The following is a 54,151-nucleotide window of genomic DNA, read 5'->3' on the forward strand; positions in this document are numbered from 1 at the left end:
GATCGCTATGGAAGAAAAGCTGCGCTTCGCGATCCGCGAAGGCGGCCGCACAGTCGGCTCCGGCGTCGTCTCGAAAATCATCGAGTAATCAAACTGACTGCGCGGGGGGCAAACAACCCCCCGCAGGGTTCGAAGAGGGGGCGGGATGATCCCGCCTCCTCCTATCAACTCCAATGCCGCGAAAGGCTAGATTGAAATGCAAGGCCAAAATATTCGCATCCGGCTAAAGGCGTTTGACTACCGCGTCCTGGATGCCTCGACGCAGGAAATCGTCAACACCGCCAAACGCACCGGTGCAGACGTCCGCGGGCCGATCCCGCTGCCGAACAAGATCGAGAAATTCACTGTTCTGCGTGGTCCCCACGTGAACAAGAAATCCCGTGATCAGTTCGAGATCCGGACGCATAAGCGTCTGCTCGACATTGTCGACCCGACACCCCAGACCGTGGACGCGCTGATGAAGCTCGACCTGGCTGCCGGCGTCGACGTCGAGATCAAGGTATAAGGAGGGCACCCGGACATGTTGCGCTCTGGTATCATCGCTAAGAAAGTCGGCATGACCCGGCTTTTCATGGAAGACGGAAAGCAGATTCCTGTGACCGTTCTTCAACTCGACAAGCTTCAGGTTGTTGCAACCCGCACCGCCGATCTGCACGGCTATACCGCTGTTCAGCTGGGTGCTGGCACGGCCAAGGCAAAGCGGACATCCAAGGCCATGCGCGGCCACTTCGCGGTTGCGAATGTGGAACCCAAGCGCAAGGTCGCGGAATTCCGCGTGGCTGCTGAAAACCTGATCGAAATCGGTGAGGAAATCACGGCTGACCATTACTTTGAAGGTCAGTATGTGGATGTTTCCGGCACCTCGATCGGTAAAGGGTTCGCCGGTGCCATGAAACGGCACAACTTCGGTGGTCTTCGCGCCTCGCACGGTGTTTCGATCAGCCACCGTTCGCACGGCTCCACGGGTCAGTGTCAGGATCCCGGCAAGGTCTTCAAAGGTAAGAAGATGGCGGGACACATGGGTGCTGCACGCGTCACCACGCAAAACTTGCAGGTCGTCAAGACCGACGCAGAGCGTGGCCTGATCATGATCAAAGGTGCCGTTCCTGGCTCCAAAGGTGGTTGGGTGACGGTCAAGGATGCGGTCAAGAAGCCGACACCCGAGAACGTGATCTATCCTGCCGCGCTGAAGTCGGCGGGTGAAGAAGCCAAGCGCCTTGCCGAGGAAGCCGCCGCACAGGCCGCAGCCGAGGAAGAAGCCGCAGCAAAGGCCGCAGCTGAAGAGCAGGCCGCCGCCGAGGCAGATGCGCTGAAGAAGGCTGAGGCCAATATCGAGGCCGAGAAGAAGGAAGGCGACGAATGAAACTCGACGTGATCAAACTGGACGGCGGCACGGCCGGCTCGGTCGATCTGGGCGACGACGTCTTCGGCCTGGAACCGCGTGCGGACATTCTGCACCGTGTCGTTCGTTGGCAGCGCAACAAGGCGCAGGCTGGTACGCACAAGGTCAAGACCCGCTCGGAAGTCAGCTACTCGACGAAGAAGATCTATCGCCAGAAGGGCACCGGCGGCGCACGCCACGGCTCCCGCAAGGCACCTATCTTCCGCAAGGGTGGTATCTACAAGGGTCCGACCCCGCGCAGCCACGGCCACGATCTTCCCAAGAAGGTCCGTGCACTGGGTCTGAAGCTGGCACTGTCTGCCAAGCTGAAGGACGGTTCGCTGGTCATCATCGACACCGCAAACTCGAACGGCAAAACGTCCGAGCTGGCGCGTCAGGTGAAGGATCTGGGCTGGAAGCGCGCACTGGTTATCGACGGGGCAGAGGTGAACCAGGATTTCGCCCGCGCCGCAGCCAACATCGACGGTCTCGATGTTCTGCCGTCGATGGGTGCCAACGTTTATGACATCCTCAAGAAGGACACGCTTGTCCTGACGAAGGCGGGTGTCGAAGCACTGGAGGCTCGACTGAAATGAGCGCGAAAGCAGAACATTACGACGTGATCCGCAAGCCGATCGTCACCGAAAAATCGACCATGGCGTCGGAAAGCGGTGCGGTTGTCTTCGAAGTGGATATCGAGGCCAACAAGCCACAGATCAAAGAGGCCGTCGAAAGCCTGTTTGGTGTGAAGGTCAAGGCCGTCAACACCACGATCACCAAAGGCAAGGTCAAGCGTTTCCGCGGGCAACCGGGCAAGCGCAAGGACGTCAAGAAGGCCTATGTCACCCTCGAAGAGGGTAACACCATTGACGTGACCACCGGGCTGTAATAGCCACGGGCAACTTTCGCAGCCCCGGATTCGTTCCGGGGCTGCACGGTTTTTTGTCTGGAGGTCCTTGTGGACCCGCAGACACCCGTCCCGGACTTGATCCGGGACCTCTTCGCCTGATCTTGCGGCGTGCCGGCAACGGTTCTTTTGCATTTTTCGGCGGATCACCGGGGACCTTCGGGGCCCTTATACTTCGGTCACCTCGCACGAGGGGGCTTACATCAGGCGGGTCTCCCGCCAGTAGCTAACGGAAGACAGAAAGCATGGCACTCAAGTCGTATAAGCCGACGACGCCGGGCCAGCGCGGGCTGGTGCTGATCGACCGTTCGGAGCTTTGGAAAGGGCGTCCGGTCAAATCTCTCACCGAGGGTTTGTCCAAATCGGGCGGTCGGAACAACACCGGGCGGATCACATCGCGCAGGCGTGGTGGTGGGGCAAAGCGCCTCTACCGGATCGTAGATTTCAGACGTAACAAATTCGACGTGGCGGCAACCGTCGAGCGGATCGAATATGACCCGAACCGGACCGCCTTTATCGCGCTCGTCAAATATGACGATGGCGAGCAGGCCTACGTTCTTGCCCCCCAGCGTCTCGCTGTCGGTGACAAGGTCGTGGCAGGCACCAAGGTCGACATCAAGCCGGGCAACGCAATGCCGTTCTCGGGCATGCCGATCGGGACGATCGTCCACAATATCGAACTGAAACCCGGCAAGGGTGGTCAGATCGCGCGTGCGGCGGGCACCTATGCCCAGTTCGTCGGTCGCGATGGTGGCTATGCCCAGATCCGTCTCAGCTCGGGCGAACTGCGCCTGGTGCGTCAGGAATGCATGGCCACCGTTGGTGCCGTGTCGAACCCCGACAACTCGAACCAGAACTACGGCAAGGCAGGCCGGATGCGCCACTATGGCAAGCGTCCGTCCGTTCGCGGCGTTGTGATGAACCCGATCGATCACCCCCATGGTGGTGGTGAAGGTCGTACGAGCGGTGGTCGTCACCCGGTTACTCCTTGGGGTAAGCCGACCAAAGGTGCCAAGACCCGTAACAAGAACAAGGCCTCGCAGCAGCTGATTATCCGCTCGCGGCACGCCAAGAAGAAAGGGCGCTAATACATGACACGCTCTGTCTGGAAAGGCCCCTTCGTTGACGCCTATGTGCTCAAGAAGGCCGAAGCTTCCCGTGAATCGGGTCGCAGTGAAGTTATCAAAATCTGGTCGCGCCGTTCGACGATCCTGCCCCAGTTCGTGGGCTTGACGTTTGGCGTCTATAATGGCCGCAAGCATATCCCGGTGAACGTCTCCGAAGATATGATCGGTCAGAAGTTCGGTGAGTATTCGCCGACCCGTACATATTACGGACATGCGGCCGACAAAAAAGCGAAGCGGAAATAAGCCATGAGCAAGGATAAGAATCCCCGCCGCGTGGCTGATAACGAAGCAATGGCAAAACTGCGCATGCTTCGCACAAGCCCGCAAAAGCTGAACCTGGTTGCTGCGATGATCCGTGGCAAGAAAGTGGAGAAGGCCCTGACCGATCTCACTTTCTCGAACAAGCGGATCGCGATCGACGTGAAGAAATGCCTTCAGTCGGCCATCGCCAATGCCGAGAACAACCACAATCTGGATGTTGATGAACTGGTCGTCGCCGAGGCCTATGTCGGCAAGAACCTGACCATGAAGCGCGGTCGTCCCCGTGCCCGTGGCCGGTTTGGCAAGATCATCAAGCCGTTCAGTGAGCTGACCATCAAGGTCCGCCAGGTCGAGGAGCAAGCATAATGGGTAACAAAACCAACCCGATCGGTATGCGCCTTCAGGTCAACCGCACCTGGGACAGCCGTTGGTATGCTGACACCAAGGACTATGGTGATCTGCTGCTGGAAGATATCGCCATCCGCGAATTCATCTTCAAGGAATGCAAGCAGGCCGGTGTGTCGCGCGTCATCATCGAGCGTCCGCACAAAAAGTGCCGTGTGACCGTTCATACCGCGCGTCCGGGCGTGATCATCGGCAAAAAAGGCGCCGATATCGAAACCCTGCGCAAGAAGATCGCGGCAATGACCGACTCTGAGTTGCACCTCAACATCGTTGAGGTTCGCAAGCCCGAGCTTGACGCGCGTCTGGTGGGAGAATCGATCTCTCAGCAGCTTGAGCGCCGGGTGTCGTTCCGTCGCGCCATGAAGCGTGCCGTGCAAAACGCGATGCGCATGGGCGCATTGGGGATCCGGGTGAACGTTGCTGGCCGTCTTGGCGGCGCAGAGATCGCCCGTACCGAATGGTATCGCGAGGGCCGCGTGCCCCTGCATACCCTTCGCGCTGACATTGATTACGCAAATGTCGAGGCCGAAACGGCCTATGGCATCATCGGGATCAAGGTCTGGATCTTCAAGGGTGAGATCATGGAGCACGATCCGCAAGCGCGTGACCGTAAGGCACAAGAGCTGCAGGACGGCCCGGCCCCTCGTGGTGCCGGCGGCGGCCGCCGCTAAGGAGAATTTGAGATGCTTCAACCGAAACGCACTAAATTCCGCAAGCAGTTCAAGGGTCGGATTGCAGGTCTTGCCAAAGGCGGCAGCGACCTGAACTTCGGAACCTATGGCCTCAAGGCAACCCAGCCCGAGCGTGTGACAGCGCGTCAGATCGAGGCGGCTCGCCGCGCGATGACACGTCACATGAAGCGCCAGGGCCGGGTCTGGATCCGGATTTTCCCGGACGTGCCCGTGACCTCCAAGCCCACCGAAGTTCGGATGGGTAAGGGTAAAGGTTCGGTCGACTTCTGGGCCTGCAAGGTCAAGCCCGGCCGTGTCATGTTCGAGATCGACGGTGTCGACGAGGACGTGGCCCGCGAGGCCCTGCGTCTTGCTGCGATGAAATTGCCGATCAAGACCCGCGTCGTCGTTCGCGAGGACTGGTAAGCAAAGGGCGATAGCCCGATGCGAGTAGAATTGACCCCCGGCGCGAAAGCGGCGGGGGTTTTCGTTTCGTTGCGGTCGGTCACTGCGCGCCCCGGACTTGATCCGGGGCCTTCTGCCGTCAGCGAAACCGCAGAGGCCCCGGATCAAGTCCGGGGCAGGACGCGCTGATGCGAATGGCCTCTCGCACCCGGTGACGACTCGCGCTACACCACGGTCATGTCACAGATACGCTCGCTTTTTGCCACCCGCCTTTACCGTGCTGCCTTGTCGGAGCATGCACCCGTTATCGACGCCGACGAGATGGCCCAGTCCTGCTATTCGATCGCAGAGGATGACGAGGCCGGGCAGGTGTGGTGCGAGCAGAATGGCTATCCCGGCTATACGTCTTACGCGTCGTTGACGGACTTGCCTTGGCGGTTTCCCGTGTTTGGGGATCTGGTAACGTCCTTGGACAAGCATGTTGCGGCTTTCGCAAAGGATCTGGAATTTGATCTGGGCGACAGGGCGTTGGTGCTGGAAGATATCTGGATCAATATCCTGCCCGAAGGTGGCACCCATTCCAGTCATATCCATCCGCATTCGGTCATTTCAGGCACCACATATGTTGCCATGCCTGGTGGAGCATCTGCTTTGAAGCTTGAAGATCCGCGTTTGCCGATGATGATGGCGGCCCCTACACGCCAAAAGGGTTGCCGCGAGGAATTGCGGGCCTTTATATACGAGGCACCAAACGTCGGTGACGTGTTGCTGTGGGAAAGCTGGTTGCGCCACGAAGTGCCGATGAACATGTCTGAAGAAGAGCGCATCAGCGTCAGTTTCAACTATAGGTGGGACTGAGCCGCGCGTGAGACATTCGCTAGATGTGGTGCCGGGCTGAACGGGTAGGGCGCTTCTGATACGATGCAGCCATCCTGTACCCGTCGCCAGGTCAGCACGTTTTGCGAGAACGAACAACGTGCCATGAAGCTTTTTCCACCAACGTTCAGGCAGGCTATCTCACCGAGTGGGACTTCTACGCCATTGCGGTTTATGCAGGCACACTCGGTTGGGGCCTGTTCCGCAAATGCGGGCATGGCGGCAAGTATCAGCCCCAATGTCAGCAACTGGCGCATGACACATCATAGCCTGAAAGCCGACGCTGGGTAAAGAAAAGCCGGATAGGCGTTTGAAGGGGGGGAGCGGTAGACCGAGGCGCAAACGCATCGCGAAGCCGGTCGGGTGGCTTTCGTTTATACAGAGTGTTGCGTTTTGAACGAATCGCGCGTAAAGGGGCTGCTCATCCACGGACTCCACCGGAAAAAGGGTGACCCTATGTGCACGCAGATGGGGGCCTGCCGGTGATGTTGTAGTAAAGGAGAGGCGCATGAACGCCCACGAACTCCGTGACAAGACCCCGGACGAACTCCGGGATCAGCTTGTCCAGCTTAAAAAGGAGGCCTTCAACCTCCGCTTCCAGGCGGCCACCGGCCAAATGGAAAATACCGCACGTATGCGCCAGGTGCGTCGTGACGCGGCACGGGTCAAGACCGTGCTGAACCAGAAAGCCGCGCAAGCGGCTGCAGAATAAGGACGCCTGATATGCCCAAACGAATTCTGCAAGGCACCGTCACAAGCACTGCCAACGCCCAGACCGTCACCGTGAAGGTCGAGCGTCGCTTCAAGCACCCTGTGCTGCAAAAGACAATCCGTAAGTCCAAGAAGTACCGGGCTCACGACGAAGCTGAAAAGTTTCAGGTTGGCGACTCGGTCCGCATCATCGAATGCGCGCCGAAGTCGAAGACGAAACGCTGGGAGGTGGTGGCTGAATAAGCCTCCGCTCAACAGCTTTACGAAACCCTGGGGGATTGGCGTGAATGACGCCCCCCAAAGGTCGGGAGAAACCAAATGATCCAGATGCAGACCAATCTGGATGTCGCTGACAACTCCGGCGCTCGCCGGGTGCAGTGCATCAAGGTTCTGGGTGGTTCCAAACGCAGATATGCGAGCGTGGGCGACATTATCGTCGTCTCCGTCAAGGAAGCCATCCCGCGCGGTCGCGTGAAAAAAGGGGACGTCCGCAAGGCCGTCGTCGTGCGCACCGCCAAGGAAGTCCGTCGTGAAGACGGCTCCTCCATCCGTTTTGACCGCAATGCCGCCGTGATCCTGAACAACGCAGGTGAGCCGGTCGGAACCCGTATCTTCGGGCCGGTCGTGCGCGAATTGCGTGCCAAGAACTTCATGAAGATCATCTCGCTTGCTCCGGAGGTGCTGTAATGGCTGCTAAGCTCCGCAAGGGCGACAATGTCGTCATTTTGACCGGCAAGGACAAAGGCAAGCAGGGCACGATCACCCTGATTGACCCCAAAGCCGGCAAGGCTGTCGTGGACGGGCTGAACATGGCCATCCGCCACACCCGTCAGACCCAGACCAGCCAGGGGGGCCGCGTGCCCAAGGCGATGCCCATTGCATTGTCGAACCTGTCGCTGGTTGACACTAACGGTAAGGCAACCCGCGTCGGCTTCCGCATGGAAGGCGACAAGAAGGTTCGTTTTGCCAAGACCACGGGGGACGTGATCGATGCTTGATACTGCAACCTATACCCCGCGTCTGAAAACGCAGTTTCGCGACACGATCAAAGCGGCGCTGAAGGAAGAGTTCGGTTACACGAGCGACATGCAGATCCCGGCTTTGGAAAAGATCGTGCTGAACATCGGCTGTGGTGCCGAAGCGGTACGCGATTCCAAGAAGGCAAAATCGGCACAGGAAGACCTGTCCGCGATTGCCGGTCAGAAGGCTGTCATCACAAAGGCCAAGAAATCGATCGCCGGTTTCCGGGTCCGTGAAGAAATGCCGCTGGGTGCCAAGGTGACCCTGCGCGGTGACCGGATGTACGACTTTCTCGACCGTCTCATCACCATCGCAATGCCCCGTGTCCGTGACTTCCGCGGAGTGTCGGGCAAATCGTTCGATGGCCGCGGCAACTATGCCACGGGCCTCAAGGAACATATCGTCTTTCCCGAAATCGATTTCGACAAGGTAGACGAGACCTGGGGCATGGACATCGTGATTGTCACGACCGCGAAGACCGACGCGGAAGCCAAAGCGCTGTTGAAGCATTTCAACATGCCGTTCAACAGCTGAGGGGATCTGTATCATGGCGAAGAAAGCAATGATCGAACGCGAGAAGAAGCGCGAACGCCTGGTGGCAAAATATGCCGCAAAGCGTGCCGAGCTCAAAGAAATCGCAAAAGACGAGTCGAAGCCGATGGAAGAGCGCTTCAAGGCCCGTCTCGAATTGGCGAAACTGCCGCGCAACAGCGCGCCGTCGCGTCTTCACAACCGCTGCCAGCTGACGGGGCGTCCGCACGCCTATTACCGTAAGCTGAAAGTCAGCCGTATCATGCTGCGTGAATTGGCCTCGAATGGCCAAGCTCCCGGCATGGTCAAGTCCAGCTGGTAAGGGAGGGTTAGCAAATGAACGATCCTATCGGCGATATGCTGACCCGTATCCGCAACGCCCAGATGCGTGGCAAGTCCACGGTCATCACGCCAGCGTCCAAGCTGCGTGCATGGGTTCTGGATGTGCTGGCGGACGAAGGCTATATCCGTGGCTACGAGAAAACCACGGGCGCGGATGGCCACCCGGCCATCGAAATCAGCCTCAAATACTACGAGGGCATCCCGGTTATTCGCGAACTCAAGCGCGTTTCGACTCCGGGCCGTCGTGTGTATCTGGGTGTGAAGGAGATCCCGCAGGTCCGTCAGGGTCTGGGTGTCTCGATTGTCTCCACCCCCAAGGGTGTGATGTCGGATGCAACAGCACGCAGCCAGAATGTTGGCGGCGAAGTGCTTTGCACGGTCTTCTGAGGAGTAGGTAATGTCTCGTATTGGCAAGAAACCGGTCGAGCTGCCCTCGGGGGTCAGCGTATCCGTGTCCGGCCAGACCGTCGAAGTGAAGGGCCCCAAAGGGACCCACAGCTTCAACGCAACCGACGATGTCACCATCGAGGTGCAGGACAATGTCGTGGCGGTCACGCCGCGCGGCAAGTCCAAGCGCGCGCGCCAGCAGTGGGGCATGAGCCGCACTATGGTTGCCAACCTCGTGCAGGGTGTGTCTGAAGGCTTCAAGAAAGAGCTCGAGATCCAGGGCGTGGGTTATCGTGCCCAGCTTCAGGGGAACGTGCTTAAACTGAACCTTGGTCTGTCTCACGACGTCGATTTCACTGTGCCGGAGGGCGTCACCGTGACAGCCCCGAAGCCAACGCAGATCGTTGTTGAAGGCACTGACGCACAGTTGGTCGGTCAGGTCGCAGCGAACATCCGCGAATGGCGCAAGCCCGAGCCTTATAAGGGCAAGGGCATCCGCTATAAGGATGAATTCATCTTCCGTAAGGAAGGCAAGAAGAAGTAAGGACGCACAAGATGGCAAACAGCAAAAGAACCCTGTTTCTGAAGCGCCGCCTGCGCGTTCGGAACAAACTTCGCAAGGTCAATGCCGGTCGGCTGCGGCTGAGCGTACATCGCTCGAACAAGAACATCAGCGCTCAGCTGATCGACGATGTGAACGGCGTTACCCTGGCTTCCGCCTCCTCGCTGGAGAAGGATCTGGGCGTGACCGGCAAGAACAATCTGGAGGCTGCCGCAAAGGTGGGCACCGCGATTGCCGAGCGCGCCAAGAAGGCCGGTGTGGAAGAAGCCTATTTCGACCGTGGTGGTTTTCTGTTCCACGGCAAGGTGAAGGCCCTGGCCGACGCCGCGCGTGAAGGTGGCTTGAAGATCTAAGTGCAGGACGCCCCGGACAATCGTTCGGGGCACCTCGATGATCCGGGCCCCGGACCAGTGCCGGGGCACCAGGATTGAACTATTTTGGTGCGCATCGCCGCGCCTGAACGAAAGGACGCCGAATGGCAAGAGATACCAATAACCGTGGTGGCAACCGCCGCAACCAGCGTGATGAAACGCCGGAATTTGCGGATCGCCTCGTCGCGATCAACCGCGTGTCCAAAACCGTGAAGGGCGGCAAGCGTTTTGGCTTTGCAGCACTCGTGGTTGTGGGCGACCAAAAAGGCCGTGTCGGCTTTGGCAAAGGGAAGGCCAAAGAGGTCCCCGAGGCCATCCGCAAGGCGACAGAGCAGGCGAAGCGCAAGATGATCCGCGTGCCGCTGCGCGAAGGCCGCACATTGCACCACGACATGGAAGGCCGTCATGGCGCTGGCAAAGTCGTCATGCGTACCGCGCCACAGGGTACCGGTATCATCGCCGGTGGTCCGATGCGTGCCGTGTTCGAGATGCTGGGCGTGCAGGACGTTGTCGCCAAGTCGATCGGGTCGCAGAACCCCTACAACATGATCCGCGCAACGCTTGAAGGTCTTGGCAAAGAGACCAGCCCGCGTTCGGTGGCTCAGCGTCGCGGCAAGAAAGTTGCCGATATTCTGCCAAAGCGTGAAGACGCGCCGCAGGAAAGCGCCCAAGTGGCCGAAGAAGCGTAAGGAACCGGGAACATGGCAAAAACCATCGTTGTAAAGCAGATCGGGTCGCCGATCCGCCGCCCTCAAGTTCAGCGTCAGACGCTGATCGGTCTGGGTCTGAACAAGATGCACAAGACCCGCGAACTGGAAGATACCCCGTCCGTGCGTGGCATGATCGCAAAGATTTCCCACATGGTTGAGATCGTCGAAGAGCGCGACTGACGCGCGCACAAGATCTTTCGCACAAGATCTTTACTGCATCAAATAAAAGTGATCGCCCCTCGGCCCTGCCGGGGGGCGTTTCGCGTTCTTCGCCCCAGTTTTGGCGTTTGTCGTTTGCGTGACGCGGTCTATCTTGAAGGCATCCAACAGGAGAAATCTGACATGACACAATCACGCAGAGCCTTTCTGGTCACCGCCGCCGCCGGAGCAGGGGTCGTCACCGTGCTGCCCTATGCCGCGCACGCCGCGGCCCACACTGGCGACATGTTCGAAACCGCTGGAGGTGCGATCTCGGTGCATCCGGTCAGTCACGCATCTGTTGTGCTGGAGACACCTGCAGGCACAATCTATGTCGATCCCGTCGGCGATCCCGCGCAATATGCCAATCTGCCCGGTGCCGACCTTATCCTGATCACCCACGAGCATGGCGACCACTATAATGCCGAAACGCTGGCCGCTTTGATGGGCGACGACACAGCAGTGATCACAAACCCTGCGGTCCACGGCATGCTTCCTGAGGGGATAGCCGCGACAGCGCAGGCCATCGGCAATGGAGAGTCCACAGAGTTCAACGGCGTCGCGGTCGACGCGATCCCGGCCTTTAACACCACCGAAGAGCGCATGAACTTCCATCCCGAAGGCCGGGACAACGGATATGTCCTGAGCTTTGATGATTTCCGGGTCTATCTGTCCGGCGATACCGAAGACATCCCCGAGATGCGCGCACTGGAGAATATCGACCTTGCCTTCGTCTGCATGAACCTGCCCTTTACCATGGATGCGGCGGCGGCCGCTGATGCGGTCCAGGAATTCGGGCCAACATACGTCTACCCCTACCACTATCGCGGCCGCGACGGCGGCACGCAGGATCCCGAAGAATTCGCGGAACTCGTCGGCAATGCGTCAGAGGTGAAAATGGGTGGATGGTACGAAGAGAGCGAGGCCTGAACTTCGTCTATCTCGGCGCACACCCGCGACTTGCACGGCCCCGCCCCCGCCCTGAGCGGGGGCCTGTTGGCGGATCTTTCCGCGATGTGGAACTCCGCCCTTGAACGTGCGCGCGCGCCTCGGTATACGCGCCGGGTGGCCCGGTATGGGCCGCGACTCGTTCACAAACACACGCCGTGTTCGGCCGCTCCCGTCGCTGGGGGCCGCATCCGGCAAAGGAGAAGCGACATGAAACTGCATGAATTGCACGACAATGACGGCGCAACCAAGCGCAAGAAGCGCGTTGGCCGTGGCCCCGGCTCCGGCATGGGTAAAATGGGTGGCCGTGGTATCAAGGGTCAAAAGTCCCGTTCGGGCGTGGCGATCAAAGGCTTCGAAGGCGGCCAGATGCCGCTCTACCAACGTCTGCCGAAGCGCGGTTTCAACAAGCCCAACCGGAAGTCCTACGCGGTCATCAACCTTGGCCTGATCCAGAAATTCGTCGAAGCAGGCAAGCTGGATGCCGGCAATGCGATCACCGAAGACGTGCTGATCGCGTCCGGTCTGGTGCGCCGCAAGCTGGACGGTATCCGCGTTCTGGCAAAGGGCGACGTCACCTCCAAACTGACCCTCGAAGTCACCGGTGCCTCCAAGTCTGCCATCGAGGCGGTAGAGAAGGCTGGCGGCTCGCTCAAGGTCACGACCGCGCAAGCTGCTGAATAAGAGGTTGTGAGCGGGCGTCAGTCCGCTTACATACCTTTGAGTTTTCCAAACGCCGCCCACGAGCCGGAAAACGGCCCGGGCGGCGTTTTCACTATAGAGAGACCCGCATGGTATCTGCAGCAGAACAAATGGCCGCGAATACAAGCTGGGCGGCATTGGGCAAGGCCACTGACCTGCGCAATCGCATCCTGTTCACGCTTGGCCTACTGATCGTCTATCGCCTTGGCACCTACATTCCCGTTCCGGGCATCGATGGTCTGGCTCTGCGCGAATTCATGGAACAGGCCCAGCAGGGCATCGGGGGGATCCTCACGATGTTCACCGGCGGCGCACTTGGCCGTATGGGGATCTTCGCGCTGGGGATCATGCCCTATATCTCTGCCTCGATCATCATTCAGCTCCTGTCCTCGATGGTTCCGTCGCTGGAGCAGATCAAGAAAGAGGGCGAGCAGGGCCGCAAGAAGATCAACCAGTACACCCGCTACGGAACGGTGATTCTGGCGACCTTCCAGGCCTACGGTCTGGCGGTCTCGCTGGAAGCGGGCGATCTGGTGACGGATCCCGGTCTCTTTTTCCGCGCTTCCTGTGTCATCACGCTGGTCGGCGGCACCATGTTCCTGATGTGGCTGGGCGAGCAGATCACCGCTCGCGGCATCGGCAACGGCATTTCACTGATCATCTTCGTCGGCATCATCGCCGAGGTTCCGGCCGCATTGGCGCAGTTCTTCGCCTCTGGCCGTTCGGGTGCGATCAGCCCCGCTGTCATCATTGGCGTGATCCTGATGGTCATAGCGGTGATCATGTTCGTGGTGTTCATGGAACGCGCCCTGCGCAAGATCCATATCCAATACCCACGTCGTCAGGTTGGCATGAAGGTCATGGAAGGCCAGTCCAGCCACCTGCCGGTCAAGGTCAACCCCGCAGGCGTTATTCCGGCAATCTTTGCGTCCTCGCTGCTGTTGCTGCCGACTACGATTGCAACCTTTTCTGGCTCTGATGCCGGTCCGGTCATGTCGACGATCTTGGCCTATTTCGGTCCCGGACAGCCGCTCTACCTGCTGTTTTTCGCGTCGATGATCGTGTTCTTCGCCTATTTCTACACGTTCAACGTGTCGTTCAAGCCGGACGAAGTTGCGGACAACCTGAAAAACCAGAACGGCTTTGTGCCGGGTATCCGTCCGGGCAAGAAGACTGCCGAATATCTGGAATACGTCGTCAATCGCGTGCTGGTGTTGGGGGCTGCCTATCTTGCCGCGGTCTGCCTGCTGCCCGAGATTCTGCGCGGACAGTTCGCCATTCCCTTCTACTTCGGCGGCACGTCGGTACTGATCGTGGTGTCGGTCACGATGGACACGATCCAGCAGGTACAAAGCCATCTTCTGGCCCACCAATACGAAGGTCTTATTCAGAAATCGCAGCTTCGCGGTAAAGGAAGTAAGAAACGTAACAAACGGGGGCCTGCGCGCCGATGAATATTATTCTACTTGGACCGCCTGGAGCAGGCAAAGGAACCCAGGCGCGTATTCTCGTGGATGAGCGTAATATGATACAGCTGTCGACCGGTGACATGCTGCGCGAAGCCAAGGACAGCGGAACCGAGATGGGCAAGATCGTCGCCGACGTCATGGCGCGCGGCGATCTGGTCACCGATGAGATCGTCATCGGACTGATCCGCGAGAAGCTGGAAGGCGACAAGGCGGGCGGCTTCATTTTCGACGGCTTCCCCCGGACGCTGGCGCAGGCTGATGCCCTGGGCGAGTTGCTTGAAAACTCAGGCGAGGCGCTGGATGCCGTGATCGAGATGGAAGTGGACGACGCGGCGCTGGTGGCCCGGATCACGGCCCGATCGACCTGCGGCAATTGTGGCGAAGTCTACAACGATCAGACCAAACCGATTCCCGCCGATGGCAAGTGCACCAATTGCGGCGGAACAGAGTTCAAGCGACGGGCGGATGACAATGAGGACAGCCTCAAGACCCGCCTGATGGAATACTACAAGAAAACCTCGCCGCTGCTTGGCTATTATTATGCCAAGGGGGATCTGGTGTCCGTCGATGGGCTGGGTGAGATTGACGAGGTCAAGGCAGCGATTGACGCGGCGTTGGCAGGCTGAAACCGGTTTCGGCCAGCGGGTCGCATAACCTCGCGAAGCACTAGGATTTTGTGATGCTCGGCAATCGCTTTTCATGCGAATTTACGGTTGGCGAAGCAATCGGACAGCTTCTCATCTGGATTGTGTTATCCATCGTGACGCTGGGACTGGCTTTGTTTGTGCTGCCTTACTACTTCATCAAGGCACCGATGAATCGGACATATGTTCTGGATGGTGAAGGGACCAGGATCGCCCGCGTGTCAGTTGAGGTGGCTTTCTTCGACATTCTGGGACATGCTCTTGTGTGGCTTTTGCTGACCATTGTGACCTTCGGACTTGCGTATCTGGTCTATTGGCCAGCGGTGATAAAGCGCCTGTTGAACGCTGTAGAGCTAAAGCCATTATAGGTCGGCCAAGAAAGCGCTTGACAGGGGTTGACGATGCTTTGACTGGCCAATAGACAGCCGTATCTCGCGCTTTGCGCGCGATTCCCAATTGGGGCTAAATCATCTCGAATTCAGCTGCGGCCCGGGCAATCGTCGTCCGGGCTTGCGTTGTGAAAAAAGGTTCTGGAGCTACGGAACCGCAACAAAAGGAAAGTGACACGTGGCACGTATCGCCGGCGTAAACATCCCGACCCATAAACGGGTCCCGATCGCCCTTACCTACATCACCGGAATTGGTCATTCTTCGGCCAAAGCCATCTGTGAAGCCGTCAACATCGACGCGACTCGCCGTGTGAACGAGCTGTCCGACGCCGAAGTTCTGGCGGTTCGGGAACATATCGACGCCAACTACGACGTTGAAGGTGACCTGCGCCGCGAGACGCAGATGAACATCAAGCGTCTGATGGACCTTGGTTGCTATCGCGGCCTGCGTCATCGCCGCAACCTCCCTGTCCGCGGTCAGCGGACCCATACCAACGCACGCACGCGCAAAGGCCCCGCTAAGGCCATTGCCGGCAAGAAGAAGTAAGGGAGATCAGAAGATATGGCACGCGATACCCGTCGTACGAAGAAGAAGGTTTCCAAGAACATCGCCACTGGCGTTGCGCATGTAAACTCTTCCTTCAACAACACCAAGATCCTGATTTCTGACGTTCAGGGCAACGCAATTTCGTGGTCCTCGGCCGGCACATGCGGCTTCAAAGGCTCGCGGAAATCGACGCCCTATGCCGCTCAGATGGCCGCTGAAGATGCGGGCAAAAAGGCTCAGGAGCATGGCGTGAAAACGCTGGAAGTCGAAGTCCAAGGCCCCGGCGGCGGTCGCGAATCCGCACTGCGCGCTCTGGCCGCGGTTGGCTTCAACATCACCTCTATCCGTGATGTGACCCCGATGGCGCATAACGGCTGCCGCCCGCCGAAGCGCCGCCGCGTTTGATCTAGATTACTCATTACCGGGGCCTTGCCAGGTGCAGGGCCCCGTGTCGTCGTTAGAAACCTCGGGCGTTTGCCTTTTAGGACATGGAAGGCAGACAAGAATGGAGGGACGCATGATCCACAAGAACTGGGCTGAGCTGATCAAGCCCACACAACTGGACGTAAAGCCGGGCAATGACCCGATGCGCCAGGCAACTGTTGTGGCCGAACCGCTGGAACGCGGCTTTGGCCTGACGCTGGGCAATGCTCTGCGCCGAGTGTTGATGTCGTCGCTTCAGGGCGCCGCGATCACCTCCGTGCAGATCGACAACGTATTGCATGAATTCTCGTCCGTCGCCGGTGTGCGCGAAGACGTGACCGACATCGTGCTGAACCTCAAGGGCGTGTCCCTGCGGATGGAAGTCGAAGGGCCCAAGCGGCTTTCGATCAATGCCAAAGGGCCGGGCGTTGTCACCGCTGCTGATATTTCGGACAGCGCAGGCATCGAGGTTCTGAACAAGGAGCATGTGATCTGTCATCTCGATGACGGTGCGGACCTGTTCATGGAACTGACCGTGAACACGGGCAAGGGCTATGTCGCTGCCGACAAGAACAAGCCCGAAGATGCTCCCATTGGCCTGATCCCGATCGACGCGATCTATTCGCCGGTCAAGAAGGTCAGCTATGACGTTCAGCCGACCCGTGAAGGCCAGGTGCTGGACTATGACAAACTGACGATGAAGATCGAAACCGATGGCTCTATCCCGCCGGATGATGCGGTGGCCTTTGCCGCGCGCATCGTGCAGGATCAGCTGTCGATCTTCGTGAACTTCGACGAGCCTGAATCGGCAAACCGTCAGGACGAAGACGACGGGTTGGAATTCAACCCGCTGCTGCTGAAGAAGGTGGACGAGCTGGAGCTTTCGGTCCGTTCGGCCAACTGCCTGAAGAACGACAATATCGTTTATATTGGCGATCTAATCCAGAAGACGGAGGCAGAGATGCTGCGTACCCCGAACTTCGGTCGCAAGTCCTTGAACGAGATCAAGGAAGTGCTGTCGGGCATGGGCCTGCACCTTGGCATGGATGTTGAGGATTGGCCGCCGGACAATATCGAAGACCTGGCAAAAAAGCTGGAAGATTCGTTCTGAGAAATACCTGTCCCGGGCTTGTCCCGGGACCTTTCGCCCAGAGGCCCCGGATCAAGTCCGGGGCGGGTAGGGTAAACATCCGGGCAGTTGCCCCAAGGAGAGTTCCTGACACGCATCGGGAGCCGGACAAAGCAAAACCGCTCGTAGAGAGCAATTAGGAGAAAAGAACATGCGTCACGCAAGAGGTTACCGCCGCCTGAACCGCACCCATGAGCACCGCAAGGCGCTGTGGGCAAACATGGCCGGCTCGCTCATCGAGCATGAGCAGATCAAGACGACCCTTCCGAAAGCCAAGGAACTGCGTCCGATCGTCGAAAAGCTGATCACGCTCGGCAAGCGCGGCGATCTGCATGCACGTCGTCTGGCAGCATCGCAGCTCAAGCAGGACATCCACGTTGCAAAGCTGTTCGACGTGCTTGGCCCGCGCTTTGCGGACCGCAAGGGTGGCTATATCCGGATCATGAAGGCGGGATTCCGCTATGGTGACATGGCCCCGATGGCGATCATCGAATTTGTCGACCGTGACGTCGACGCCAAAGGCGCGGCTGACAAGGCCCGTCTGGAAGCTGCTGAAGAATAAACCGCTCTCTGGGGCAGAACGATACGAAAGCCCGCTTCGGCGGGCTTTTATTTTGCGCTGACTAGGCGGCGTTTTTTTGATGCAGATGGCGCTGGTAGGGCACTCTGGCAACCAACTGCCCGCATTTCCAATCAAGGATTTGATTTAAGCCCGGCAAACGGGCAATCCGCGTGATCTCCCGGTTGCGCGGTATCTGCAATCAGAGCATCAGAACAGCGTCAAACCCTTTGTGAAGCTGCCCGTCCTTGCTGACGCGCAGCAGTCGCGTCGCAGCGGTTGTGGCTCAAGGCTTGCATCGCGCCGCGCGCGCAGACATATGCTGTATCAGCGCGCGATGCGCAGTGGCCCACTATGCCAACAGGATAAGGACGGATGGCCGATCTCTTCGACAGCTCTCAGAAAGTAGCCGCAGATAACGGCCCGCGCCCATTGGCCGACAGGCTGCGTCCACAGGCGCTAAATGAGGTCATCGGGCAAGAGCAAGTGCTTGGACCGGATGCGCCGTTGGGTGTCATGCTGGCATCAGGCACACTGTCATCGTTGATCTTCTGGGGGCCGCCAGGTGTTGGGAAAACCACGATAGCGCGTCTTCTGGCGGGCGAGACGGACCTGCACTTTGTCCAGATCAGCGCGATTTTCTCTGGCGTTGCGGATCTGAAGAAGGTTTTCGAAGCCGCCAAACATCGCCGGGCGAATGGGCAGGGCACCTTGTTGTTCGTTGACGAGATCCACCGTTTCAACAAGGCGCAGCAGGACGGGTTCCTGCCGCATATGGAGGACGGCACGATACTGCTTGTCGGCGCGACGACGGAGAACCCCTCATTCGAACTGAATGCAGCCTTGATGTCCCGCAGCCAAGTGCTTGTTCTGCAACGCCTATCGCTTGCCGATCTGGAGCGTTTGGCGCAGCGCGCGGAGCAAGAGGTAAGCCGGGCACTGCCGTTGAGCGGCGAAGCGCGAGAACAACTGTTGGAGATGGCCGATGGCGACGGGCGAGCGCTGCTGAATCTTGTTGAACAGATCATGGCGTGGAAGGTCGAAAAACCGCTTGATACCAATAGCTTGAGCGAGCGTTTGATGCGCCGTGCGGCGCAATATGACAAGTCCGGCGATGCGCATTACAACCTGATTTCGGCGCTTCACAAATCTGTCAGGGGATCAGACCCCGATGCTGCACTGTATTGGTTCGCACGGATGCTGGAAGGGGGCGAGGATCCACGCTATTTGGCGCGGCGGATCACCCGGATGGCGGTTGAGGATATTGGGTTGGCGGACCCACAGGCGCAGTCCATCTGTCTGGAATCGTGGGAGATTTTCGAACGTCTTGGCAGTCCCGAAGGCGAGTTGGCGATCGCGCAGGCGCTGGTCTATCTGGCGCTTGCCCCGAAATCCAACGCTGTCTACACCGCCTACAAGGCAGCGCGGAAAGCGGCGGCGAAGACCGGCAGTGAACCGCCCCCCAAACATATCCTGAACGCGCCGACAAAGCTTATGAAGTCAGAGGGTTACGGCGACGGCTATGCCTATGACCATGATCAGGAAGACGGGTTTTCCGGGCAGGATTACTTTCCCGAAACCATGGCCCGGACAGAGTTTTATGCCCCTGTCGAGCGCGGTTTTGAACGGGATCTGAAAAAGCGGGTCGAATATTTTGCCAAACTGCGCGCGCGGCGCAATCCGGGGTGAGGTTTGGGGCCTTTTGTGCCTTTTGCACACTGAATATGTACACATGCCCTCGCAGCGTCAAAGCCGCTGTTCGCTTGACAATGGCGGCGCCAGACGCGACAGGTCCGGCATGATTCTCACCGTCCTTCAAGTCGCCCTTGGCGGGGCTATTGGTGCCAGCGCGCGCTTTCTGACCGGGGTCGGCGTGACGCGGGTCTTCGGGCTGACCAGCTTTCCTTTGGGCGTGCTTACGGTCAATGTTCTTGGCTCTTTCATCATGGGTGCCTTCGTCGTCATGGCGGCCAACAAGGGGCTGACCCATTGGGGGCCTTTCGTGATGACTGGAATCCTTGGCGGCTTTACCACTTTTTCATCCTTTTCGTTGGAAACTGTCACCCTGATCGAACGGGGCGCATTCGGGCTGGCGGGGCTTTATGTGCTTTTGTCGGTCGGATTGTCGGTTGGCGGTCTGACGCTGGGGATGCTTGCAACGCGCGGGGTCTTCGCATGAGCCAGGTACAGAACATCACCATCGGGCCGGACGACGCCGATCAGCGGCTGGACCGCTGGCTGCGACGGATGTTCCCGCATGTGCAACAGGGACGCATTGAAAAGATGTGCCGCAAGGGGGAACTGCGCGTCGATGGCGGGCGGGTCAAGGCCAACACCCGCCTGAACGAAGGGCAGGTGGTGCGCATTCCGCCCATTCCGGCCGAGGATCACAAGCCCGCGCCGGTCCGGATGGATCTGCATCCCGCCGATGAAGAGATGATCCAGGGCACGGTCCTGTACCGCGATGACCATATCATCGCGATCAACAAGCCACCCGGCTTGCCGACGCAGGGGGGCAGCGGGCAGGGGGTGCGCCATGTCGATGCGCTGTCTGCGGCGCTGACATTCGGATATGACGAAAAGCCCCGGCTGGTGCACCGGCTGGACAAGGACACATCCGGCGTCCTGCTGCTGGCGCGGACGCGGCCAATGGCCAAAGCGCTGACAGAGGCGATGCGCCACCGCCTGACGCACAAGATCTACTGGGCGCTGGTGGCCGGTGTGCCCACGCCCTATCTGGGCGAGATCCGCTACGGTCTGGTCAAGGCGCGCGGCCATGGCGCCAAGGGCGAAGGCGAAAAGATGCATTGCGTCCATCCGCACGAGATGAACGGAACCCCCGGCGCACAGCGGGCGCATACGCTGTATGCCACGCTCTACCGGGTGGCAGGGCGCGCGTCCTGGGTGGCGATGGAGCCGATCACCGGCCGGACGCATCAGCTTCGCGCGCATATGGCCGAGATCGGGCATCCGATCATCGGTGATGGAAAATATGGCGGGTCCGGGCAGGATAACCTTGGCGATGGCTGGGGCGCGCAACTGGGGGGTGTGATTTCGAAGAAGCTGCACCTGCATGCGCGTTCGCTGAGTTTCGAGCATCCGGTGACGGGCAAGGACATCATGGTGACCGCGCCGCTTCCGCCGCATATGGCGCAAAGCTGGGATACATTTGGCTGGACCGAAGATCTGGCCGACAAAGACCCGTTCGAGAGCCTGCGATGAGTGACGCACCAAAACTGATCGTCTTTGATGTCGATGGCACGCTTGTGGACAGTCAGGCGGATATTGTCGCCTCGATGGGCGCGGCCTTTGCCGATGCGGGGCAGCCTGCGCCTGCGCGCACGGATGTGCTGGGCATTATCGGCCTGTCGTTGGACCAGGCGATCGGCAAGCTGGCACCGCAGGTGGATGCCGAAGTGCTTTCGCGCATGGTCGCCGCCTACAAGGATGCCTATGTGGCGCTGCGCGCGCGCGACGGGGCAGAGTCGACCTCGCCGCTTTATCCCGGTGTGCGCGCCATGCTGGAGAGGCTGAAGGCGCGTGAGGACGTGTTGCTGGGCGTGGCAACGGGCAAGTCGCGGCGCGGGCTGGATGCGCTGCTGGAAGGCCACGGGCTGACCGGCTTTTTCGTGACCGAACAAGTGTCGGATTTTCACCCGTCCAAGCCGCACCCGTCAATGCTGGAGACCTGTCTGGACGAGACCGGCGCGCTGGCCAGCGAGGCGGCGATGATCGGGGACACGTCCTACGATATGGATATGGCGCGGGCCGCAAAGTTCGGTGCTGTGGGTGTCAGCTGGGGCTATCACCCGGTGTCGCGGTTGCAGGCGGATGTGGTGATCGACACGATTGAAGACCTGCCCGGCGCGCTGGGGCGGATCTGGAAGGGCTGGGCATGAGTTTCGGGGCGGCAAAGCGGTTCTGGAAAGAGGCGCAGGTGGTTGAGGCCGATGGCGGATATTCCGTGGCGCTGGACGGGCGCGCGGTGAAGACGCCCGCCAAGAAAGCACTGGTGGTGCCAACGCGGGCGCTGGCCCAGGCCGTTGCGGCGGAATGGGACGCGCAGGAAGACCGGGTCAACCCGCTGACAATGCCCGTCACGCGCGGCGCGAATGCGGCAATCGACAAGGTTGCGGTGCAGTTCGACGAGGTTGCAACGATGCTGCTGGCCTATGGGGACGCCGATTTGCTGTGCTACCGCGCCGACAGCCCCGACGGATTGGTTGCCCGTCAGGCGCAGGGCTGGGATCCGTTGCTGGACTGGGCCGATGCGCGCTTTGGTGCCCGGTTGGCACCGCGGACCGGCGTGATGCATGCGGCGCAGGACCCAAGGGCGCTGGCCGCGCTGGAGGATCCGGTGCGCCGCATGACGCCTTTCGAGCTCGCAGCGTTTCACGATCTTGTGTCGATTTCGGGTTCCTTGGTGCTTGCATTGGCGGTGTCAGAAGCGCACCTGAAGGCCGAAACCGCATGGGATCTGTCGCGGATCGACGAGACCTGGCAAGAAGAACAATGGGGCGTGGATGACGAAGCTGCGCGTTTGGCTGCGCGAAAGCGCGGCGATTTCCTTCAGGCCAAGGTATTTCTGGACTTGTGTCGGCGCGGGCCATGACAGCGGTCTTGAGGCAGAGAGCTTGACGCAAGGCAAACCGCAAGGCGCGGGAATTCGAAGAGAGTTGTCTTGACGTTACATGCAGATTTCGCCCAAACTCCTGCGCATTGGGCGTGAAATTTCGACGTTCTTGACAAGTGGTCGGCGGTGGGGGAACGCAGGCCATGCGCCGCGATAGGATTTGAGTACTGGAAGGGGTGACGATGAAGGGGACCGCATTGCTTGGTGCGCTTGGCGTGGCCGGCCTGACGGTTGGCGGCGCGGCGGCTGGCACGCTTGACGATGTCAAGGCGCGCGGCATGCTGAACTGTGGCGTGTCCGAGGGCATGGTCGGCTTTGCGGCCGCGGATGTGAATGACCACTGGGACGGTTTCGATGTCGGCATGTGCCGCGCACTTGCCGCTGCGGTTCTTGGCGATCCGTCGGCGGTGAACTTCGTGCCCACCACGAACAAGATCCGCTTTACCGCCTTGGCATCGGGGCAGATCGACGTTCTGGCCCGCAATACCACCTGGACGTTTTCGCGCGACGTTGACCAGCAGTTCGATTTCGTCGGGATCAACTATTATGACGGGCAGGGCTTTCTGGTCCCCAAAGAGCTTGGCGTGTCCTCGGCAAAAGAGCTGAATGGCAAGGCTATCTGTGTGCAGACTGGCACCCCGTCAGAGCTGAACCTTGCCGATTATTTCCGCAAGAACAATATGGAATATACGACCGTTCCGATCGAAACGGTGGCCGATGCGCAGGCGCGCTATCTGGCGGGCGAATGCAACGTCTACACCACCGATGCCTCCGGTCTGGCCGCGACTCGCGCGACATTTCAGAACCCCAAGGATCATGTGGTCCTGCCCGAGATCATCTCGAAGGAACCGCTGGGCCCGTTGGTGCGCCATGGCGACAACGAGTGGGGCGACATCGTTCGCTGGACGCTGAATGCCCTGATCGCGGCGGAAGAATACGGCGTCACCTCGGCGAATGTCGATGAGTTGTCCGGCGTGACCGACAACCCTGAAATCAAGCGTCTGCTTGGCACATCCGGATCTCTGGGCGAGATGCTGGGGCTGAGCCCCGACTGGGCAAAACGCGCCATCATGGCCGGCGGGAATTATGGCGAATTGTTCGAAAAGAATATCGGGCAGAACACGCCGGTCGGCCTGTCACGCGGGTTGAACGCGCAATGGATCGACGGCGGATTGCTCTACGCGCCGCCGTTTCGTTAGGCGGGGGCAGCGGGAGATAGCGCGCCTCGCTTCCCTATTCCGTAGACAGTCCCGATTGGAAAAGCATTTAGAGACGGCCAAGCATCGCACTTGCGACCGTCTTCTTGATCGCCTTCAAGTCAGCTTGGGCTTTCTTCACGACTGCCTCTTGCTTGTGCATCGCGTCAATAACTGCTTCTAACGGCTTCCGGCGACAAGCGCTGCAATCTCTCTCACCTGTGCGTCGGCTTCGACAACTTCGCGTTCGTCGCCGGAGATCAGTGCAAACCTATGCTTGCAGTATTGGCCATTCTCGCCCGCAGGGCAGTCGCATGTAATAACGGGGCCGTCGTCCGTCGAATAAACCTGCACATTGTATTCGTTTCCGCTGGATTTACTCCGCACTACAAAATTCATATCTCAAACTCCGACTTGGCTATCGAGCGCATTAACATCTTCCGCAGCAAGGCATGTCTACCTTGCCGTGTGTTCGGGGATAGAGTTGCTCCGTAGTCTAGTTATGCACAAGCCGGGAAAGCACCGAACACGGTATCGCGTAGTAGCGTTGCTCGTGTTGGGTGTCATGTTTTCGTGAGCGCCAACGGAGCTTTCGGTCAGTCTGTGCGCTTGCACTAGAGAGTATATAGAAATTCAGCCTTCTGAATTTCCGCTGCAAGATCAATAGCTCACACGGAAAAGTGGCAGCCCGTAGGGGAATCGAACCCCTCTTTCCAGGTTGAAAACCTGGCGTCCTAACCGATAGACGAACGGGCCACGCTTGGCGTGAGGCGGTGTTTAGGCAAAGCCTGCGGTGCGTGCAAGTGGAAATTTCACTGTTTTTCAGGGAATTTTTATTCGACGTCGGGTCACGCTGAATTTTTGTGGATTTCCGGGAAAATACGCCGAAAGACAGGGCGTTATTGCGCCTTTGCGGCATCATCGAGGCGCAGTTGGGCTTTGCGCCTGCCACCCCATTCGTTGATTTCCAACCGACCGGCGAGATGAAAGCGTGCGCCGCCGTGATTCTCCAGCGCGTCCCCAAGCGGACCGTCGTAGGCGCCAAAGCAGATTGCGTCGATCTTGGGGCCTGTTCCGTCAGAAAAACTGAGCCGCAGGTGCGAAGAGCCGACGCGCTTTGCATAGCGGATCTCGACCGAGGGGAAGGCGTGACGCGGGGCAGGGGCACCTGCGCCGAAAGGGCCGGCATCGTCGAGTTGGTCGATGATCTCTGGCGTGGCGGCCCCCGGCATCAGCGTGCCGTCAAGGCGCAGGTCGGCAGGGCCCGCGTCACCGGCCCCCTGTTTGGCCAACAGATCTGACAACCGCGCCATCGCTTCGTCCAGCTTGTCGCGGGCGACCGTGAGGCCCGCCGCCATCTTGTGGCCGCCGCCCTTGAGCAGTAACCCCTCGGCGGCGAGTCTTTGGATGGCGGCACCAAGGTCCACGCCCGCGACCGACCGGCCAGAGCCTTTGCCCTCGTCCCCGTCCAGCCCGATGACAATGGCGGGCCGGTTGCTGGCCTCCTTGAGGCGGCTGGCGACGATACCGACCACGCCGGGATGCCAGCCTTCGCCCGCCGCCCAGACCAGTGGTGCGTCAAGCCCGCGCTCTTCGGCCTGCGCCATCGCGGCGGCGCGGACCTGATCCTCGACCTCGCGGCGTTCGGTGTTCAGCGCATCTAGCCGGTCGGCCATGGCTTGCGCTTCTTGCGGATTGCGGCAGGCCAGAAGGCGTGCGCCAAGATCGGCCTTGCCGATGCGTCCGCCCGCATTGACGCGCGGCCCAAGGACAAAGCCCAGATGGTGACTGCTGGGCGCGCTGGTCAGCTTTGCCACATCCGACAGGGCCACAAGGCCGGGGCGGTCGCGCCGTGCCATGACCCGTAGCCCTTGCCGCACCAGCGCGCGGTTGACCCCGATCAGCGGTGCCACATCCGCCACGGTGGCCAGCGCCACCAGATCCAGCATTGCCATCAGGTCGGGGCCTTTCCGCCCGGCTTCGCGCAGTTGGCGGTTGGTTTCGACCAGCATCAGGAACACCACGGCGGCCGCACAGAGATGCGCCAGATCGCCGGATTCGTCCTGTCGGTTGGGGTTCACGACGGCCAGCGCTGCGGGCAGCTCTTCGGCACCGAGATGGTGATCCAGCACGATCACATCCGTGCCCTTGGCGGCGGCGATCGGCTCGAAGCTGAGCGTGCCGCAATCGACGCAGACAATCAGGTCGTGATCCTTGGCCAGCGCCTGCATGGCGGGCACGTTGGGGCCATAGCCTTCGGTGATCCGGTCGGGGATATACAGCGTCGCCTGCCGGTCCATCGCTCCCAGCCAATCCAGCAGCAGCGCGGCGGACGCGCCGCCGTCCACATCATAATCGGCGAAGATGGCGATACGCTCTGCCCGGGTGACGGCGGCAAGAAAGCGTTTTGCGGCCGGTTCCATATCCCGCAAGGAGCGCGGGTCGGGCAACAGGCTGCGCAATTGCGGGGAAAGATAGGCCTGCGCCTCGGATGCGGGAACGCCTGCGCGTGCCAGCACGGCACAGATCGGACGCGGCAGGCCGGTCTGTTGCGCCAATGCCTCGGCCTGCCTTTCGGCCTCGCCCGAGGGGCCGACCCAGCGGCGGCCCGTCAGGGATGTTTCGACACTCAGATAGGCCATGATCCTCCGTCAGGTCCGCCCCGGACCCGGTGTTGCAGGCGCGCCTGAAGGTCCGACCAGATGCCCGGTCAGCGTGTCGGGTTGCGGTAGGTCATGCGCCGGACAGAGCCGGTCTTGGACCGCATCAGGATCGTTTCGGTCGTCAGGTAGCCGACCTCGCGCTTGATCCCGGCCACGAGCGACCCGTTGGTGACGCCGGTCGCGGCAAAGATCACATGTTCGGTGACCAGGTCGTCGCGGGTATAGACCCGGTCGAGATTGGTGATCCCGGCCTTGGCGGCGCGGCCCTTCTCGTCATCGTTGCGGAACAGCAGGCGGCCGAATATCTGCCCGCCCATGCATTTCAGCGCTGCTGCTGCAAGCACGCCTTCGGGTGCCCCGCCGGAGCCCATATACATATCGATGCCGGTCAGGTCGGGTTCGGCGCAATGCATCACACCGGCCACGTCGCCATCGGTAATCAGGCGGATCGCCGCACCGGTCTGGCGCACTTCGGCGATCATCTCCTCGTGGCGCGGGCGTTCCAGGATACAGACGGTGATGTCGTCGGTTGAACAGCCTTTCGCCGCCGCCAGCGCATTGACACGGTCCATCGGCGACATGTCCAGCGTCACCACACCCGGTTTGTAGCCCGGTCCGATTGCCAGCTTGTCCATATAGACGTCCGGCGCATGCAGCATCGAGCCGCGCGGCCCCATGGCGATGACCGTCAGCGCGTTGGGCATGTCCTTGGCTGTCAGGGTGGTGCCTTCCAGCGGGTCCAGCGCAATATCCACCGCCGGGCCGGTGCCGTTGCCGACCTCTTCGCCGATGAACAGCATGGGGGCCTCGTCACGCTCGCCTTCGCCGATCACCACGGTGCCCTGAATGTCAAGTTTGTTCAGTTGGTCGCGCATGGCGTTGACCGCAGCCTGATCGGCGGCTTTCTCATCGCCACGTCCGATCCAGTCGGCGCTGGCGATGGCGGCTTGTTCGGCCACACGCGCCAGACCAAGCGAAAGCATACGGTCATTGAAATCAATATGAGAGGTCATCTGGAAATCCTTCAGGAACGGCATTGCTGCGATGTAGCCCAACGGGGGGTGAACAGACAAGGCCGGTAGCGCTAACGCAGGCGCGCAAGCCGCGCGTTCTAGGGTGTCCGTCAAGGCACAGGAGACTGCTTTGACTGTCTTCTGCACCCGTCGCGGGGCGCGTGGCGGACATTGCTGGCGCCATCCGCCCGCAGGCCAGGACCGCAGCCCACGCGCGCCCGATCCGCATTCGGCCGGGCGCGTTGTGGATCGTGGCGAGTCAGGCTTCCTCGATGCGCAGGGCGACGGGGGCCTCGGCCAGCGCTTTTGTGGCGGGCATGGCGACCAGCGCCTCGTCCAGCGACGCACGGGTTGTCTTGTGCGTCACGATCAGAACCGGTGCGGTGCCCGAGGAATGCCCGTATTGGCGCATCCGGTCGATGGAGATCCCGGCCTCGCCCAGTGTCGTTGCAATCTTGGCCAGCGCGCCGGGGCGGTCTTGCAAAAGCATCCGCAGATAATAGGGGGCAGGTGCCGTGGCACGGGCCGGAGTGACCGGTCGCAGGGTTGTCGCGGGTTGCCCGAAGGTCGACAGGCGGGTGCCGCGCGCGATGTCGATGACGTCGCTTAGAACCGCGCTGGCGGTGGGGCCTTCACCGGCACCCGCACCGCGCAGCACGATCTGGCCGACCTGATCGCCCTCAATCACCACCATGTTGGTGCCGCCTTCCAACTGCCCAAGCGGAGAGCTGTCCGGTACGAGGCAGGGCGACATGCGCTGTTCCAGCCCACGTCCGGTCAGTTGTGCGACGCCCAGCAGCTTGATGCGGTAGCCCATATCGGCGGCCTGACGGATATCCTCGATGGTGATCTGGCCGATGCCTTCAAGTTCTACCTCGGAAAACGCCACCTGTGTGCCGTAGGCGATGGAGGCCAGCAGCGCCAGCTTGTGACCGGCGTCAATGCCGCCCACGTCCAGTTCGGGATCGGCTTCGAGAAAGCCCAGTTGGTTGGCCTCTTCGAACACTTCGTCATAGGGCAGGCCCGCCGATTGCATCCGTGTCAGAATATAGTTGCAGGTGCCGTTCATCACGCCCATCACGCGGGTGATCTCGTTGCCAGCAAGGCCTTCGGTCAGGGATTTGATGACAGGGATGCCGCCTGCGACAGCCGCCTCGAAACGCAGCACGGCCCCCGCGCTTTCGGCCGCCTCGGCCAGGGACTGACCGTGCAGCGCCAGCATCGCCTTGTTGGCGGTGACGACATCCTTGCCCGCGGCAAGGGCCGCCTCTGTCGCGGCCTTGGCGGGGCCGTCGCTGCCACCCATCAGTTCCACGAACACATCCACGTCGTCGCGGGTGGCCAGGGTGACGGGATCATCCTCCCACGCATAGCCGGTCAGCGAAACGCCGCGATCCTTGTCGCGGGTGCGCGCGGAAATCGCAGAGATCGTGATCTCGCGCCCGGTGCGCGATTGCAGCATTGCCGCCTTCTGACGGACGATCTTGACGACGCCGACACCGACGGTCCCCAGACCGGCAATTCCAAGGCGCAGGGGGTCTGACATCGCGGGGCTCCTGTAAAATCTTTATGGCTTGGCGGCGATGTAGCGGGTTCGCAGGCGGGGTGCAACGGCGGGTGGTGCCGTGTCAGCCTTCGACAACGCCGCGCGCCATCCGCGACCGGGTCGGGCTGTCGATGACCGGGCCGCGCAGGCGGTCGGCGCGGGCGCGCAACTGTGCCACACGGGCGGCGATGTCATCCATTGCATCGGGCGTTGCGCGCGGGTCGCCACCCTCGGCCAGAAGACTGTCCAGCGGCAGAAGACGCGGATAGGCGGCGGACTGGATCCCCGGTGTCTGTGCCGCCTCAAGCTCTGGAAAGCTGGTGCATCCGGCAAGGGATGCAAGGGTCAGGGCTACGATCGGGGCTAGGATCAGGCGCATCGGCGGGGCGGCTCCGGTAGGGGCGGGGCGATCAGGACTGCCCCCGTCATGCCCCAGACGCGCGGTTTGGGCAAGTCGGGCTTTGATCTGAACATTTGTTCAGTTATCAGGGGGTATGGCACGCACGACAGGTTCTCATTCCGAAATCACCGGCCCGCGCATCCGCGAGGCAGCTTTGCGGCTGTTCGCCCGGCACGGCTATGCTGCGGTGTCGATGCGGCAGATCGCAACCGAGGTCGGGGTGCAGGCGGGCGCGTTGTATAATTACACAGCAGACAAGCAATCGCTGCTGTTTTCGCTGATGCGTGGCCATATGGACGAGTTGCTGGCGGCACATGCGGCGCTTGGTCAGTGTGGTTCGCCCACGGCGCGGCTGGAGCGGTTCACCCGCTTCCACATCAGCTTTCACGCTGACCGACCGCAGGCGGTGTTCATTTCCTACATGGAGCTGCGCAGCCTGGAGCCGAACAATTTCCAGATCATCGAGGCGCTTCGGCGGGACTATGAGGATGCGCTGGAAAGCATCTTGCGCGACGGCATGGCGGGGGGCGATTTCACCATTGCCGATCCGAAGATCACGACGCTGGCGGTGATTGCCATGCTGACGGGGGTGAATACCTGGTATCGCAGCGCCGGTCGCCTGTCGCTGGAAGAGGTCGAGCAGGTCTATTGGGACATGGTGCACCGCAGCGTGACGGAATAAAGGCGGCGGCGCAAAAATCCCTGCGCCGCCGCCGGGCGGTCAATGCGCCGCCTTGATGAAGGTGCCGTTGCGCAGATCGCGCATGGCCTGTTGCAGCTCGGCCTGGGTGTTCATCACGATGGGCCCGTGCCAGGCGACGGGTTCCTGAATCGGCGCGCCAGAGATCAGCAGGAAACGCACGCCTTGCTCGCCCGCTTGCACAGTGACGCTGTCGCCGGTGCCAAAGCGCACCAAAGTCCGGTCGCCGGACATGTCGCGAATGTTCAGCTCTGCGCCGCCCACCTCTTTTTCCAGCAGCACCCCTGTCGGGTCGGCAGCATCCGTAAACGCCCCCGAGCCTTCGAAGACATAGGCAAAGGCCCGGCGGTAAGTGTCCACGGGCAGGGTCTTTTTCACGCCCGCAGGCACATAGACGTCCAGATATTGCGGATCGGCGGCGATGCCGTCCACCGGGCCGCTTTTTCCCCAGAACGAGCCCACGATGACCTTCACGCGGGTGCCGTCATCGTCGATGATCTCGGGGATCTCCTTACCTTCGACGTCCTGATAGCGCGGCGCGGTCATCTTCAGCGACGAGGGCAGGTTTGCCCAAAGCTGAAAGCCATGCATCTGCCCGCTGGCGTTCCCCTTGGGCATTTCCTGATGCAGGATGCCAGAGCCGGCCGTCATCCATTGCACATCGCCCGCGCCCAGCGACCCGGTATTGCCCAGACTGTCGCCATGATCGACAGAGCCGTTGAGAACATATGTGATGGTCTCGATCCCGCGATGCGGATGCCACGGAAACCCTTGCAGGTAGTGATCCGGCACGTCATTGCGGAAATCATCGAACAGCAGGAACGGGTCCAGCTCTGATGGATCCTGAAAGCCGAAGGCGCGGTGCAGATGCACGCCTGCGCCCTCCATCGTGGGGGTTGCCTTGCGGGTTTCCAAAGTCGGTCTGAGGGACATTGCACGTCTCCTTCCAAGTGTTGCTGGACGAAAGATAAGGGGCGCCGGGCGTTGCGACAATCCGCGAGGCTCGAACCGCGTATGTGCAGGGGCGCACACTCTCGCTTTCCCGCAATCGGTGCGCTATGCGGAGAACGTCGGGGCCGGGCATGGCCCCGACGTTTCGAAAAACAACGGAAATGACGGGCGCAGGACGCCGCAGGGGGCAGGCATGCAGGACGAGATTGTGGCGCAGGCTGGTGCCTCTGCCGGACGGCGGATCATTGGTGTGGGTATCGTGGCAGCACTTGGCTTGCTGCTTTTATACGTTGCGGTGACGGCGGCCATGGGCGCGGTCTGGCAGGTGTTGCTGGTGGCGATCGGGGCTTTGTCGTTATGGGCGGCTCAGGTGATGTGGCAGGCAACCGCGCTGACGCTGCATCTGACCCGCGACGAATTGCGTGACAGCGCCGGGACGTTACTGGCACGGACCGAGGATATCGTCACGGTGGATCGCGGGGCTTTTGCCTTCAAGCCGTCCAACGGGTTCATGCTGAAAACCGTGGACAAGCAACCCCGCGGCTGGAAGCCGGGCATCTGGTGGCGCGTTGGACGCCGGGTTGCCATTGGCGGCGTCATTCCGTCTGCCGAGGCAAAATTCATGGCCGATATGATAACCGCGATGAAGGCCGGACAAATCTGACCTTTCCGCGTTTGCCGGAGGACGCGGGTCTGATCTGCGATATGGATGATTTCATATGATGGTTGCGGGCTTTCGTGGCGGGGCCTGCTGGGCCGCATCTGGTGATTTGTCCGGCGGTTCGTTGGAATCCCGGACGCGGTTCTGCGGAAAGGTCGTTTGATTTCCTGATATTGCACCGATCATGGTCAATTGTCTCGACACGGGCGACAATGGCAGCGCACTATGAGACGTCGAAGGAATTCGACATAGTGTGTGACAGTATCGAATAGCGCTCGTCTTAACCGCTTTGTTACCCGCGCATGGGACAGCTTGCGGAAGGATGCGCAGCTTGCATGACCATGGAGGGGCAGATGCAGCCAAAGAACGAACCGACATTCCGGCAGAGCGTGGATATGATGTTCAATCGTGCGGTCGCGAAGATGGACCTGCCGCCGGGCTTGGAAGAAAAGATCCGCGTCTGCAATGCCACCTATACCGTACGTTTCGGTGTGCGTCTGCGCGGAGGGATCCAGACATTTGTCGGGTATCGTTCCGTGCATTCCGAACATATGGAACCGGTCAAGGGCGGTATCCGCTACGCGACCGAGGTCAACCAGGACGAGGTCGAGGCGCTGGCGGCGCTGATGACCTATAAATGTGCGCTGGTGGAGGCGCCGTTCGGCGGCTCCAAGGGTGGGCTGTGCATTGATCCGCGCCAGTATGAAGAGCATGAGCTGGAGCTGATCACCCGGCGCTTTGCCTATGAACTGGCCAAGCGCGACCTGATCCATCCCAGTCAGAACGTGCCCGCCCCCGATATGGGCACAGGCGAACGTGAAATGGCCTGGATCGCCGATCAATATGCGCGGATGAACACCACCGACATCAATGCGCGGGCCTGTGTGACCGGCAAGCCGCTGAATGCGGGCGGTATCTCTGGCCGGGTGGAGGCGACGGGCCGGGGCGTGCAATATGCGCTGCGAGAGTTTTTCCGCGATCCGAAGGGCCTTGAGAAGGCGGGCTTGACCGGCAAGCTGGACGGAAAGCGCGTGATCATCCAAGGGCTTGGCAATGTGGGCTATCATGCTGCCAAGTTCCTGTCCGAAGAGGATGGCTGCAAGATCACAGGCATCATCGAGCGCGACGGCGCGCTTGTGAACGAGGCCGGTCTGAACGTCGAGAATGTGCGCGAGTGGATTATCGCCAATGGCGGTGTCACCGGCTATCCGGACGCGACCCATCACGCCGAAGGGGCCGCGGTGCTTGGTGCGGCCTGCGATATCCTGATCCCGGCCGCGCTGGAAGGGGTTATCAACCTTGGCAATGCGGCGGATATCCAGGCGCCGCTGATCATCGAGGCCGCGAACGGCCCGATCACCGCCGGGGCGGACGAAATCCTGCGCGAAAAAGGCGTCGTTATCATTCCCGACATGTATGCAAATGCCGGTGGTGTGACGGTGTCCTATTTCGAATGGGTCAAGAATCTCAGCCATATCCGCTTTGGTCGTATGCAGCGGCGTCAGGAAGAGGCGCGCCATCAACTTGTCATCGACGAACTGGAGCGTCTGGACCGCTATCTTGGCGATGCCTGGTCGATGACGCCAGAGTTCAAGACGAAGTACCTGCGCGGCGCGGACGAGCTTGAACTGGTGCGCTCGGGTCTGGATGACACGATGCGGGTCGCCTATCAGTCGATGCGCGACGTCTGGCACGAGCGGGAAGATGTCGATGATCTTCGCACCGCCGCATATCTGGTGTCGATCACCAAGGTCGCCGCAAGCTATCGCGCCAAGGGCCTTTGAAACGATTGCCCCGCCCGGATCAGGGCGGGGCAATCGAGTGTCTTGAAATCAGAGCAGAAAGTCGCCGGCAGTCAACGAGCCGATGCCGGTCAGGGCGATATTCCCATCCGCCGTCCCGTCGCCGTCGACATCAAGCAGCAGGATGGTGTTGGTGCCATCTGTCCAGTATCTTGCCTGCCCCGCAGCCGAGAAGGCATCCGTCCCGATAAAGGTGAAAGCCTGGTTCCCTGCGATCGTATTGTTGGCATCGATCAGCGACAGATCAATCATGTCCCCGCCACCGAAATCAGCGATGCGATCGCGCGTTCCCGGCCCGGAATGGCTTTCGGCGGTTGCCGCAAAGACGAAAACATCTGCGCCAGCGCCGCCATAATGCACGTCCGCGCCAAGGCCGCCGGTCAAAGTGTCGGCACCCGCGCCACCCACCAGGATGTCGGCCCCATCCTGCCCGTTCAGCAGGTCGTTGCCATTGCCGCCCTGAAGCAGATCGTTGCCATCGCCACCATAGGCCGAATCATCGCCCAAGCTGCCGTTCAGCGTGTCATTGCCATCGTTGCCCGACAGCACATCATTGCCGGCATATCCCAACAACAAATCGTCTCCACCACCGCCACTGACAGTGTCGCCACCGCCATAGCCACGAATGGTGTTGTTCGCGGCATTACCGATCAGGTTGTCCCCAAAGTTGCCGCTGCCAAGGATATTCTCAAAGCCAGAGAAGATGTCCGTCCCTTCGCCCCCACCGATCGCCTGGGCCACGCCCTGCGCCGAAAGGTCAACGGTGACACCGCCAGTGGCGAAATAGTAGTTCAGCGCGTCAATGCCTGCACCGCCGTAAAGGGCGTCATCGCCCGTACCGCCGCTGATCGTGTCATTGCCCGCACCCCCCAGCACGGTATCGGCACCGTCGCCGCCTGCAAGGAAATCGTTCCCATCTTCGCCCCGAAGCAGATCGTTATCTTCCAACCCGTAGACCACATCATCGCCCACGCCGGCCCACACGGTGTCATTGCCGGCGTCACCAAAGATCCGGTCGTTTGCGGTGAGGGAACTTGTGACGGTATCGCCAACGATATAGTCGTTCCCCTCGCCGCCATAAAGCGTGTCATTGCCGTCGTCGCTGATGATCACATCGTCGCCGCCGCGCCCGCCCACGAAATCGGAATCGCTTCCGGTCCGGATCGTGTCATCGCCGTCCAGAGTCAGGATCGTATCAAACCCTTCACCGCTGAGGTACAGGTCGAACTTGTCGATATTGCGAAACCGCAGGTCATGGCTGCCGTTGCCCCAGCCCTGGTTGTCGGGATCCGCATTCAGATTGTAGCCGGTTGCGGCGGCGCTTTGAATGCTAAGCAGATCCCCGCCAGCCAGCGAGGCGGTAATCGTTTCCGCGTCCATGACGCCACCGGCCAGCGATTCCCAGATGAGAAAGGTATCGCTCCCAAGCGTGGAGCCGTTCAGCGTGTCGTCACCTTCGCTGCCCAGGATCGTATGCGCGCCGCCGAGGACGCCGTCGACAAAATCATCGCCTTCACCGGGTTCCATCCGATCATTCGCAAGGCCTGAAACCAGCGTGTCATCGCCAGCAAAGCCACGTAGGGTGTTGGAAAAAAGAAGATTTATCAACAGGTTGTTACCGCTGTCACCATCAATCGACATTTACAAGCTCCTTATGCTGCTCTTTTAACCCTACGGTTGCGTATCTTGATTTCCAATCTTCCAAAAGATGTTCTCGGGCGAAGTTGTGGCAAAAACTTGACTTAAATATGTCGGCAATGTGTCGGCCTCGTCGAATAGGTTGAAAAATTGTTTATAAACACATTGTTGGAATGGTCTCGGAGCGATACGAGGCTCGGTTGCTTTTTTTGGAAATTCGGCAGCGCAAGATCTTTTGCCGCCATGTGGCGCGGGGTGCCGGGCATGATTATGGGCTGCCGCGATCGGCATTTCGGGCTGCGACCGAGGGTCAGCGTGGGCGCAGGGATATGATGACCTGCAGAGCACCCATCGGCTGGACTTTGCGCGCGCCTGCACCGATATTCATGGCATGAGCCTGCCACCGAACTTTCTGGACGAATTGCGCACCCGGCTGAGTCTGTCTCAGGTCGTCGGGCGCAAGGTCATGTGGGATCAGCGCAAGTCCAATCAGGGCAAGGGCGACATGTGGGCACCATGCCCGTTCCATCAGGAAAAATCTGCCAGTTTTCACGTCGATGACCGCAAGGGATTCTACTACTGCTTTGGCTGCCACGCGAAGGGCGACGCCATCTCTTTCGTGCGCGAGACCGAGAATGTTGGTTTCATGGAAGCGGTCGAGATTCTTGCCGGCGAGGCCGGAATGCCGATGCCCGCGCGCGATCCGAAGGCGCAGGAAAAGGCGGATCTGCGGACAGAGCTGACACAGGTGATGGAGCAGGCGGCGCAGTTCTTCATCATGCAGCTCAAGACCGGGGCAGGGGCGGCGGCGCGTGACTATCTGGATCGGCGGCGCATGACGGATGCGACGCGCGACACGTTTGGCATCGGCTTTGCGCCCGATGGCTGGCAGGGGCTTTGGGACCATCTGCGCGGCAAGGGCGTGGCCGAACAGATGATCCTGGATTGCGGCTTGGCGAAGGCGTCCAGCAAGGGTGGCAAGCCCTATGACACGTTCCGCAATCGGATCATGTTCCCGATCCGCGATGCGCGCGGGCGCTGCATTGCCTTTGGCGGCCGGGCGATGGACCCCAATGACAATGCCAAATACCTGAACTCTCCGGAAACGCTGCTGTTTGACAAGGGGCGCAACCTTTACAACATGGGCCCTGCGCGCGCGGCATCCGGCAAAGGCGCGCCGCTGATCGTGGCCGAAGGCTATATGGACGTGATCGCGCTGAGCGCCGCCGGTTTTGGCGCATCGGTCGCCCCGCTGGGCACAGCCGTGACCGAAGATCAGTTGCACCTGATGTGGCGGATCTCGGACGAGCCGCTGATTGCGCTGGATGGCGACACGGCGGGCATGCGTGCGGCCTACCGGGTGATCGATCTGGCGCTGCCGCTGCTGGAGGCCGGGAAATCGCTGCGTTTCGCAGTCATGCCGCCGGGCAAGGACCCGGATGATCTGATCCGCGTCGACGGGGCCGCTGGCTTGCAAAAGGTGCTGGATGCCGCGCTGCCGATGGTTAGCCTGCTGTGGCAGCGCGAAACAGAAGGCCAGGTCTTTGACAGTCCTGAACGCAGGGCCGCGCTGGACAAGGTGCTGCGCGAGAAGATCATGCTGATCCGTGACCCGTCGGTGCGCGGCCATTACGGCGAGGCGATCAAGGAACTGCGGTGGGAGCTGTTCCGCACAGCGCGTCGACCCCAGAAACGGCAGGGCGCGTTTCGTCCGGGGAAGTCCGGCGGCAAGTTTGGTGCGCCGTCCTGGCAGGTGGAAAAAGGCGCGGGCGATTCGGTGCGCAATTCGATGCTGGTGGCAGCAGGCGAAAGCGCCGAAACCCGCCAGCACGAGGCGGTGGTCCTGGCCGCTTTGGTGACCTGCCCCGACCTTATCGAGGAGTTTGAGCCGGAGCTGGAGCAGATGCATTGCGCCGATCCGACCCATGCAATCCTGCGCGATCAGCTTTTGCGTCACGCCGGAATGGATGCAAAGGCCTTGCGGGCCGAGATTCTGCATCATCTTGGGCCCGAGCCCCTTGAAACACTGCTCTCGGCGCGCCATGTGGCAGTCACGCCCTGCATTCGCCGGCCCGGCAACACGGATCTTGCCCGGATGACCGTGGCCGAGCAATTGGCGAAACTATCGGCCCGTGCGGGGCATCAGGCCGAACTGGCCGAGGCGGAGGAAGATCTGGAAGGGCCTTCGGATGAGGCGGTGACCTGGCGTTTGGGGCAGGCGGCAAATGCCCGCCATCAGGCAGAGCGCAGCCAACAGAAGGACCGCGTGGAATATGATGTCGGCCCCAACGGCGCGCGAATCGATCGCGATGAACGCAGCGCTCTGGACGCGCTTCTGGAGAGAATAGAATACGCCAAGCGCGGCAGTTAAACGCATCTTGGTAAGTAAACAGTAAAGAAAATGCGGCTATACGGGTGTGCGAATCGCCGAATCGCGCTATTGATTCGGATTGAACGAATCGCCCTAGTAGAATCGCCCGCTCAGACCAGCCCCTGACAGGAGCCCCGAATGGCAGCCAAAGATACAAACACTGACGACCGCACTTCGGAAGACCGGGACGGCGAGATCTCTCTCGACATGAGCCAGGCCGCGGTCAAGAAGATGATCTCTGACGCGCGCGAGCGTGGCTATATCACCTATGATCAGCTGAACGAGGTGTTGCCGCCCGATCAGGTCAGTTCCGACCAGATCGAGGATGTGATGTCGATGCTGTCCGAGATGGGCATCCAGGTCACCGAAGAGGATGAAGAGGCCGAAGAGGACAAAGGCTCGACCGAGCTGGCGACGACCTCGCAGGCCAAGGAACTGGCGCTGGCCTCCGGCACGGGCGAGAAACTGGACCGCACCGACGATCCGGTGCGCATGTATCTGCGTGAAATGGGCTCTGTCGAACTGCTCAGCCGCGAGGGCGAGATTGCCATCGCCAAGCGGATCGAAGCCGGCCGCAATACGATGATCGCGGGGCTTTGTGAAAGCCCGCTGACCTTTCAGGCGATCACCATCTGGCGTGACGAATTGTTGTCCGAGGACATTCTGCTGCGCGACGTCATTGATCTGGAGACGACGTTTGGCACCCATATGGGCGAAGGCGGCGATCTGACAGAACCGGTTGTGCAACCGTCCGGGCTGGGCAGTGTCGTCACGCCTGTGACCCCCGTCGCCGCGCCGGCCGCCCCTGCCAAACCCAAGGCCGACGAGCAGGAACTGGATGCCGATGGCAATCCGATTGCCACGGATGACGATGACGACGAAGACGAGCAGGCCAACATGTCGCTGGCCGCGATGGAAAGCGCGCTGAAACCGCGGGTTCTGGAAACGCTCGACCGGATCGCGCGGGATTATGAAGACCTTTCCGCGATGCAGGACAGCCGGATCTCGGCAACGCTGAACGAGGACGGGTCCTTCTCGAAGGGCGATGAGGCCACGTATCAAAAGCTGCGCGCCGAAATCGTGCTGCTGGTCAACGAGTTGCACCTGCACAACAACCGTATCGAGGCGTTGATCGACCAGTTGTACGGCATCAACCGCCGGATCATGCAGATTGACAGCGCGATGGTGAAGCTGGCCGATCAGGCCCGCATCAACCGCCGCGAATTCATCGACGCCTATCGCGGGCGCGAACTGGACCCGAACTGGCTGGAAGAGATGGGCGAAAAGGCTGGTCGCGGCTGGCAGATGTTCATCGAACGCTCGACCGACAAGGTTGAGGAACTGCGTTCTGACATGGCGCAGGTCGGTCAGTATGTCGGTCTGGATATCTCTGAGTTCCGCCGCATCGTGCAGCAGGTCCAGAAGGGCGAGAAGGAAGCGCGGCTTGCCAAGAAGGAAATGGTCGAGGCGAACCTGCGTCTGGTGATCTCTATCGCTAAAAAGTACACCAATCGCGGGCTGCAATTCCTTGATCTTATTCAGGAAGGCAATATCGGCCTGATGAAGGCCGTGGACAAGTTCGAATACCGTCGCGGCTATAAATTCTCTACCTACGCGACATGGTGGATCCGTCAGGCGATCACCCGGTCCATCGCGGATCAGGCGCGCACCATCCGCATCCCGGTGCATATGATCGAGACGATCAACAAGCTGGTCCGCACCGGCCGCCAGATGCTGCACGAGATCGGTCGCGAACCCACCCCGGAAGAACTGGCCGAAAAGCTGCAAATGCCGCTGGAAAAGGTCCGCAAGGTGATGAAGATCGCCAAGGAGCCGATTTCGCTGGAAACGCCGATTGGCGACGAGGAAGACAGCCAGCTTGGCGATTTCATCGAAGACAAGAACGCCGTTCTGCCGCTGGAAGCCGCCATTCAGGACAACCTCAAGGAAACCACGACGCGGGTTCTGTCGTCCCTGACGCCGCGCGAAGAACGCGTTTTGCGGATGCGCTTCGGTATCGGCATGAACACCGATCACACGCTTGAAGAGGTGGGTCAGCAGTTCAGCGTCACCCGCGAACGGATCCGCCAGATCGAGGCCAAGGCGCTGCGCAAGCTCAAGCACCCGTCGCGGTCACGCAAGCTCCGGTCCTTTCTAGATCAGTAAACACCCCGTCACGATTGGGATCAGATGGCCAGGCCGCGAAAGCGCCTGGCCATTTTCATTTCGCCAAAGGCAACGCGCCGGACACAAGCGAACGTGTGGCACGGGCGCGCAACAGGCGGTGATTTTCGCAACCGTGGACATTGCCGATGCGAGGCAACTGTGTCAAAACGGATCGCAAACATCTGAACGAGCGAGTTTAGTACATGACCGATTTCTCGACCCGCCGGACCTTGATGGTGGATTCACAGATCCGCCCTTCCGATGTCACCAAGTTTCCGATCATTGATGCGATGCTGTCTGTCCCGCGCGAAGCATTCGTGCCGCGCGAAAAGCGCGAAGCGGCGTATATGGACGGCAACCTCGATCTTGGCGGTGGCCGTGTGCTTCTGGAGCCGCGCACGCTGGCCAAGATGCTGGACGCGTTGGATATCTCCGGGGACGAGCTGGTTCTGGATGTGGGGGCGGCCTATGGCTATTCCTCCGCGATCATCGCCCGCATGGCCGAGGCTGTCGTGGCGCTTGAGGATGATGAAACACGCGTTGAAGAGGCGCAGGGCCTGCTGACCGAGCATCACGCCGACAGCGTGATCGTGCAGGAAGGGTCTTTGGTCGAAGGCGCACCAGAACACGGGCCATATGACGTGATCATCGTGCAGGGTGCTGTTGAAAAACTGCCGGACGCGTTGGCCGAACAATTGAAGGATGGCGGACGCATCGCCGTACTTTTTGCCGAAGGGACGCTGGGCACTGTCCGCATCGGTTATAAATTCAACGGTCGCATCAGTTGGCGTTTTGCATTCAATGCATTCGCGCCGGTGCTGCCGGGCTTTGAACGACAAGAGGAATTCGCGCTCTGACCGCGTGACGACCACTGTAGAAACGACCCGAAAAACGGGCATAGCATGAGGCGAGCATGGTAGGTACAGCGTTCAAGAAGAAGTTGGCGGTGGGCCTTGCGGCCCTTACGCTGGCGGCACCGGTAACAGTCTCTGCGGACACGTTGGCAGATGCGCTGGTCGGTGCCTATAACACGTCCGGGCTGCTGGAACAGAACCGCGCCTTGTTGCGCGCCGCTGACGAGGATGTCGCGGTTGCCTATTCGGCCCTGCGCCCGGTGGTTGACTGGACCGCGCGGATCAACCGGACCTTTGGAAACAGTGCCTCGGCCAATTCGGGGTTCCGCACCGTTGGCAGCAGCAACACCTCCGCGACCTACGAATTGTCGATCCAGCTGACACTGCTTGATTTCGGGCGCACGCGGCTTGCCATAGATTCCGCCAAGGAATCGGTGCTTGCAGCGCGTGAAGGGCTTGTCACGGTTGAACAAAACGTGCTGCTGCGCGCGGTCGAAGGCTTCATGGGCGTCCGCAGCGCCACCGAAACCGTCGCCTTGCGGCAGAACAACGTCCGTCTGATTACGCAAGAGCTTCGCGCCGCCAATGACCGCTTTGAGGTTGGCGAAGTGACCCGTACCGATGTGGCGCTCGCCGAAGCGCAGCTTGCCGGCGCGCGCTCTGCTCTGGCCTCTGCACAAGGGACCTTGGCGCAGGCGCAGGAAGAATATGCTGCGGTGGTCGGGCGCAGGCCCAACGCGCTGGTGCCGCCACGCGGGATCCCGGACATTCCGGCCAGTCTGGACCGCGCCAAGGCGCTTGCCGTGCGCAACCATCCTGACATGAAACAGGCGCAGCGAGAGGTCACCGTGGCCGAGCTGAACATCCAGCGCGCCAAGGCGGAATTCAACCCGACCGTCACGCTGAACGGCTCTTACGGCGTGACCGAGAATTTCCAGTCCGAGGCGCAGTCTTACGGCGGCAATATCGGCGTCACCGCGACGTCGCGGCTTTATCAGGGCGGTCGCCGCTCTGCGCTATTGCGTCAGGCGCAGGCGCGCCGGGATGCGGCGCGTGCCAATCTGCATGTCGTGCAGGTCGGGCTGCAACAGGCTGCCGGCAACGCATGGGCGTTTCTGCAATCCACGCGCGCCGCACGCGATGCCAGCGCACGCCAGATCCGCGCGGCAACCGTTGCCTTCAACGGCGTCCGGGAAGAGGCGAAACTGGGTGCCCGCACAACGCTGGACGTGTTGAACGCCGAACAGGATCTTCTGGATGCACGCGCCACATTGATCACCGCCACGACGGATGAATATGTTGCCGCCTACACCTTGCTTTATTCGGCGGGTTTGCTGACGGCGGAGCATCTCAATCTTGGCGTCCAGCAATATGATCCATCGGCCTATTACAACCTCGTCAAGGACGCGCCGCATGTCAGCCAGCAGGGCAAAAAACTGGACCGGGTGCTGAAGGCCTTGGGCAAGAACTAGACCCGTCTCTATCGGTTGTAAGAATCTCTGCTGACCGATAGAGTTTTCGGCAGGCAAGAGTGGTAGAGAAATGTCTGATCGGGTAACGAATGTCGAAACAGAGGACGTGTTGTCCTCGGTGCGCAGGCTGGTGTCCAGCGGCACGCGCAAGCCCCCCAGGGCGGGTGATCTGCTGTTGCTGACACCGGCGCAGCGGGTGCAGGGCGGTGCCACGGATGGCGACAAGGCGGCTGTCAGGCCCACACGGAAAACGGTGACTGAAACCGCAAAGACGCTGGCCGCCTACGAGGCCCGCACGCCGGGTCCGGTTGGGTCGGACACTGCCTCGCCTCGCCGCGAAACAGCGCCGGGCGTTTTCATTCTCGGGGATGCTGCCAGACTTGACCGCCCCGCCGAAAAACGGGATGCGGGCGCTTCCAAGCCCGGTATCGACACAGCCTGCAAGCGCAACGCGGCACCAGGTCCGTCGGTGGGGCAGGACGTCGCGCAAGGGATGTCCGGTTCAGATGTGTTCGCCTTCATTCCGTCTGACGATCGCGGCGGAAAGGACGGGCTGCCCGAAAGGGGAACGTCGCGCAAGGATCAACCTGCGATCCGTGCCGCAGCCTCTGAAAACCCCACCAGTGACGTGGCGGCAGAACCGGCACCCTCTGCCCGCGCCTCCAGTCTGGAAAGCAAGATTGCCGAGCTGGAGGCGATGGTCGCCCAAGGTGGCGCTGCCTGGGACCCCACCACCGAGGAGGAGGCAGAGCCTCGGACCGGTACGGCCCAGCGGTCTGACATGTCTGTTCGTCAGGCACCTTCAGGGCAGGCCCCCTCTGGCAGGGCGCAGGCGATCAGCGGTGAGATCCACACCGACAGACACGACAGTTTGCTGCCCGCAGACGGTACCGTGCTGGACGAAGCGATTTTGCGAGAAATCGTTTCAGAGATCGTGCGCGACGAGCTTCAGGGCGTGTTGGGCGAGCGGATCACCCGCAACGTCCGCAACCTTGTCCGGCGCGAAGTCAACCGCGCTTTGCTGATCCAGGATTTCAACTGAACCAACGCGCTGGTAGGCGGCGCAGGTCAGGCCTTTTTTCTGATGCCAACCCACAGGGTTTACACAAAAAAGCGCGCCCCGGTTCAGGGGCGCGCTTTTTTAGTCCGGTTGCCCGGTGGTGGTCAGGCTGCTTCAGCCTGTTGTGCTGCATTGCGGCGTTCGCTTTCCTCGCGCGACAGCGCGACAGAGGTGCGGACCCCCTTGGAGACAAACTCCATCAATCCCGAAACAACCCGTTCGTTGGGGTCGATCCCGGCGCAGCTTAGAACCTCGCGCCCATCGCGCGAGCGTGCCCAGCGGGCGATCTGCTCTGGGCCATTGCCATATTTCTTGTCGTCGGCAATGGCATCATCAAGTGCGGCCAGCACAACTGCGGCGAACAATTTCCGGGCACGATTGCCCTGTTCGCTGTTGAAAGCCGTACCATCAACGAAATCCGTCATGACTCGTCCTTTTTTTCTTGCTCTTGTCTTTTCGGCGTGACGTGCCTTATCGCCTATTCGAACCGATTCGGATATAGCCGAAATGCAAGCCTGTCATGCGCTAACTGCATGTCATTCTGCATCTGCAGCACGATATTTGGTTGTCTTGCCAGAAGACCATCCACGAGATATAGGTGCCGGCCTAATATGATCAAGCTATTGCCAAGGTTTTGACCCATGCCAAAGATCAACGGAAACGAGATACGTCCCGGCAATGTGCTGGAACATGACGGGGGCCTGTGGGCCGCCGTCAAGGTGGACCATGTAAAGCCCGGCAAGGGCGGGGCTTTTGCCCAGGTCGAGATGCGCAACCTGCGCAACGGCTCCAAGCTGAACGAGCGCTTCCGCTCTGCCGACAAGGTGGAACGCGTCCGGCTGGAACAGAAGGACATGCAGTTCCTCTATGAAAACGACGGCATGCTGGTATTCATGGATACCCAGACCTACGATCAGGTCGAGCTGCCCTCCGAAATTCTGGGGGAACGGCGTCCGTTTCTTCAGGACGGCATGACCATTCTTGTCGAATTTCATGACGAAGAGGCGCTGAACGCGACCCTGCCGCAGAAAGTCACCTGCCAGGTCGCCGAGACAGAGCCGGTGGTAAAGGGCCAGACCGCCGCCAACAGCTTCAAGCCCGCGATCCTCGACAATGGCGTCAAGGTCATGGTCCCGCCCTTCGTGGGCCAGGAAGAGATGATCGTCGTCAACACCGAGACCATGGAATATTCCGAACGCGCCTGACCCCTTGCGGCAGGCCGATGCGAAACCCCGCCTGCGAACAGGGCGGGGTTTTTCCGTGGCGCAGCCTGTCATTTCGGCTCGACAGCCGGACTGACGGGCCGGGCGATCTTCTGTCGTCCAATCGTGCGAAATCTCGGTATTTTGATCTGTGGATCGTCGCAAAATATCCTGACGTTGGTGGGTTGGTGCTGTCGTTTACTGGCAGGGTACGCCTGACGATATTAGGGTGTCAGGCATGGACCCCCGGTCGATACGGCAGATCGACCAAGATCGCTGGCGTCGGGGCGTGCGAACGAAAGAAAGGTAATCTGGCAATGTCAAATGATGCGCGGCCGGTCCTGTCCATCATCATTCGGCGGTTCGACCACGACATGAAGGACCAGATCATGCAATCCGTGCGTCAGTTGCAGGAAGTTGCCTCTGATCAAACCGGCTATCTGGGGCATCACAACAGCCTTTCGAAACAGGCCGATTTTTACGAGCTGGTGAATATTTTCACATTCAACTCGCGAAAAAATCTTGAAAAATGGGAAAAATCCGACCGGCGTAAAACCTGCCTTGCGGAGTTGGACCGGCATCCGCAAGTGGCAACGAAGCACACCCAGTTCGACGAGCTTGCGGAACTTCTGCATCCGGTGTCGCGGATCAGCAAAATCGAAATCGTAGTGATCCTGATGTTCTGGATCCTCGTGCTGGGCGCGATCCTGAACGGTATTGCCGATCTGCTGTTGCCTGTCGGCTTTTCATCGGTCGGGCGGTCGGTATTGGTGGTTGCTGTCAACGTCCTGCTGATCAGTTATATTTTTCTGCCATGGTCAAGCAACCGCCTGACCAGCCTCAAGACCCGGTTTGCCGAGTACAGATCGCGTAAATGAGGCGCGGCCCTTCGCGCTGTCCGGGCAGTCTTGACGGCATTGCCAAGCTGGGCGGGGGGGCAAGACCGGCCCGCATTTCGGGCAGGGCGATGTGGAAAAATGGCCCGAGGGCTTATGTCCCAAACAGCAGGACAATAGGCACAAAAGGCCCCAAAGCTCAGAGCCTGCGCAATGTCGCGTCGCCGGCCTTCATCTCGTCGCGCGCGCGGTCAAACCGAAGGTAGGCGATGGCCTTGTCGCCGGACCGGGTGTGCAGCGTGCCTGCCGGTTTGCCTTCGGCGGTGGTGATCTCGGCACCGGGGTCTGCATCGCCATCGACCTCGACCAGCGCAAAGCCTTTGCGCAGCTCCGTCTTGTGGCGCATCCGGGCCGTGACCTCCTGGCCGACATAGCAGCCCTTGCGGAAATCGACGCCGTTCAGCCGGTCGAACCCGGCCTCAAGGATGAACGTATCCGGGCCAAGTTCTACGCCGGTCTGCGGTATGCAGGCGGCGACGCGCAGCGCGTCCCAATCCGTTGGCGTGGCTTCAAATCCCGGCCCGTAGGCACGCCAACCCATTGAAGGATCACGCGGATCTGCGTAGGCACCCTCGGGAACAGGCCCGGTGCCACAGGTCACGACCATGTCTTCGCGGGTCAATGTCACGGGCGAACGCAGCTTGTACATGCTCAACCGTTGGAACAGCGCGTCTGCCAGCGATGCGTCCACGTCGATCAGCACCTCCTCGCCATCGGGGGCGAGGAAGAAATCCGCCAGATACTTGCCCTGCGGCGTCAGGATCGCGGCATAGACCAGTCCCTGATCCAGCTTTTCTATGTCATTGGTGACAAGCCCTTGCAGGAAGTGTCGTGCCTCCCCGCCGCTGACCCGGATCACTGTGCGGTCCATGAAAATTCTCCTGTTCGCTTCTCTTGTGACATATAGGAAGTCAGGCAAGAGACAACAGGGCCGAGTGATGCGCGCATGGTGGCGGCCCCTAGTGAGGCCCGTCCGTGTCGAATTGAAGGCGGTGCAGCTCTGCATAGGTGCCGCTGCCAAGGATCAGCTCGTCATGCGTACCGACATCGACGACGCGCCCGTGATCCATCACGATGATCCGGTCGGCATTGCGCACGGTCGACAGGCGATGCGCGATCACAATCGTCGTGCGGCCCTCTGCCAGCCGATCCAGCGCCGCTTGGACAACCGCTTCGGATTGCGCGTCCAGCGCCGAGGTTGCCTCGTCCAGCAGCAGGATCGGTCTGTCGCGCAGCAACGCGCGCGCAATCGCGACGCGTTGACGTTGCCCGCCGGACAGGTTTGACCCGCGAGGCCCTGCCGGACTGTCGAGACCGTTGGGCAGGCGGGGCAGGAAATCCGACACATGCGCGGCATCAATGGCCTGCTGCAAGGCGGCCGGATCAACGTCCCGCTGATCCAGAAGGATGTTTTCGCGCAGGGTGTCGTCAAACAGCATCGCGTCCTGCGACACGACAGAGAACATGTCGCGCAATTCGTCCAGATCCAGCTCGGCCACGGGTGCACCACCAATGCTGACAACGCCCTCATCAGCATCGACCAGCCGTGAAAGCAGGTTGAACACGGTGGATTTTCCGGCACCCGACGCGCCCACAAGCGCCGTGGTCTTGCCTGCCTCTGCCACCAGCGATGCGCCTTTCAGAACGGGTGTGTCACCGTAGCTGAGAAATACATCGTCCAGCCGGATCTCGGGCACGCCGGTCGGCACCGGGCGGGGGTAGGCAGGCGAGGCGAGTTTCGGCTGCATCGCCAGCAATTCCTTGATCCGCTCGATCCCGGCTGCCGCGACCTGCCATGTGCCACTGACCGCGCCCAAACGGCGAAGCGGTTCAAATGCAAGGCCGATGGCGGTGAAGAACGCCATGAAATCGCCCACGGTCTTTTCGCCGGAGGTGATCTCGGACGCGCCATACAGCAGCACCCCCATAAAGCCGAGACCGGACATGATGTCGATCAGTCCGGGGATAGCGGCCTGTCCCATGCTTGTGCGCAGCTCTGTCCGGATGCGTTCTTTCGTCAGTTTCGCGTAGCGTTTGGACTGGTAACGCTCCAGCCCGTTCAGCTTGACCGCGACGATGCCGTGAAAGATCTCGTTCAGGCGCGTGGACAGCCGCGCCGCCACGTCGCGCGCCAGCCGCGCATTGCGACGGACAGAGCGTTGCAGGAAGATCGAGGGCGCAATCAGCAACGGCGCGCCCACCAGCGCCACCAAAGTCCAGCGCCAATCGACGCCCAGTGCCACCGCGAACAGTGCAAAAAGCGCGATCACATCGCGGCCCGCCCCGGTGATGATGGTGCGCCAGACCTTGTTGATGGCACCCACGTCGCCCTCGATCCGCTGCATGACATAGCCCGGCGGATGCGCCTGGTGAAAGCTGCCGTCCAGCCGCATCAGATGCGACACCAGATCGGCGCGGATGTCGGCGACGGTCAATTGCGACAGCCGCGTCAGTACGACCTTCTGCACCATGCTGGACACGCCGCGTATCAGGAAGATGCCGAAAAACGCCAGTGCCACCAGACCTATCGCGCCGCTGTTCTCTCCGGAAAAGACGCTGTCGAACATCGGTTTCATCATGTAGCTGAGAAAGCCGAACATGGAGCCTTCAAGCGCCATGAAGCTCATCCCGAGAATCAGAAGCGCCCAGTGCTTTGACAGGTAGCTCCGCCAAAGCCACAACAGCAACTCATGTGCTTTGGGCGTCCGAGCTGACTTGGGGGTGCGCTTGGTCATGCAAGCACCAGTTCGGCCGGGGGGGTTTTCGCGTCAAACCCCTTTTGCAGCGCCTTGTGGTCGTATTCGCTGCGTATCCAGTCCTCGAATCCGATCGGCGCGCGCGCATTTCGGGCTGCATATGTGTCCAGGATATAGCCCTGGATACCCGTCGCGGTGAATTCGAGATGAATGTATTTCAGGCCCAACTGGCGGCGCGCGACCTCGATTGGGGCATCCTCGAACACCAAAAGATACATGGCCGCGGCAAAGCCCGCCCGATCCGCGCCCGATTTGCAGTGAAACATCATCGGTTTTTCAGCGGCCCGCATCACGTCGATGACATGCACGATATTTTCGCGCTTCGCGGCCATGCGCGCCCAAAGCTTGGCGTCGATCAGTGTCAGCCCCAGCGCGGCGCAGCTTTCCTTCTCAAAAAGGTAATGCGCGTGCTTGTCGGTGCCGCGCAGGTTGATCACGGTCTTGATGCCCATCGCGGCATATTTCTCGAACCGGCTGTGTGTGGGCTGGTTGGACCGATAGACGCCCGGCGCGATCTGAAAGAAATTCGTCCAGAAACTGCGCAGAAAGGCGTGATCGAAGATGTTGTAGTGAAACGCCGCCCATCGCCGCCCCGAGGGCGTCGCGATGTCCTTGCCGAAGGACCGTCGCAGCTTGCGCTCGGCGTCTTCGATGCGTGTCCACAGACGTTTCAGCATTGACTGGCCTTCCTGCCGGTTTCTGCCGGGTTTAGTGACACTTAGCCATAGTGGCAAGCGTCCTGCCCGCTATTGACGGCACCAGAGCGCCGGGTAATCTGCACTTCGCCCGTGTTCTCAGGAGCTATGCGTTCATGTCGCTTGCCCAAGGTCGTCCCTACCTCGCCATTCCCGGCCCGTCCGTCATGCCCGATCGCGTGCTGCGTGAAATGCACCGCGCCTCGCCCAATATATATGAGGGCGATCTGATGGAAATGACCGCCTCGCTGTTTCCGGATCTGCGGCGTGTGGCGCGCACGCAACATAATGTCGCGATCTATATCTGCAATGGGCATGGCATGTGGGAGGCATCGCTGGCCAATATCGCGGCGCCCGGTGACCGGGTGCTGGTGGCGGTGAACGGCAATTTCGGTCAGGGCTGGGCGGACACGGCCAGAAAAATGGGGATCGAGGTCGCTATACTGGAGCACGGGTTGCATGACAGCATCGACCCGGCCCGCGTGGCCGAGGCCCTGACTGCTGACACGGCACATCAGATCAAGGCGGTGCTGTCGGTGCATGTCGATACGTCCACTTCGATCCGAAATGACATCGCGGCGCTGCGTCGGGCGATGGAGGAGGCAAACCATCCGGCGCTGTTGATGGTCGATTGCATTGCGTCCTTGGCCTGCGACAGGTTCGAGATGGACGACTGGGGCGTCGATGTGGTGATCGCTGCCAGCCAGAAGGGGTTGATGACGCCGCCGGGGCTGGGGCTGATGTTCTTCTCGCCCAAGGCCGCGAAGGTCCGGGACGGGCTGGCCCGTGTCAGCCCCTATTGGGACTGGGCGCCGCGTGTCGATCCGCAGAACTATTCACAACATTTCTGCGGCACAGCACCGACGCATCACCTGTTCGGTCTCCGCGCCGCGTTGGACATGATCCACGAGGAGGGGCTGGAGCATGTCTGGGCTCGCCACAAGACGCTGGCACGCGCGCTCTGGGCCGCCTGTGATGCCTGGGGGCAGGGCGGTCCGCTGGCGTTGAATATGCCTGATCCGCATAAGCGCAGCCATGCCGTCACCGCCGCACGGATCGGCGCGCCCAATGCCAGTCGGCTGCGGCAATGGTGCGAAGGGCAGGCGGGCGTGACGCTGGGCATCGGCCTTGGCATGGCCCCGCCCACCGATCCCGCGTGGCACGGGTTTTTCCGCTTCGGCCATATGGGCCATATCAATGCGCATATGATGCTGGGCCTGATCGCCTCGGTCGAGGCTGGGCTGAAGGCGCTGGACATCCCGCACGGTCCCGGTGGCACTGCCGCCGCGGCGCAGATCATCGCCGATGCCACCGCGTCGCCTCCCGTCGGATAACATGGCGTTCCGGCGGCGTGGTTTCTCAGCGCCTCCTTCCCGGTGGCGTTATTCCCGCGCCGCCGACAATGCGACAGGCAAGGCCTGTTCCAGCACATCCAGATCCTGCGGCCGGCCTGCGCTGATCCGGATGCACCGATCCTGGGGGGGCACGAACGGCATCCGCACGAACACGCCCAGCCTGACCAGCTCCTCCAGCACCCGGCGCGCAAACGCGCCGTCCGCGCCGCAATCGACAGCGACAAAATTGGTCGCAGAGGGCAAAGGCTCCAGCCCGTTGTCCCGTGCGATCTGCGCAATACGCCCCTTGGCCAGCGCCACGTCCTGCTTGACCCTCGCCAGCCAATCGGCATCGTTCAATGCCGCCAAAGCCCCGATCTGCGCCGTCCGGTTCATCCCGAAATGGTTGCGGATCTTGTCAAAGGACCGGATCAGATCTGCCGCGCCGATGGCATAGCCGACACGCGCACCCGCCATCCCATGCGCCTTGGAAAAGGTCCGCATCCGGATCACCCGTGGATCCTCGACATCAAGCGCGGGCGACGTGCCGTCCGGCGCAAATTCGATATAGGCCTCGTCCAGCAACAGCAGCGTGCCGTCGGGCAGATTATCCATAGCCGCCACCAGCGTCGCGCCACTATGCCAACTGCCCATCGGATTGTCGGGATTCGCCAGATAGACCAGTTTGGCATCCACCTCTGCGGCCTTGGCAAACAGCGCCGCCGGGTCCTCGTGATCATCGCGATACGGCACTTTGTGCAACACGCCGCCATAACCCGCCACATGGTAGTTGAACGTCGGATAGGCCCCTTCGGATGTCACCACCGCATCACCCGGTGCCACCAGAAGCCGCACCAGATACCCCAGCAACCCGTCAATGCCTTCGCCCACAAGCAAGTTTTCAGATGCCACGCCCAAAGAGCCCGCCAGGGCGTTGCGCAACTCATGGCTACCGGCATCGCCATATTTCCAGATCTCGGCGGCCGCCTCCTGCATGGCGGTTATGGCGCGGGGCGAAGGGCCAAACAGGCTCTCATTGGCCCCCAAGCGCGCTTTGAACGCGGCACCACGGTCGCGTTCCTGCGCTTCGGGGCCGACAAAGGGCACGGCAGACGGCAATCGTGCGATAAGCTCGGGATATCTGGGTCCAGTCATATCCCATTCTATGCCGCGTCAACGCGTACCGGGCAAGCCCCCGTCCGCTGCTTCTTCTTGGTATCAATACTCCGGGGAGCGCGAGGGGCTGGCCCCTCGCACTGTCCTTGACAATCTCACGCCAACCCCAAATCCGCCGACACCCCGCCACACCCTTGACGCGCCCTGTCCGCTGCCGCAGGTTCGCGCGCGAATACCCGCCCAACCAGATCGGAGCCCCGACCGTGCAGACGTCCCCACCGCCCTTTGCGGGTTTCGAATGGATGATCGCCTGGCGCTACCTGCGGGCCAGACGCGCCGAGGGTGGCGTCAGCGTGATGACCTGGATCAGCTTGGTCGGCATCACGCTTGCCGTCTTTGCCCTGATCGCGACACTGGCCGTCCGGTCCGGGTTTCGCGCGGAATTCGTCGATACCATCCTCGGTTCGAACGCCCATGTCACCGTCTACAATATGGCCGAGACACGAGAGAACGGCCGCCTTGACCGGACCATGCCGGACTATGCCGAAACGGCTGCCAGTGTTGCGGAAGTGCCCGGCGTCACCCGTGTCGCACCGCTGGTCAAGGGCCAGGTCATGGCCACCGCCAATGGCCGCAATGCCGGCGTCGAGGTGTTCGGCATATCCGCAGACGACCTGAAGACAATCCCCCGTATCGCCAATCCCGAAGAGGCGCAGGGCGACATCGCGCGCTTCAATGACGGAATCGCCATAGGCTCTGGCGTGGCGCGGGAACTGGGCGTCGGTATAGGCGACAGCATGCGCATCATCTCGCCCGACGGGGTCAAGACCGCCTTCGGCACCTCGCCACGCGTCAAGGCCTATCAGGTCACCTATATTTTTACCGCCGGGCGCTACGACATCGACCGCACCCGCGTCTACATGCCCTTCGCCGAGGCGCAGTCCTATTTCAACCGCGAAGGCGTGGCCGATGAGCTGGAGGTGATGGTCGACGACCCCGAAACCGTCGATGCGCTGGTGCTGCCGCTGTTGCGGGCGGCGGGCGAGCGGGCACAGGTCTGGACATGGCGCGACTCCAGCGGCGGCTTCCTGCGCGCATTGGAAATTGAGGATAACGTGATGTTCATCATCATGGCGATCCTCGTGCTGATCGCGGCGATGAACATCGTCTCCGGCCTCATCATGCTGGTCAAGAACAAGGGCCGCGACATCGGCATCCTGCGGACCATGGGCCTGACCGAAGGTGCCATCCTGCGGGTGTTCTTCATCTGCGGCGCCTTTACCGGGCTGATCGGAACGGCACTCGGCGTGGTGCTGGGCTGCCTGTTTGCCATCTATGTCGACCCGATCTTCTCGGTTGTGAATTACCTCTCTGGCGGCGGCGTCTGGGATCCGTCGATCCGTGGGCTCTATTCCGTCCCGGCCAAGCTGCAATTGGGTGACGTGATCTCGGCCATCGCATTGTCGCTGGGCCTGTCCTTCGTGGTGACGATCTTCCCGGCGCGCCGCGCCGCCCGCATGAACCCCGTCGAGGCGCTGCGCTATGAATGATGCAAGATCACCTAACACCGTACTGAACCTGACGCGGATCACCAAGGTCTACAACAAGGGCGCACAATCCGAAGTCCAGGTACTGGACGGCGCCTCGCTTAGTGTCGAAGCGGGCGAGGTTGTGGCGCTGGTTGCTCCTTCGGGTGCCGGGAAATCAACGTTGCTGCATATCGCGGGGCTGTTGGATACACCCGACAGCGGCACCGTGCAGATCGGTGGCGAGGACATGACCGCGCGGTCGGACCGCAGGCGCACCCTGACGCGGCGCTCCGAAGTCGGCTTCATCTACCAGTTTCACCACCTCCTGCCAGAATTTTCGGCGCTGGAGAATATCGTGCTGCCGCAACTGGCCAATGGCGTATCGCGCCGCAACGCGCAGACGCGGGCGTTGGACCTTCTGACACGCGTCGGCATCGCCCCGCGCGCCAGCCACCGCCCGGCGGCCCTGTCCGGCGGCGAACAGCAGCGCGTGGCATTCTGCCGCGCACTGGCCAATACGCCGCGCCTTTTGCTGGCGGATGAACCCACCGGCAACCTTGACCCTGCAACTTCGGACCAAGTTTTTGCGGCCCTGATGGAATTGGTGCGAGACACCGGGCTGGCCGCAGTCATTGCCACCCACAACCCCGACCTCGCCGCGCGTATGGACCGGACGGTCCGGTTGGAAAACGGCCGGTTGGTGGCAGAAACACCCGCCCCGGCCTAGAGCCGGGGCCTCCGGCCCGGACCGAACATTTTCGATCAGTTGCAACATCGGGCTTGAACACGCCTGCCGCACGCGCGACACAGAACGCAGGCCAGATGAAGGAGACAAACCATGGCGGGACGGGCAATTGCGACCGGGTTCATTGCAGCATTGGGCTTGGCAGGCTGCATCGCGGCGGAGATGCCCGGTGCCAGCGACGGGCGCGCCTTGTTCGCCCAGAACTGTACGGTGTGCCATGGCAACGACGCGCGCGGCGATGGGCCGATGGCGCGCTCCATGTCCGAGCCACCGAAGGATCTGACCTTGATCGAGGCGCGCCACGGCGGCACATTCCCGCGCGCCAAGGTGCTGTCGATCATTGACGGGTATACCCGGCTGGACATGCCCAACATGCCTGAATTCGGCGCATTGCTGGAGGGCGACCTGATCCCGTTTGACACTGGTGATGGAAAGTTGACCCCGACGCCCCGCAAGCTGGTGGCACTGGTTGAATACCTCGAAAGCATTCAGGCACAACGATAGCTCGTCAAGCGACGTTATTCATAAATAAAACGGATCGGGCTTTACTGGATGAGGCCCGTCCGGCGCGCACGAATCCCACGACAGTGCCTCACGTGCATCCGCATCGGGTTTTCCGAAAGATTTCTTGCACGAGACAAGCCGGGATTTCAGTACTCCCGCAGCGCCCGGTGACCGAGCCAGACCAAACGCACCGCCGGCGAGATCCCACGAATGGGATCACGGAACGTCGTGCGCAGTTCTGAAACGACGGGCGGTCAGGCCTTGGGACGCAGACGAATGACAACCTCGACACTGGCAATCTCGGTGCCCTCGGGTGCTTCGGGCAGTTGCACGATCTGCAATTCGTTTGCAGGCGCATCGGTCAAAGTGCCGTCATTTTCCCAGTAGAAATGCGGATGGTCATGGGTGTTGGTGTCGAAATAGCTGCGTGTGCCGTCCACGGTCACTTCCTGTAACAACCCGACATCGCAAAATGCCCGCAGCGTGTTGTAGACCGTTGCAAGCGACACGCTTTCGCCCTGTTCCTTGACCTTGGCGAACAGGCTTTCGGCTGTCACATGCCGGTTCTTTCCG

The 54,151-nt window shown here is 60.9% G+C and carries 64 protein-coding genes and 1 tRNA gene (1 of these 65 cut by a window edge); 51 read left to right on the top strand and 14 right to left on the bottom strand.

Translation table 11 applies throughout. From position 1 onward, the window contains the following. The 37 genes from ACN0WV_RS15770 to ACN0WV_RS15950 all read left to right on the top strand — a co-directional run. Positions 1-88, top strand: an 88-nt coding sequence (locus ACN0WV_RS15770) for an EF-Tu C-terminal domain-related protein (RefSeq protein ID WP_417607141.1), incomplete at its 5' end; no start/stop codon positions are given. A gap of 108 nt (positions 89-196) precedes the next feature. After that, complete coding sequence (rpsJ, locus tag ACN0WV_RS15775; RefSeq protein WP_084352009.1) at positions 197-505, top strand: 30S ribosomal protein S10; 309 nt, start codon at positions 197-199, stop codon at positions 503-505. Between the two features lie 15 nt (positions 506-520). Beyond that, complete coding sequence (rplC, locus tag ACN0WV_RS15780; RefSeq protein ID WP_417607056.1) at positions 521-1,363, top strand: 50S ribosomal protein L3; 843 nt, start codon at positions 521-523, stop codon at positions 1,361-1,363. Further along, positions 1,360-1,977, top strand: coding sequence for a 50S ribosomal protein L4 (gene rplD, locus ACN0WV_RS15785; RefSeq protein WP_084352013.1), 618 nt, complete (start codon positions 1,360-1,362; stop codon positions 1,975-1,977). Before rplC ends, rplD begins: the two co-directional genes overlap by 4 nt. Then, complete coding sequence (locus tag ACN0WV_RS15790) at positions 1,974-2,270, top strand: 50S ribosomal protein L23 (RefSeq protein ID WP_084352015.1); 297 nt, start codon at positions 1,974-1,976, stop codon at positions 2,268-2,270. The genes rplD and ACN0WV_RS15790 overlap by 4 nt, the downstream gene beginning before the upstream one ends. A gap of 263 nt (positions 2,271-2,533) precedes the next feature. Then, a complete protein-coding gene (gene rplB / locus ACN0WV_RS15795) occupies positions 2,534-3,376 on the top strand; it encodes a 50S ribosomal protein L2 (protein ID WP_084352017.1) in 843 nt (280 codons plus the stop codon). Positions 3,377-3,379: 3 nt separating this feature from the next. Then, complete coding sequence (gene rpsS / locus ACN0WV_RS15800) at positions 3,380-3,658, top strand: 30S ribosomal protein S19 (RefSeq protein ID WP_084352019.1); 279 nt, start codon at positions 3,380-3,382, stop codon at positions 3,656-3,658. 3 nt (positions 3,659-3,661) lie between these two features. Further along, positions 3,662-4,042: a 50S ribosomal protein L22 gene (gene rplV / locus ACN0WV_RS15805; RefSeq protein WP_084352021.1), complete on the top strand. Its 381-nt coding sequence runs from the start codon at positions 3,662-3,664 to the stop codon at positions 4,040-4,042. Further along, positions 4,042-4,752 (top strand): 30S ribosomal protein S3, encoded by a 711-nt coding sequence (rpsC, locus tag ACN0WV_RS15810; RefSeq protein WP_084352023.1) that lies wholly within the window; start codon positions 4,042-4,044, stop codon positions 4,750-4,752. Before rplV ends, rpsC begins: the two co-directional genes overlap by 1 nt. A gap of 12 nt (positions 4,753-4,764) precedes the next feature. Then, on the top strand, positions 4,765-5,178 hold the full coding sequence (gene rplP / locus ACN0WV_RS15815; protein ID WP_084352025.1) for a 50S ribosomal protein L16: 414 nt from the start codon (positions 4,765-4,767) through the stop codon (positions 5,176-5,178). 216 nt (positions 5,179-5,394) lie between these two features. Next, complete coding sequence (locus ACN0WV_RS15820) at positions 5,395-6,015, top strand: 2OG-Fe(II) oxygenase family protein (protein ID WP_417607061.1); 621 nt, start codon at positions 5,395-5,397, stop codon at positions 6,013-6,015. A 526-nt stretch (positions 6,016-6,541) separates the two neighbouring features. Further along, positions 6,542-6,745: a 50S ribosomal protein L29 gene (gene rpmC / locus ACN0WV_RS15825; RefSeq protein WP_084352029.1), complete on the top strand. Its 204-nt coding sequence runs from the start codon at positions 6,542-6,544 to the stop codon at positions 6,743-6,745. A gap of 11 nt (positions 6,746-6,756) precedes the next feature. Further along, positions 6,757-6,987 (top strand): 30S ribosomal protein S17, encoded by a 231-nt coding sequence (gene rpsQ, locus ACN0WV_RS15830; RefSeq protein WP_084352031.1) that lies wholly within the window; start codon positions 6,757-6,759, stop codon positions 6,985-6,987. Positions 6,988-7,062: 75 nt separating this feature from the next. Beyond that, positions 7,063-7,431: a 50S ribosomal protein L14 gene (gene rplN / locus ACN0WV_RS15835; protein ID WP_084352033.1), complete on the top strand. Its 369-nt coding sequence runs from the start codon at positions 7,063-7,065 to the stop codon at positions 7,429-7,431. Next, the gene (gene rplX, locus ACN0WV_RS15840) at positions 7,431-7,742 is read left to right on the top strand and encodes a 50S ribosomal protein L24 (protein WP_417607063.1); all 312 of its coding nucleotides are present in this window, start codon (positions 7,431-7,433) and stop codon (positions 7,740-7,742) included. Before rplN ends, rplX begins: the two co-directional genes overlap by 1 nt. Then, positions 7,735-8,298 carry a 50S ribosomal protein L5 gene (gene rplE, locus ACN0WV_RS15845; RefSeq protein ID WP_116600022.1) on the top strand — a complete coding sequence of 188 codons (564 nt, stop codon included), beginning with the start codon at positions 7,735-7,737 and terminating at the stop codon, positions 8,296-8,298. The genes rplX and rplE overlap by 8 nt, the downstream gene beginning before the upstream one ends. A gap of 13 nt (positions 8,299-8,311) precedes the next feature. Next, a complete protein-coding gene (rpsN, locus tag ACN0WV_RS15850; protein WP_084352039.1) occupies positions 8,312-8,617 on the top strand; it encodes a 30S ribosomal protein S14 in 306 nt (101 codons plus the stop codon). Positions 8,618-8,631: 14 nt separating this feature from the next. Next, positions 8,632-9,024, top strand: coding sequence for a 30S ribosomal protein S8 (rpsH, locus tag ACN0WV_RS15855; RefSeq protein ID WP_084352041.1), 393 nt, complete (start codon positions 8,632-8,634; stop codon positions 9,022-9,024). Between the two features lie 10 nt (positions 9,025-9,034). After that, entirely contained in the window at positions 9,035-9,568 is a 534-nt protein-coding gene (gene rplF, locus ACN0WV_RS15860) for a 50S ribosomal protein L6 (RefSeq protein WP_084352043.1), read from the top strand. An 11-nt stretch (positions 9,569-9,579) separates the two neighbouring features. Further along, positions 9,580-9,939, top strand: coding sequence for a 50S ribosomal protein L18 (gene rplR, locus ACN0WV_RS15865; RefSeq protein ID WP_084352045.1), 360 nt, complete (start codon positions 9,580-9,582; stop codon positions 9,937-9,939). Positions 9,940-10,061: 122 nt separating this feature from the next. Continuing rightward, positions 10,062-10,646: a 30S ribosomal protein S5 gene (gene rpsE, locus ACN0WV_RS15870; protein WP_084352047.1), complete on the top strand. Its 585-nt coding sequence runs from the start codon at positions 10,062-10,064 to the stop codon at positions 10,644-10,646. Positions 10,647-10,658: 12 nt separating this feature from the next. Next, positions 10,659-10,847 (top strand): 50S ribosomal protein L30, encoded by a 189-nt coding sequence (rpmD, locus tag ACN0WV_RS15875; RefSeq protein ID WP_084352049.1) that lies wholly within the window; start codon positions 10,659-10,661, stop codon positions 10,845-10,847. Positions 10,848-11,009: 162 nt separating this feature from the next. Further along, on the top strand, positions 11,010-11,795 hold the full coding sequence (locus ACN0WV_RS15880; RefSeq protein WP_417607066.1) for an MBL fold metallo-hydrolase: 786 nt from the start codon (positions 11,010-11,012) through the stop codon (positions 11,793-11,795). A gap of 228 nt (positions 11,796-12,023) precedes the next feature. Further along, positions 12,024-12,497 carry a 50S ribosomal protein L15 gene (gene rplO, locus ACN0WV_RS15885; RefSeq protein ID WP_084352053.1) on the top strand — a complete coding sequence of 158 codons (474 nt, stop codon included), beginning with the start codon at positions 12,024-12,026 and terminating at the stop codon, positions 12,495-12,497. A gap of 107 nt (positions 12,498-12,604) precedes the next feature. Next, on the top strand, positions 12,605-13,969 hold the full coding sequence (secY, locus tag ACN0WV_RS15890; RefSeq protein WP_116600016.1) for a preprotein translocase subunit SecY: 1,365 nt from the start codon (positions 12,605-12,607) through the stop codon (positions 13,967-13,969). Next, positions 13,966-14,610, top strand: coding sequence for an adenylate kinase (locus ACN0WV_RS15895; RefSeq protein ID WP_084352056.1), 645 nt, complete (start codon positions 13,966-13,968; stop codon positions 14,608-14,610). The genes secY and ACN0WV_RS15895 overlap by 4 nt, the downstream gene beginning before the upstream one ends. Before the next feature lie 53 nt (positions 14,611-14,663). Continuing rightward, positions 14,664-14,996, top strand: a complete 333-nt coding sequence (locus ACN0WV_RS15900) for a DUF6693 family protein (protein WP_417607068.1) — start codon at positions 14,664-14,666, stop codon at positions 14,994-14,996. Between the two features lie 199 nt (positions 14,997-15,195). Continuing rightward, positions 15,196-15,564, top strand: a complete 369-nt coding sequence (gene rpsM / locus ACN0WV_RS15905; protein ID WP_084352060.1) for a 30S ribosomal protein S13 — start codon at positions 15,196-15,198, stop codon at positions 15,562-15,564. A gap of 15 nt (positions 15,565-15,579) precedes the next feature. Next, positions 15,580-15,969 (top strand): 30S ribosomal protein S11, encoded by a 390-nt coding sequence (gene rpsK, locus ACN0WV_RS15910; RefSeq protein ID WP_084352062.1) that lies wholly within the window; start codon positions 15,580-15,582, stop codon positions 15,967-15,969. Between the two features lie 112 nt (positions 15,970-16,081). Further along, positions 16,082-17,098, top strand: coding sequence for a DNA-directed RNA polymerase subunit alpha (locus ACN0WV_RS15915; RefSeq protein ID WP_084352257.1), 1,017 nt, complete (start codon positions 16,082-16,084; stop codon positions 17,096-17,098). Positions 17,099-17,267: 169 nt separating this feature from the next. Next, positions 17,268-17,678, top strand: a complete 411-nt coding sequence (rplQ, locus tag ACN0WV_RS15920; RefSeq protein WP_084352064.1) for a 50S ribosomal protein L17 — start codon at positions 17,268-17,270, stop codon at positions 17,676-17,678. Between the two features lie 372 nt (positions 17,679-18,050). Further along, on the top strand, positions 18,051-19,364 hold the full coding sequence (locus tag ACN0WV_RS15925) for a replication-associated recombination protein A (RefSeq protein ID WP_417607071.1): 1,314 nt from the start codon (positions 18,051-18,053) through the stop codon (positions 19,362-19,364). A 109-nt stretch (positions 19,365-19,473) separates the two neighbouring features. After that, positions 19,474-19,854: a fluoride efflux transporter CrcB gene (gene crcB, locus ACN0WV_RS15930; protein ID WP_417607073.1), complete on the top strand. Its 381-nt coding sequence runs from the start codon at positions 19,474-19,476 to the stop codon at positions 19,852-19,854. Then, a complete protein-coding gene (locus ACN0WV_RS15935) occupies positions 19,851-20,897 on the top strand; it encodes an RluA family pseudouridine synthase (protein ID WP_417607075.1) in 1,047 nt (348 codons plus the stop codon). Before crcB ends, ACN0WV_RS15935 begins: the two co-directional genes overlap by 4 nt. Continuing rightward, positions 20,894-21,574 carry an HAD-IA family hydrolase gene (locus tag ACN0WV_RS15940; protein ID WP_417607076.1) on the top strand — a complete coding sequence of 227 codons (681 nt, stop codon included), beginning with the start codon at positions 20,894-20,896 and terminating at the stop codon, positions 21,572-21,574. Before ACN0WV_RS15935 ends, ACN0WV_RS15940 begins: the two co-directional genes overlap by 4 nt. Then, positions 21,571-22,287 (top strand): ATP12 family chaperone protein, encoded by a 717-nt coding sequence (locus ACN0WV_RS15945; protein WP_417607078.1) that lies wholly within the window; start codon positions 21,571-21,573, stop codon positions 22,285-22,287. The genes ACN0WV_RS15940 and ACN0WV_RS15945 overlap by 4 nt, the downstream gene beginning before the upstream one ends. A gap of 203 nt (positions 22,288-22,490) precedes the next feature. Beyond that, positions 22,491-23,507, top strand: coding sequence for an amino acid ABC transporter substrate-binding protein (locus ACN0WV_RS15950; RefSeq protein WP_417607080.1), 1,017 nt, complete (start codon positions 22,491-22,493; stop codon positions 23,505-23,507). A gap of 177 nt (positions 23,508-23,684) precedes the next feature. Here ACN0WV_RS15950 and ACN0WV_RS15955 read toward each other — a convergent pair whose 3' ends face one another. The 6 genes from ACN0WV_RS15955 to ACN0WV_RS15980 all read right to left on the bottom strand — a co-directional run bounded on the left by ACN0WV_RS15955 (position 23,685) and on the right by ACN0WV_RS15980 (position 29,105). Then, complete coding sequence (locus tag ACN0WV_RS15955; RefSeq protein ID WP_417607082.1) at positions 23,685-23,903, bottom strand: SWIM zinc finger family protein; 219 nt, start codon at positions 23,901-23,903, stop codon at positions 23,685-23,687. A 282-nt stretch (positions 23,904-24,185) separates the two neighbouring features. Next, positions 24,186-24,260, bottom strand: a tRNA-Glu gene (locus ACN0WV_RS15960). Positions 24,261-24,403: 143 nt separating this feature from the next. Further along, positions 24,404-26,146, bottom strand: a complete 1,743-nt coding sequence (recJ, locus tag ACN0WV_RS15965; protein WP_417607084.1) for a single-stranded-DNA-specific exonuclease RecJ — start codon at positions 26,144-26,146, stop codon at positions 24,404-24,406. Between the two features lie 68 nt (positions 26,147-26,214). Further along, complete coding sequence (gene glpX / locus ACN0WV_RS15970) at positions 26,215-27,180, bottom strand: class II fructose-bisphosphatase (RefSeq protein WP_084352095.1); 966 nt, start codon at positions 27,178-27,180, stop codon at positions 26,215-26,217. Positions 27,181-27,439: 259 nt separating this feature from the next. Beyond that, complete coding sequence (locus ACN0WV_RS15975) at positions 27,440-28,726, bottom strand: homoserine dehydrogenase (RefSeq protein ID WP_417607086.1); 1,287 nt, start codon at positions 28,724-28,726, stop codon at positions 27,440-27,442. An 82-nt stretch (positions 28,727-28,808) separates the two neighbouring features. Beyond that, positions 28,809-29,105 (bottom strand): hypothetical protein, encoded by a 297-nt coding sequence (locus ACN0WV_RS15980; protein WP_417607088.1) that lies wholly within the window; start codon positions 29,103-29,105, stop codon positions 28,809-28,811. Between the two features lie 115 nt (positions 29,106-29,220). Between ACN0WV_RS15980 and ACN0WV_RS15985 the strand changes: the two genes are divergently transcribed. After that, a complete protein-coding gene (locus ACN0WV_RS15985) occupies positions 29,221-29,808 on the top strand; it encodes a TetR/AcrR family transcriptional regulator (protein WP_417607090.1) in 588 nt (195 codons plus the stop codon). Positions 29,809-29,847: 39 nt separating this feature from the next. Here the strand turns inward: ACN0WV_RS15985 and ACN0WV_RS15990 are convergent, their stop codons facing one another. Continuing rightward, the gene (locus ACN0WV_RS15990; protein WP_417607092.1) at positions 29,848-30,759 is read right to left on the bottom strand and encodes a pirin family protein; all 912 of its coding nucleotides are present in this window, start codon (positions 30,757-30,759) and stop codon (positions 29,848-29,850) included. Positions 30,760-30,970: 211 nt separating this feature from the next. On the opposite strand from ACN0WV_RS15990, the gene ACN0WV_RS15995 reads away from it, so the two are divergent. Continuing rightward, entirely contained in the window at positions 30,971-31,441 is a 471-nt protein-coding gene (locus tag ACN0WV_RS15995) for a hypothetical protein (RefSeq protein WP_417607093.1), read from the top strand. Positions 31,442-31,791: 350 nt separating this feature from the next. Continuing rightward, positions 31,792-33,222, top strand: a complete 1,431-nt coding sequence (locus tag ACN0WV_RS16000) for a Glu/Leu/Phe/Val family dehydrogenase (RefSeq protein ID WP_084352265.1) — start codon at positions 31,792-31,794, stop codon at positions 33,220-33,222. A gap of 48 nt (positions 33,223-33,270) precedes the next feature. On the opposite strand, the gene ACN0WV_RS16005 is transcribed toward ACN0WV_RS16000, so the two are convergent. Further along, positions 33,271-34,881: a calcium-binding protein gene (locus ACN0WV_RS16005; protein ID WP_417607095.1), complete on the bottom strand. Its 1,611-nt coding sequence runs from the start codon at positions 34,879-34,881 to the stop codon at positions 33,271-33,273. A 388-nt stretch (positions 34,882-35,269) separates the two neighbouring features. Between ACN0WV_RS16005 and dnaG the strand changes: the two genes are divergently transcribed. The 5 genes from dnaG to ACN0WV_RS16030 all read left to right on the top strand — a co-directional run bounded on the left by dnaG (position 35,270) and on the right by ACN0WV_RS16030 (position 42,783). Beyond that, a complete protein-coding gene (gene dnaG / locus ACN0WV_RS16010; protein ID WP_417607096.1) occupies positions 35,270-37,249 on the top strand; it encodes a DNA primase in 1,980 nt (659 codons plus the stop codon). Between the two features lie 138 nt (positions 37,250-37,387). Then, a complete protein-coding gene (gene rpoD / locus ACN0WV_RS16015) occupies positions 37,388-39,415 on the top strand; it encodes an RNA polymerase sigma factor RpoD (RefSeq protein ID WP_417607098.1) in 2,028 nt (675 codons plus the stop codon). 203 nt (positions 39,416-39,618) lie between these two features. After that, complete coding sequence (locus tag ACN0WV_RS16020; RefSeq protein WP_417607100.1) at positions 39,619-40,272, top strand: protein-L-isoaspartate O-methyltransferase family protein; 654 nt, start codon at positions 39,619-39,621, stop codon at positions 40,270-40,272. Between the two features lie 56 nt (positions 40,273-40,328). After that, positions 40,329-41,741: a TolC family outer membrane protein gene (locus tag ACN0WV_RS16025; protein WP_417607102.1), complete on the top strand. Its 1,413-nt coding sequence runs from the start codon at positions 40,329-40,331 to the stop codon at positions 41,739-41,741. A gap of 70 nt (positions 41,742-41,811) precedes the next feature. Next, entirely contained in the window at positions 41,812-42,783 is a 972-nt protein-coding gene (locus tag ACN0WV_RS16030; protein WP_417607104.1) for a hypothetical protein, read from the top strand. Between the two features lie 122 nt (positions 42,784-42,905). Here ACN0WV_RS16030 and ACN0WV_RS16035 read toward each other — a convergent pair whose 3' ends face one another. Continuing rightward, entirely contained in the window at positions 42,906-43,226 is a 321-nt protein-coding gene (locus tag ACN0WV_RS16035; protein WP_084352117.1) for a DUF6280 family protein, read from the bottom strand. 216 nt (positions 43,227-43,442) lie between these two features. On the opposite strand from ACN0WV_RS16035, the gene efp reads away from it, so the two are divergent. Next, positions 43,443-44,006 (top strand): elongation factor P, encoded by a 564-nt coding sequence (efp, locus tag ACN0WV_RS16040; RefSeq protein WP_417607105.1) that lies wholly within the window; start codon positions 43,443-43,445, stop codon positions 44,004-44,006. A 17-nt stretch (positions 44,007-44,023) separates the two neighbouring features. Next, positions 44,024-44,881: a hypothetical protein gene (locus ACN0WV_RS16045; RefSeq protein WP_417607106.1), complete on the top strand. Its 858-nt coding sequence runs from the start codon at positions 44,024-44,026 to the stop codon at positions 44,879-44,881. 157 nt (positions 44,882-45,038) lie between these two features. Here ACN0WV_RS16045 and ygfZ read toward each other — a convergent pair whose 3' ends face one another. The 3 genes from ygfZ to ACN0WV_RS16060 form a co-directional block, all read right to left on the bottom strand. Beyond that, entirely contained in the window at positions 45,039-45,770 is a 732-nt protein-coding gene (ygfZ, locus tag ACN0WV_RS16050) for a CAF17-like 4Fe-4S cluster assembly/insertion protein YgfZ (RefSeq protein ID WP_417607108.1), read from the bottom strand. Between the two features lie 88 nt (positions 45,771-45,858). Beyond that, on the bottom strand, positions 45,859-47,634 hold the full coding sequence (locus tag ACN0WV_RS16055) for an ABC transporter ATP-binding protein (protein WP_417607109.1): 1,776 nt from the start codon (positions 47,632-47,634) through the stop codon (positions 45,859-45,861). Beyond that, a complete protein-coding gene (locus tag ACN0WV_RS16060) occupies positions 47,631-48,332 on the bottom strand; it encodes a tyrosine-protein phosphatase (RefSeq protein ID WP_417607111.1) in 702 nt (233 codons plus the stop codon). The genes ACN0WV_RS16055 and ACN0WV_RS16060 overlap by 4 nt, the downstream gene beginning before the upstream one ends. Positions 48,333-48,466: 134 nt before the next feature. On the opposite strand from ACN0WV_RS16060, the gene ACN0WV_RS16065 reads away from it, so the two are divergent. Continuing rightward, positions 48,467-49,684 (top strand): pyridoxal-phosphate-dependent aminotransferase family protein, encoded by a 1,218-nt coding sequence (locus ACN0WV_RS16065; RefSeq protein ID WP_417607113.1) that lies wholly within the window; start codon positions 48,467-48,469, stop codon positions 49,682-49,684. A 48-nt stretch (positions 49,685-49,732) separates the two neighbouring features. On the opposite strand, the gene ACN0WV_RS16070 is transcribed toward ACN0WV_RS16065, so the two are convergent. Beyond that, entirely contained in the window at positions 49,733-50,839 is a 1,107-nt protein-coding gene (locus tag ACN0WV_RS16070; protein ID WP_417607115.1) for a pyridoxal phosphate-dependent aminotransferase, read from the bottom strand. Positions 50,840-51,063: 224 nt separating this feature from the next. Here ACN0WV_RS16070 and ACN0WV_RS16075 point away from each other — a divergent pair, with 224 nt between their 5' ends. From ACN0WV_RS16075 to ACN0WV_RS16085, 3 genes are all read left to right on the top strand, one after another. Next, entirely contained in the window at positions 51,064-52,350 is a 1,287-nt protein-coding gene (locus tag ACN0WV_RS16075; protein ID WP_417607117.1) for a lipoprotein-releasing ABC transporter permease subunit, read from the top strand. Then, the gene (locus ACN0WV_RS16080) at positions 52,343-53,056 is read left to right on the top strand and encodes an ABC transporter ATP-binding protein (RefSeq protein ID WP_417607119.1); all 714 of its coding nucleotides are present in this window, start codon (positions 52,343-52,345) and stop codon (positions 53,054-53,056) included. The genes ACN0WV_RS16075 and ACN0WV_RS16080 overlap by 8 nt, the downstream gene beginning before the upstream one ends. A gap of 111 nt (positions 53,057-53,167) precedes the next feature. Further along, complete coding sequence (locus ACN0WV_RS16085; RefSeq protein ID WP_417607121.1) at positions 53,168-53,578, top strand: c-type cytochrome; 411 nt, start codon at positions 53,168-53,170, stop codon at positions 53,576-53,578. 254 nt (positions 53,579-53,832) lie between these two features. Here the strand turns inward: ACN0WV_RS16085 and irrA are convergent, their stop codons facing one another. Continuing rightward, positions 53,833-54,151 carry the 3' portion of an iron response transcriptional regulator IrrA gene (gene irrA, locus ACN0WV_RS16090; RefSeq protein ID WP_084355117.1) on the bottom strand. The gene runs 101 nt beyond the window's last position, so only the last 319 of its 420 coding nucleotides appear in the window; its start codon lies off the right edge, out of view; its stop codon occupies positions 53,833-53,835.

The organism is Primorskyibacter flagellatus (assembly GCF_048268605.1).
GTDB lineage: Bacteria > Pseudomonadota > Alphaproteobacteria > Rhodobacterales > Rhodobacteraceae > Primorskyibacter > Primorskyibacter flagellatus.

Coding starts and splice junctions, on each gene's coding strand:
- rplD (WP_084352013.1), top strand. CDS start 1,360: ATGAAACTCGACGTGATCAAACTGGACGGCGGCACGGCCGGCTCGGTC.
- rplP (WP_084352025.1), top strand. CDS start 4,765: ATGCTTCAACCGAAACGCACTAAATTCCGCAAGCAGTTCAAGGGTCGG.
- efp (WP_417607105.1), top strand. CDS start 43,443: ATGCCAAAGATCAACGGAAACGAGATACGTCCCGGCAATGTGCTGGAA.
- rpsK (WP_084352062.1), top strand. CDS start 15,580: ATGGCACGCGATACCCGTCGTACGAAGAAGAAGGTTTCCAAGAACATC.
- ACN0WV_RS15895 (WP_084352056.1), top strand. CDS start 13,966: ATGAATATTATTCTACTTGGACCGCCTGGAGCAGGCAAAGGAACCCAG.
- rpsC (WP_084352023.1), top strand. CDS start 4,042: ATGGGTAACAAAACCAACCCGATCGGTATGCGCCTTCAGGTCAACCGC.
- ACN0WV_RS15935 (WP_417607075.1), top strand. CDS start 19,851: ATGAGCCAGGTACAGAACATCACCATCGGGCCGGACGACGCCGATCAG.
- rpmD (WP_084352049.1), top strand. CDS start 10,659: ATGGCAAAAACCATCGTTGTAAAGCAGATCGGGTCGCCGATCCGCCGC.
- rplC (WP_417607056.1), top strand. CDS start 521: ATGTTGCGCTCTGGTATCATCGCTAAGAAAGTCGGCATGACCCGGCTT.
- ACN0WV_RS16055 (WP_417607109.1), bottom strand. CDS start 47,634: ATGACCAAGCGCACCCCCAAGTCAGCTCGGACGCCCAAAGCACATGAG.
- ACN0WV_RS16005 (WP_417607095.1), bottom strand. CDS start 34,881: ATGTCGATTGATGGTGACAGCGGTAACAACCTGTTGATAAATCTTCTT.
- ACN0WV_RS15975 (WP_417607086.1), bottom strand. CDS start 28,726: ATGTCAGACCCCCTGCGCCTTGGAATTGCCGGTCTGGGGACCGTCGGT.
- rplX (WP_417607063.1), top strand. CDS start 7,431: ATGGCTGCTAAGCTCCGCAAGGGCGACAATGTCGTCATTTTGACCGGC.
- secY (WP_116600016.1), top strand. CDS start 12,605: ATGGTATCTGCAGCAGAACAAATGGCCGCGAATACAAGCTGGGCGGCA.
- ACN0WV_RS15980 (WP_417607088.1), bottom strand. CDS start 29,105: ATGCGCCTGATCCTAGCCCCGATCGTAGCCCTGACCCTTGCATCCCTT.
- ACN0WV_RS15790 (WP_084352015.1), top strand. CDS start 1,974: ATGAGCGCGAAAGCAGAACATTACGACGTGATCCGCAAGCCGATCGTC.
- rplQ (WP_084352064.1), top strand. CDS start 17,268: ATGCGTCACGCAAGAGGTTACCGCCGCCTGAACCGCACCCATGAGCAC.
- ygfZ (WP_417607108.1), bottom strand. CDS start 45,770: ATGGACCGCACAGTGATCCGGGTCAGCGGCGGGGAGGCACGACACTTC.
- recJ (WP_417607084.1), bottom strand. CDS start 26,146: ATGGCCTATCTGAGTGTCGAAACATCCCTGACGGGCCGCCGCTGGGTC.
- crcB (WP_417607073.1), top strand. CDS start 19,474: ATGATTCTCACCGTCCTTCAAGTCGCCCTTGGCGGGGCTATTGGTGCC.
- rpsN (WP_084352039.1), top strand. CDS start 8,312: ATGGCGAAGAAAGCAATGATCGAACGCGAGAAGAAGCGCGAACGCCTG.
- ACN0WV_RS15900 (WP_417607068.1), top strand. CDS start 14,664: ATGCTCGGCAATCGCTTTTCATGCGAATTTACGGTTGGCGAAGCAATC.
- ACN0WV_RS15985 (WP_417607090.1), top strand. CDS start 29,221: ATGGCACGCACGACAGGTTCTCATTCCGAAATCACCGGCCCGCGCATC.
- ACN0WV_RS16035 (WP_084352117.1), bottom strand. CDS start 43,226: ATGACGGATTTCGTTGATGGTACGGCTTTCAACAGCGAACAGGGCAAT.
- ACN0WV_RS16065 (WP_417607113.1), top strand. CDS start 48,467: ATGTCGCTTGCCCAAGGTCGTCCCTACCTCGCCATTCCCGGCCCGTCC.
- ACN0WV_RS16060 (WP_417607111.1), bottom strand. CDS start 48,332: ATGCTGAAACGTCTGTGGACACGCATCGAAGACGCCGAGCGCAAGCTG.
- ACN0WV_RS16025 (WP_417607102.1), top strand. CDS start 40,329: ATGGTAGGTACAGCGTTCAAGAAGAAGTTGGCGGTGGGCCTTGCGGCC.
- ACN0WV_RS15925 (WP_417607071.1), top strand. CDS start 18,051: ATGGCCGATCTCTTCGACAGCTCTCAGAAAGTAGCCGCAGATAACGGC.
- ACN0WV_RS16080 (WP_417607119.1), top strand. CDS start 52,343: ATGAATGATGCAAGATCACCTAACACCGTACTGAACCTGACGCGGATC.
- rplB (WP_084352017.1), top strand. CDS start 2,534: ATGGCACTCAAGTCGTATAAGCCGACGACGCCGGGCCAGCGCGGGCTG.
- ACN0WV_RS16070 (WP_417607115.1), bottom strand. CDS start 50,839: ATGACTGGACCCAGATATCCCGAGCTTATCGCACGATTGCCGTCTGCC.
- rpsJ (WP_084352009.1), top strand. CDS start 197: ATGCAAGGCCAAAATATTCGCATCCGGCTAAAGGCGTTTGACTACCGC.
- rplV (WP_084352021.1), top strand. CDS start 3,662: ATGAGCAAGGATAAGAATCCCCGCCGCGTGGCTGATAACGAAGCAATG.
- rplE (WP_116600022.1), top strand. CDS start 7,735: ATGCTTGATACTGCAACCTATACCCCGCGTCTGAAAACGCAGTTTCGC.
- ACN0WV_RS15940 (WP_417607076.1), top strand. CDS start 20,894: ATGAGTGACGCACCAAAACTGATCGTCTTTGATGTCGATGGCACGCTT.
- rpsH (WP_084352041.1), top strand. CDS start 8,632: ATGAACGATCCTATCGGCGATATGCTGACCCGTATCCGCAACGCCCAG.
- rpsS (WP_084352019.1), top strand. CDS start 3,380: ATGACACGCTCTGTCTGGAAAGGCCCCTTCGTTGACGCCTATGTGCTC.
- rpsQ (WP_084352031.1), top strand. CDS start 6,757: ATGCCCAAACGAATTCTGCAAGGCACCGTCACAAGCACTGCCAACGCC.
- dnaG (WP_417607096.1), top strand. CDS start 35,270: ATGAGCCTGCCACCGAACTTTCTGGACGAATTGCGCACCCGGCTGAGT.
- ACN0WV_RS15915 (WP_084352257.1), top strand. CDS start 16,082: ATGATCCACAAGAACTGGGCTGAGCTGATCAAGCCCACACAACTGGAC.
- ACN0WV_RS15820 (WP_417607061.1), top strand. CDS start 5,395: ATGTCACAGATACGCTCGCTTTTTGCCACCCGCCTTTACCGTGCTGCC.
- rplN (WP_084352033.1), top strand. CDS start 7,063: ATGATCCAGATGCAGACCAATCTGGATGTCGCTGACAACTCCGGCGCT.
- ACN0WV_RS15995 (WP_417607093.1), top strand. CDS start 30,971: ATGCAGGACGAGATTGTGGCGCAGGCTGGTGCCTCTGCCGGACGGCGG.
- glpX (WP_084352095.1), bottom strand. CDS start 27,180: ATGACCTCTCATATTGATTTCAATGACCGTATGCTTTCGCTTGGTCTG.
- rplO (WP_084352053.1), top strand. CDS start 12,024: ATGAAACTGCATGAATTGCACGACAATGACGGCGCAACCAAGCGCAAG.
- ACN0WV_RS15950 (WP_417607080.1), top strand. CDS start 22,491: ATGAAGGGGACCGCATTGCTTGGTGCGCTTGGCGTGGCCGGCCTGACG.
- ACN0WV_RS15880 (WP_417607066.1), top strand. CDS start 11,010: ATGACACAATCACGCAGAGCCTTTCTGGTCACCGCCGCCGCCGGAGCA.
- ACN0WV_RS15955 (WP_417607082.1), bottom strand. CDS start 23,903: ATGAATTTTGTAGTGCGGAGTAAATCCAGCGGAAACGAATACAATGTG.
- ACN0WV_RS16000 (WP_084352265.1), top strand. CDS start 31,792: ATGCAGCCAAAGAACGAACCGACATTCCGGCAGAGCGTGGATATGATG.
- rpmC (WP_084352029.1), top strand. CDS start 6,542: ATGAACGCCCACGAACTCCGTGACAAGACCCCGGACGAACTCCGGGAT.
- ACN0WV_RS15945 (WP_417607078.1), top strand. CDS start 21,571: ATGAGTTTCGGGGCGGCAAAGCGGTTCTGGAAAGAGGCGCAGGTGGTT.
- ACN0WV_RS15990 (WP_417607092.1), bottom strand. CDS start 30,759: ATGTCCCTCAGACCGACTTTGGAAACCCGCAAGGCAACCCCCACGATG.
- ACN0WV_RS16085 (WP_417607121.1), top strand. CDS start 53,168: ATGGCGGGACGGGCAATTGCGACCGGGTTCATTGCAGCATTGGGCTTG.
- rpsE (WP_084352047.1), top strand. CDS start 10,062: ATGGCAAGAGATACCAATAACCGTGGTGGCAACCGCCGCAACCAGCGT.
- ACN0WV_RS16030 (WP_417607104.1), top strand. CDS start 41,812: ATGTCTGATCGGGTAACGAATGTCGAAACAGAGGACGTGTTGTCCTCG.
- rplF (WP_084352043.1), top strand. CDS start 9,035: ATGTCTCGTATTGGCAAGAAACCGGTCGAGCTGCCCTCGGGGGTCAGC.
- ACN0WV_RS16020 (WP_417607100.1), top strand. CDS start 39,619: ATGACCGATTTCTCGACCCGCCGGACCTTGATGGTGGATTCACAGATC.
- ACN0WV_RS16045 (WP_417607106.1), top strand. CDS start 44,024: ATGCGAAACCCCGCCTGCGAACAGGGCGGGGTTTTTCCGTGGCGCAGC.
- rpoD (WP_417607098.1), top strand. CDS start 37,388: ATGGCAGCCAAAGATACAAACACTGACGACCGCACTTCGGAAGACCGG.
- rplR (WP_084352045.1), top strand. CDS start 9,580: ATGGCAAACAGCAAAAGAACCCTGTTTCTGAAGCGCCGCCTGCGCGTT.